52 protein-coding genes and 7 pseudogenes (1 of these 59 running past the window's edge) are annotated in these 57,671 nt (G+C 46.3%); 56 read left to right on the top strand and 3 right to left on the bottom strand.

What is annotated here, in order from left to right:
* Positions 1–261 carry the 5' portion of a helix-turn-helix domain-containing protein gene (locus tag JCM17102_RS12810; RefSeq protein WP_025075422.1) on the bottom strand. 24 nt of this gene lie to the left of the window's left edge, so only the first 261 of its 285 coding nucleotides appear in the window; its start codon is at positions 259–261; its stop codon lies beyond the left edge, outside the window.
* Between the two features lie 181 nt (positions 262–442).
* Here JCM17102_RS12810 and JCM17102_RS23760 point away from each other — a divergent pair, with 181 nt between their 5' ends.
* The 52 genes and pseudogenes from JCM17102_RS23760 (at position 443) to JCM17102_RS12525 (ending at position 50,773) form a co-directional block, all read left to right on the top strand.
* Entirely contained in the window at positions 443–817 is a 375-nt protein-coding gene (locus JCM17102_RS23760) for a helix-turn-helix domain-containing protein (protein WP_148302058.1), read from the top strand.
* 13 nt (positions 818–830) lie between these two features.
* A complete protein-coding gene (locus JCM17102_RS32235; protein ID WP_025075420.1) occupies positions 831–1,187 on the top strand; it encodes a helix-turn-helix domain-containing protein in 357 nt (118 codons plus the stop codon).
* A 33-nt stretch (positions 1,188–1,220) separates the two neighbouring features.
* Entirely contained in the window at positions 1,221–2,882 is a 1,662-nt protein-coding gene (locus tag JCM17102_RS12795) for a DUF4099 domain-containing protein (protein WP_025075419.1), read from the top strand.
* Positions 2,883–2,966: 84 nt separating this feature from the next.
* A pseudogene (locus JCM17102_RS27565) lies at positions 2,967–5,052 on the top strand (type IA DNA topoisomerase).
* 158 nt (positions 5,053–5,210) lie between these two features.
* Positions 5,211–5,657, top strand: a complete 447-nt coding sequence (locus tag JCM17102_RS12785) for a DUF1896 domain-containing protein (RefSeq protein ID WP_025075418.1) — start codon at positions 5,211–5,213, stop codon at positions 5,655–5,657.
* Positions 5,647–6,968: pseudogene (locus tag JCM17102_RS32495) on the top strand (N-6 DNA methylase); the annotation flags it as partial. The gene JCM17102_RS12785 and the pseudogene JCM17102_RS32495, both read left to right, overlap by 11 nt.
* Positions 6,969–7,478: 510 nt before the next feature.
* Positions 7,479–11,375 (top strand): annotated as a pseudogene (locus tag JCM17102_RS29765) (helicase-like domain-containing protein); the annotation flags it as partial.
* 83 nt (positions 11,376–11,458) lie between these two features.
* Complete coding sequence (locus tag JCM17102_RS12760) at positions 11,459–12,667, top strand: site-specific integrase (protein WP_025075415.1); 1,209 nt, start codon at positions 11,459–11,461, stop codon at positions 12,665–12,667.
* A gap of 519 nt (positions 12,668–13,186) precedes the next feature.
* Positions 13,187–13,759 (top strand): UpxY family transcription antiterminator, encoded by a 573-nt coding sequence (locus JCM17102_RS12750; RefSeq protein ID WP_025075413.1) that lies wholly within the window; start codon positions 13,187–13,189, stop codon positions 13,757–13,759.
* A gap of 100 nt (positions 13,760–13,859) precedes the next feature.
* Positions 13,860–14,972 (top strand): MraY family glycosyltransferase, encoded by a 1,113-nt coding sequence (locus JCM17102_RS29760; protein ID WP_073349851.1) that lies wholly within the window; start codon positions 13,860–13,862, stop codon positions 14,970–14,972.
* An 86-nt stretch (positions 14,973–15,058) separates the two neighbouring features.
* Positions 15,059–15,828 (top strand): annotated as a pseudogene (locus JCM17102_RS27550) (polysaccharide biosynthesis/export family protein).
* A 7-nt stretch (positions 15,829–15,835) separates the two neighbouring features.
* On the top strand, positions 15,836–18,028 hold the full coding sequence (locus JCM17102_RS27545) for a GumC family protein (protein ID WP_373278894.1): 2,193 nt from the start codon (positions 15,836–15,838) through the stop codon (positions 18,026–18,028).
* Positions 18,016–18,267 (top strand): hypothetical protein, encoded by a 252-nt coding sequence (locus tag JCM17102_RS32490; protein WP_373278893.1) that lies wholly within the window; start codon positions 18,016–18,018, stop codon positions 18,265–18,267. Before JCM17102_RS27545 ends, JCM17102_RS32490 begins: the two co-directional genes overlap by 13 nt.
* A gap of 126 nt (positions 18,268–18,393) precedes the next feature.
* Positions 18,394–18,979, top strand: a pseudogene (locus JCM17102_RS27540) (CpsB/CapC family capsule biosynthesis tyrosine phosphatase).
* A gap of 407 nt (positions 18,980–19,386) precedes the next feature.
* Positions 19,387–20,058: a hypothetical protein gene (locus tag JCM17102_RS12715; protein ID WP_025075409.1), complete on the top strand. Its 672-nt coding sequence runs from the start codon at positions 19,387–19,389 to the stop codon at positions 20,056–20,058.
* Entirely contained in the window at positions 20,036–20,557 is a 522-nt protein-coding gene (locus JCM17102_RS12710) for a hypothetical protein (RefSeq protein ID WP_025075408.1), read from the top strand. Before JCM17102_RS12715 ends, JCM17102_RS12710 begins: the two co-directional genes overlap by 23 nt.
* Before the next feature lie 20 nt (positions 20,558–20,577).
* The gene (locus JCM17102_RS12705) at positions 20,578–21,072 is read left to right on the top strand and encodes a hypothetical protein (RefSeq protein WP_033886809.1); all 495 of its coding nucleotides are present in this window, start codon (positions 20,578–20,580) and stop codon (positions 21,070–21,072) included.
* Between the two features lie 7 nt (positions 21,073–21,079).
* A complete protein-coding gene (locus JCM17102_RS23715) occupies positions 21,080–21,961 on the top strand; it encodes a lecithin retinol acyltransferase family protein (protein WP_081800216.1) in 882 nt (293 codons plus the stop codon).
* Positions 21,962–21,980: 19 nt separating this feature from the next.
* Positions 21,981–22,295, top strand: coding sequence for a hypothetical protein (locus JCM17102_RS12690; RefSeq protein ID WP_025075406.1), 315 nt, complete (start codon positions 21,981–21,983; stop codon positions 22,293–22,295).
* 18 nt (positions 22,296–22,313) lie between these two features.
* Positions 22,314–22,601 (top strand): hypothetical protein, encoded by a 288-nt coding sequence (locus JCM17102_RS23710; RefSeq protein WP_139262178.1) that lies wholly within the window; start codon positions 22,314–22,316, stop codon positions 22,599–22,601.
* Positions 22,602–22,639: 38 nt separating this feature from the next.
* Positions 22,640–24,178, top strand: a complete 1,539-nt coding sequence (locus tag JCM17102_RS23705; protein ID WP_025075405.1) for an MATE family efflux transporter — start codon at positions 22,640–22,642, stop codon at positions 24,176–24,178.
* Positions 24,175–24,726, top strand: coding sequence for an acyltransferase family protein (locus JCM17102_RS32485; protein ID WP_025075404.1), 552 nt, complete (start codon positions 24,175–24,177; stop codon positions 24,724–24,726). The genes JCM17102_RS23705 and JCM17102_RS32485 overlap by 4 nt, the downstream gene beginning before the upstream one ends.
* A 378-nt stretch (positions 24,727–25,104) precedes the next feature.
* Entirely contained in the window at positions 25,105–26,139 is a 1,035-nt protein-coding gene (locus JCM17102_RS12670) for a polysaccharide pyruvyl transferase family protein (protein ID WP_025075402.1), read from the top strand.
* A gap of 24 nt (positions 26,140–26,163) precedes the next feature.
* Positions 26,164–27,282 (top strand): glycosyltransferase, encoded by a 1,119-nt coding sequence (locus JCM17102_RS27535; RefSeq protein ID WP_051572906.1) that lies wholly within the window; start codon positions 26,164–26,166, stop codon positions 27,280–27,282.
* 448 nt (positions 27,283–27,730) lie between these two features.
* Complete coding sequence (locus JCM17102_RS12655; protein WP_025075400.1) at positions 27,731–28,837, top strand: glycosyltransferase family protein; 1,107 nt, start codon at positions 27,731–27,733, stop codon at positions 28,835–28,837.
* On the top strand, positions 28,834–29,580 hold the full coding sequence (locus tag JCM17102_RS12650) for a PIG-L deacetylase family protein (protein ID WP_033886807.1): 747 nt from the start codon (positions 28,834–28,836) through the stop codon (positions 29,578–29,580). The genes JCM17102_RS12655 and JCM17102_RS12650 overlap by 4 nt, the downstream gene beginning before the upstream one ends.
* 92 nt (positions 29,581–29,672) lie before the next feature.
* On the top strand, positions 29,673–30,308 hold the full coding sequence (locus JCM17102_RS31740; RefSeq protein WP_275564397.1) for an ATP-grasp domain-containing protein: 636 nt from the start codon (positions 29,673–29,675) through the stop codon (positions 30,306–30,308).
* A complete protein-coding gene (locus tag JCM17102_RS31735) occupies positions 30,275–30,718 on the top strand; it encodes a hypothetical protein (RefSeq protein ID WP_275564396.1) in 444 nt (147 codons plus the stop codon). Before JCM17102_RS31740 ends, JCM17102_RS31735 begins: the two co-directional genes overlap by 34 nt.
* Positions 30,672–31,013 (top strand): annotated as a pseudogene (locus tag JCM17102_RS31730) (glycosyltransferase); the annotation flags it as partial. The gene JCM17102_RS31735 and the pseudogene JCM17102_RS31730, both read left to right, overlap by 47 nt.
* A gap of 207 nt (positions 31,014–31,220) precedes the next feature.
* Positions 31,221–31,787 carry a glycosyltransferase gene (locus JCM17102_RS31725; RefSeq protein ID WP_245798517.1) on the top strand — a complete coding sequence of 189 codons (567 nt, stop codon included), beginning with the start codon at positions 31,221–31,223 and terminating at the stop codon, positions 31,785–31,787.
* Positions 31,788–31,792: 5 nt separating this feature from the next.
* Positions 31,793–32,764 carry an O-antigen ligase domain-containing protein gene (locus JCM17102_RS27525; RefSeq protein WP_275564395.1) on the top strand — a complete coding sequence of 324 codons (972 nt, stop codon included), beginning with the start codon at positions 31,793–31,795 and terminating at the stop codon, positions 32,762–32,764.
* Positions 32,740–33,114, top strand: a complete 375-nt coding sequence (locus JCM17102_RS31720; protein ID WP_275564394.1) for a hypothetical protein — start codon at positions 32,740–32,742, stop codon at positions 33,112–33,114. Before JCM17102_RS27525 ends, JCM17102_RS31720 begins: the two co-directional genes overlap by 25 nt.
* A gap of 2 nt (positions 33,115–33,116) precedes the next feature.
* A complete protein-coding gene (locus JCM17102_RS12630) occupies positions 33,117–34,106 on the top strand; it encodes a glycosyltransferase family 2 protein (RefSeq protein WP_025075397.1) in 990 nt (329 codons plus the stop codon).
* A gap of 233 nt (positions 34,107–34,339) precedes the next feature.
* The gene (locus tag JCM17102_RS12620) at positions 34,340–35,179 is read left to right on the top strand and encodes a glycosyltransferase (RefSeq protein ID WP_139262179.1); all 840 of its coding nucleotides are present in this window, start codon (positions 34,340–34,342) and stop codon (positions 35,177–35,179) included.
* Position 35,180: 1 nt separating this feature from the next.
* Positions 35,181–35,696, top strand: coding sequence for an acyltransferase (locus JCM17102_RS29035; protein ID WP_025075395.1), 516 nt, complete (start codon positions 35,181–35,183; stop codon positions 35,694–35,696).
* A complete protein-coding gene (locus tag JCM17102_RS12610) occupies positions 35,693–36,367 on the top strand; it encodes an acyltransferase (protein ID WP_025075394.1) in 675 nt (224 codons plus the stop codon). The genes JCM17102_RS29035 and JCM17102_RS12610 overlap by 4 nt, the downstream gene beginning before the upstream one ends.
* Positions 36,355–36,747, top strand: a complete 393-nt coding sequence (locus tag JCM17102_RS12605; RefSeq protein WP_025075393.1) for a hypothetical protein — start codon at positions 36,355–36,357, stop codon at positions 36,745–36,747. Before JCM17102_RS12610 ends, JCM17102_RS12605 begins: the two co-directional genes overlap by 13 nt.
* On the top strand, positions 36,737–36,880 hold the full coding sequence (locus JCM17102_RS32480; protein ID WP_081800215.1) for a VanZ family protein: 144 nt from the start codon (positions 36,737–36,739) through the stop codon (positions 36,878–36,880). Before JCM17102_RS12605 ends, JCM17102_RS32480 begins: the two co-directional genes overlap by 11 nt.
* The gene (locus JCM17102_RS12600) at positions 36,867–38,006 is read left to right on the top strand and encodes a glycosyltransferase family 4 protein (protein WP_025075392.1); all 1,140 of its coding nucleotides are present in this window, start codon (positions 36,867–36,869) and stop codon (positions 38,004–38,006) included. The genes JCM17102_RS32480 and JCM17102_RS12600 overlap by 14 nt, the downstream gene beginning before the upstream one ends.
* 101 nt (positions 38,007–38,107) lie before the next feature.
* On the top strand, positions 38,108–39,550 hold the full coding sequence (locus tag JCM17102_RS31715) for a hypothetical protein (RefSeq protein WP_245798515.1): 1,443 nt from the start codon (positions 38,108–38,110) through the stop codon (positions 39,548–39,550).
* Between the two features lie 10 nt (positions 39,551–39,560).
* Positions 39,561–40,304: a WecB/TagA/CpsF family glycosyltransferase gene (locus JCM17102_RS12585; protein ID WP_025075390.1), complete on the top strand. Its 744-nt coding sequence runs from the start codon at positions 39,561–39,563 to the stop codon at positions 40,302–40,304.
* Between the two features lie 24 nt (positions 40,305–40,328).
* Complete coding sequence (gene gmd, locus JCM17102_RS12580; RefSeq protein ID WP_025075389.1) at positions 40,329–41,417, top strand: GDP-mannose 4,6-dehydratase; 1,089 nt, start codon at positions 40,329–40,331, stop codon at positions 41,415–41,417.
* A gap of 18 nt (positions 41,418–41,435) precedes the next feature.
* Positions 41,436–41,759: a hypothetical protein gene (locus JCM17102_RS12575; RefSeq protein ID WP_025075388.1), complete on the top strand. Its 324-nt coding sequence runs from the start codon at positions 41,436–41,438 to the stop codon at positions 41,757–41,759.
* Positions 41,756–42,877 carry a hypothetical protein gene (locus tag JCM17102_RS12570; protein WP_033886804.1) on the top strand — a complete coding sequence of 374 codons (1,122 nt, stop codon included), beginning with the start codon at positions 41,756–41,758 and terminating at the stop codon, positions 42,875–42,877. The genes JCM17102_RS12575 and JCM17102_RS12570 overlap by 4 nt, the downstream gene beginning before the upstream one ends.
* Positions 42,878–42,881: 4 nt before the next feature.
* Positions 42,882–43,823 carry a GDP-L-fucose synthase family protein gene (locus tag JCM17102_RS12565; RefSeq protein WP_025075386.1) on the top strand — a complete coding sequence of 314 codons (942 nt, stop codon included), beginning with the start codon at positions 42,882–42,884 and terminating at the stop codon, positions 43,821–43,823.
* Complete coding sequence (locus JCM17102_RS29030; protein ID WP_025075385.1) at positions 43,820–44,644, top strand: response regulator; 825 nt, start codon at positions 43,820–43,822, stop codon at positions 44,642–44,644. The genes JCM17102_RS12565 and JCM17102_RS29030 overlap by 4 nt, the downstream gene beginning before the upstream one ends.
* A 56-nt stretch (positions 44,645–44,700) precedes the next feature.
* Positions 44,701–46,089: an FRG domain-containing protein gene (locus JCM17102_RS29025; protein ID WP_025075384.1), complete on the top strand. Its 1,389-nt coding sequence runs from the start codon at positions 44,701–44,703 to the stop codon at positions 46,087–46,089.
* 1 nt (position 46,090) lies between these two features.
* A complete protein-coding gene (locus JCM17102_RS12550) occupies positions 46,091–47,425 on the top strand; it encodes a sugar phosphate nucleotidyltransferase (protein WP_025075383.1) in 1,335 nt (444 codons plus the stop codon).
* 178 nt (positions 47,426–47,603) lie between these two features.
* Entirely contained in the window at positions 47,604–48,266 is a 663-nt protein-coding gene (locus JCM17102_RS12540; protein ID WP_139262180.1) for a site-specific integrase, read from the top strand.
* Between the two features lie 25 nt (positions 48,267–48,291).
* Positions 48,292–48,513, top strand: a complete 222-nt coding sequence (locus tag JCM17102_RS12535; RefSeq protein WP_025075381.1) for a hypothetical protein — start codon at positions 48,292–48,294, stop codon at positions 48,511–48,513.
* Positions 48,514–48,745: 232 nt separating this feature from the next.
* A pseudogene (glmS, locus tag JCM17102_RS27515) lies at positions 48,746–50,591 on the top strand (glutamine--fructose-6-phosphate transaminase (isomerizing)).
* The gene (locus JCM17102_RS12525) at positions 50,588–50,773 is read left to right on the top strand and encodes a hypothetical protein (protein WP_025075380.1); all 186 of its coding nucleotides are present in this window, start codon (positions 50,588–50,590) and stop codon (positions 50,771–50,773) included. The pseudogene glmS and the gene JCM17102_RS12525 overlap by 4 nt, the downstream one beginning before the upstream one ends.
* A 78-nt stretch (positions 50,774–50,851) precedes the next feature.
* On the opposite strand, the gene JCM17102_RS30690 is transcribed toward JCM17102_RS12525, so the two are convergent.
* Positions 50,852–51,346, bottom strand: coding sequence for a hypothetical protein (locus JCM17102_RS30690; RefSeq protein WP_159106333.1), 495 nt, complete (start codon positions 51,344–51,346; stop codon positions 50,852–50,854).
* On the opposite strand from JCM17102_RS30690, the gene JCM17102_RS30685 reads away from it, so the two are divergent.
* The 4 genes from JCM17102_RS30685 (at position 51,320) to JCM17102_RS12500 (ending at position 56,636) form a co-directional block, all read left to right on the top strand.
* The gene (locus JCM17102_RS30685) at positions 51,320–53,344 is read left to right on the top strand and encodes an ATP-binding response regulator (RefSeq protein ID WP_306302481.1); all 2,025 of its coding nucleotides are present in this window, start codon (positions 51,320–51,322) and stop codon (positions 53,342–53,344) included. The two genes, JCM17102_RS30690 and JCM17102_RS30685, sit on opposite strands and share 27 nt — an antisense overlap.
* A gap of 13 nt (positions 53,345–53,357) precedes the next feature.
* Positions 53,358–54,698: a sigma-54-dependent transcriptional regulator gene (locus tag JCM17102_RS12510; RefSeq protein ID WP_051572908.1), complete on the top strand. Its 1,341-nt coding sequence runs from the start codon at positions 53,358–53,360 to the stop codon at positions 54,696–54,698.
* 226 nt (positions 54,699–54,924) lie between these two features.
* Positions 54,925–55,554, top strand: coding sequence for an RteC domain-containing protein (locus tag JCM17102_RS23660; protein WP_033886801.1), 630 nt, complete (start codon positions 54,925–54,927; stop codon positions 55,552–55,554).
* Positions 55,555–55,679: 125 nt separating this feature from the next.
* Positions 55,680–56,636, top strand: coding sequence for an Abi family protein (locus JCM17102_RS12500; protein ID WP_025075377.1), 957 nt, complete (start codon positions 55,680–55,682; stop codon positions 56,634–56,636).
* Positions 56,637–56,818: 182 nt separating this feature from the next.
* Here JCM17102_RS12500 and JCM17102_RS29750 read toward each other — a convergent pair.
* The coding region (locus tag JCM17102_RS29750; protein WP_148302055.1) for a TraM recognition domain-containing protein at positions 56,819–57,671 on the bottom strand (853 nt) is incomplete at its 5' end.

Raw genomic sequence — 57,671 nt, 5'->3', positions numbered from 1 at the left:
TACAACGAGACTTGCCACGTCCTCCCTGCGGTAATAGAACTTCTTACCTATCTGCGAGCAGGCAATCAAGCCCTTGTCGCGCATCATCTGCAAGGTCCTCGGACTGAGGCGCAGCAGTCGGCACACCTCCTCGTTGTCCATCCACTTCGCCATACGGCGGTCTCTTTCACGACCGCACAGGCGGTTCACTTTCTCCGTCAGCGACGAGACATCCGCCATCAGTGCCTCGAACGCCTTTCTTTCAATGATTACTACTTCCATGATTCTGAGTGTTGCTGTGATTATCGGTGCAAAGTTACGCTGCGACCTCCTAAAACCACTCATTTCCAGCGCAGGTGGCAGCATGTGGAACCGATGGTTGAGCCATCCAAAGCCAATTGCAAGAAAATCTTCTATGAGTCATCTATGAGTCATAAGTTCACCCTTTTCATACCCTGTAATTTTGCAGCAGAAACAAGAAAAAACAGTATTGATTATGAACGTAATAATGATGGAAAGTGCCGCCTTTCAGGAACTGGTCGGGCACATTGAGAAGATAGCGGAGCACATCCGCAGGTATGAGGACAGACTGACTGTTCAACCACAAGAACGGTGGTTGAACAGCAAGGAGGTGACCGCTCTGCTCGGTATCAGTCTGCGCACCCTGCAACGCTATCGTGACGAGGGGCGCATCCCCTTCTCGCTGATGGGGCGCACCTGCCGCTACCGCCTCACGGATGTGGAGCGCATAATGAAGGAGTGCTCCATGAGCGGCAACGCAGAGCGCATCGGTGAGCTGCACAGACAGTATATGGTAAGGACTGGCAAGAAAACATAAAAACGGCAAGAAAATGGATACGTACAAGATAGAGCGGCTGTTCCACCTCCTCATGGAGCGGCTCGACAGACACGAGAAAATGCTCGACGATCTGCTATACCGCAGCCAGCGACAGGCGGCAGGTCAGGAGGAAGGTACGGAGTGCAAGCTGTACAACGGCGAACGCCTCTACGACAACCAGGACCTCTGCTTGATGCTGCAGGTGAGCAAGCGGTCGCTGCAACGCTACCGCACGTTAGGCATCCTGCCCTATCTCATGCTCCGGCAGAAGACCTACTACAAGGAGTCGGACGTGGAGAAATTCCTCGCGGAGCATATCGACTGTTTCCAGAAAGAAAAGATGGCGGACTACAAGGCCCGCATCCGATAACAATCAATGTTTCACAATTAAAAGTCAATCAAGATGGCAAAGAAAAAAGACGAGAAAGACGTGCTGATAGTCCGTGACGAGAAGACGGGCGAAATCAGCGTGGTGGCCGGATTACAGGCGGACGGCACCCCCAGACGCACACCGCCAAAGATGGAGAATGCACAGGACTTCCTCCAGTTCGACAAGAACGGCGACGTGCTCGACAACTTCTTCCGCAACTTCTTCCGGCAGTGCAAGGAACCCAGCCGATTCGGTTTCTACCGTATTGCGGCAGACCAGGCGGAGAACCTGCTCGGCGTGATGAAGGAACTGCTGAAAGACCCAGTGGCCAATGCCGAACTGCTCGCGCCCCACAAGGTGGACACCTCTGCCTACGAAAAACAGGTGGCGCAGGAGCAGAAGGCGCAGGAAGATAAGAAGCAGGAACAGAATCAGACAAACAATGTAGAACCCCAAAAACAAGAAAACATGGAACCGACGTACGAAGCTGGAGCAGAAGCCAAGTCTCGCTTGGACTATGCCCAGCAAGAAGGAGGAAGCCGACAGGCAACGAAACAACAGGAAAACGTGCAGCAGAATGCACAGGAGAACAAACAGGAGAACAAGCAAAGGCAAGGTTACCAGCCCATCGACGAAAGCCGCATCGACTGGCAGGCTTTGGAAAAGAACTGGGGCGTGAAGCGTGAGGAACTGGAGCAGTCCGGCGACCTGCAGAAGATGCTCAACTACGGTAAGTCCGACCTCGTGCGTGTCACACCCAACTTCGGAGGAGAGTCGTTCAGTCTCGATGCCCGCCTCTCCTTCCGCAAGGACGACGACGGCAACGTGCGTCTCGTTCCCCACTTCATCCGCAAGGAGCAGAAGCTCGACGAGTACAAGGGTCACAAGTTCACCCCGGAGGAGAAGAAAGCCCTGAAGGAGACAGGCAACCTCGGCAGAATCGTGGACTTGGTGGACAAGGCCACAGGTGAGATAACCCCCTCATTCATCAGCATCGACCGCAAGACCAATGAGATTACCGACATGCCCGCCGCCCGCATCCGCATCCCCGAACGCATCGGCAAGACGGAGATCACCCCACAGGAGCGAGAGATACTCCGTGCCGGACTGCCCGTCAAGGACAAGCTCATCGAGCGCAACGACGGCCGCAAGTTCGTCACCACCCTGCAGGTGAACGTGGAGCAGCGAGGCGTGGAGTTCGTGCCTGGCACGGGTAAGTCGCCCCGTACCGTGGAGGAGCAGAGCAACAAGGAATCACCCAAAGTGGCACAGGAAACCCCGCAACAGGACCCCGGCAAGCAACGTCGCAATACATGGACCAACGAGGATGGCAGCATCCGCCCTATCACCAAGTGGAAGGGCGTGCCCTTCACCGAAGAGCAGAAAGCCGACTACGTGGCGGGCAAGACCGTCAAGCTGGAGAACGTGCCCGACGACAAGGGCGTACCCTCCACCATGTACCTCCGCTTCAATCCCGAGAAAGGCCGTCCCTATCGCTACGACACCAATCCTGATAATGCCCAGAAAGTGGCTCCGGCAAACGAGAGCCGCACGCAGGTAGCCGTCAACAGTCAGGGCAAGACCAACGAGGCGACCAAGAATGTCAATGAGCCGCTGCAGAAGGGACAGACCGCCCCGAAGGATGATGTCCAGCAGAAGCAGGAAAAACGCAAGAGCAAAGGCATGAAGGTATGAGCTGGAGTGCCACCACTAAATCCATCATTATCCCGGACATGAGAATAGAAACAATAGGTAAAAACAGAAAAAAAGTAAATCAGTATGAAGACCATTATCGCAGAGAAGCCCTCCGTGGCACGTGAGATAGCCCGCATCGTGGGCGCGACCAAGAGAGAAGAAGGTTATTTTTCCGGCAACGGCTATGCCGTCACATGGGCCTATGGGCACTTGGTGCAGCTCACCATGCCCGAAGGCTACGGCATCCACGGCTTCGCCCGTGAGCACCTGCCCATACTGCCCGACACCTTTACCCTGCAACCCCGTCATACCAAGACGGAGAAGGGTTACAAGCCCGAACCCAGCGTCGTCACGCAGATACGTATAGTGGGCAAACTCTTCGAAGAGAGTGAGCAGATTGTAGTGGCCACCGATGCCGGGCGCGAGGGCGAGCTCATCTTCCGTTACCTCTACAGCTACCTGAACTGCCGCACGCCCTTCGTACGCCTCTGGATCAGCTCACTCACCGACAAGGCCATCCGTGAGGGACTGCGCCACCTCGAAGAGGGCAACCGCTACGACCGCCTTTATCATGCCGCCAAGGCACGTAGCGAGGCCGACTGGTTAGTGGGCATCAATGCCACGCAGGCCATGACCATCGCCGCAGGCAGGGGCACCTACTCCCTCGGACGTGTACAGACACCCACGCTGGCCATGGTGTGCGCCCGCTACTGGGAGCACAAACGCTTCACGCCCGAACCTTCTGGCAGGTGCATCTATCTACGGACGGCACAGGGGAACAGACGGTGAAGTTCTCTTCCGCAGAGAAGTGGAAGGAGAAGTCCCCTGCGGAGCATATATATAATAAGGTAAAGGCGCAGTCCTCCCTGCTTGTCACCAAGGTGGAGTGCAAGGAGAAGGTGGAGGACACGCCGCTGCTCTACGACCTCACCACCCTGCAGAAGGAAGCCAACGCCAAGCACGGCCTCACGGCGGAGAAAACCTTGGAGATAGCGCAGAAGCTCTACGAGAAGAAGCTCATCACCTATCCTCGCACTGGCAGCCGCTATATCCCCGAAGATGTCTTTGCCGAAATCCCCAAGCTGCTCGCCTTCCTGGGCGGCTATCCCGAATGGATTGGCAAGGTGCCCCACAGGGACAGGCTGACCCGCCGCAGCGTGGACGGTAGCAAGGTGACCGACCACCACGCCCTGCTTGTCACGGGTGAGAAGCCCCTCTTCCTCTCCAAGGAGGACAACACCGTCTATCAGATGATAGCCGGGCGCATGGTGGAAGCCTTTTCCGACAAGTGCGTCAAGGAACTCACCACCGCCACCGCCCTCAGTGGCGAGGCGGAGTTTGCCGCCAAGGGCTGCGTCATCCGTCAGGCGGGATGGCGTGCCGTGCTGGGCGAAGAGAGCGAGGAGCAGGTATTGCCGCATTGGAAGAGCGGCGACACCCTCGCCGTATGCGGCGTAAGCCTCACCGAGGGTAAGACCAAGCCGAAGCCCCTGCATACCGAAGCCACCCTGCTTTCAGCGATGGAGACGGCAGGTAAGGACGTGGAGGACGAGGAGGTGCGTCAGGCCATGAAAGAATGTGGCATCGGCACTCCCGCCACCCGTGCCGCCATCATCGAGACCCTCTTTGCCCGCGGCTACGTACAGCGTTGCAAGAAGTCGCTCGTGCCCACCGAGAAGGGGCTGGCCCTCTATTCCGTAGTGAAAGGGATGCGCATCGCCGATGCCGCCTAACGGGAGAGTGGGAACGTGAACTGGCACGCATCGAGCGTGGGGAGAAGGAAGCCTCCGCCTTCCATGAGGAGATAGAGCGATACACCACGGGAATCACCGCCGAACTGCTCTCCTGCGACAAAATCTTCGGGCACAAGCCCTCCGGCTGCACCTGTCCCAAGTGCGGCAAGGGGCAGATGCAGTTCTACGGCAAAGTGGTGCGTTGCGACAATCCCGAATGCGGTCTGCCCGTGTTCCGCCAGAAAGCCAACCGTGACCTGAAGGACGAGGAGATCAAGGAACTGCTCACCGCCGGGAAGACCTCCCTGCTGAAAGGCTTCAAGAGCAAGCAAGGCAAGAGTTTCGATGCCATTATCGCCTTTGATGCCGACTTCAACACGGTATTTGTCTTCCCCGAAGTGAAAAACAAGGGAAAATATTCCCCGAAGAGGAAATAAATGAGTACCTTCGCCACTGAATCAAAGTCGAATCGTTCTTGTTCTTCTAAGACCGGACTGATTTACTTTGGATTTAGTGGTGGCACTTCGGGAGGGATACCCGGAGTGCTTTTTTTCTTCTATCCACATCTTATTATCCACTAAATCCAAGAATAGACATGAACAAGAACGAAAAAAAGCGGAAAGAGCTGTCGTACTACCACCTCTATCTGCAAAAACACCTTCAAGAGAACCGTTTTGAGCAGGCCGATGATGCCTCCTTCATCGAGACCCGTGCCGACCTGGCCGCAACCGCCTACGAACAGGCACGCCGTGAGGGCTATCCCATCGAGGGAGCGCAGGAACTGGCGATGCAGACCCTGCTGAAAGGGCTGCACCACTCCAGATACGCCATCCTGCGTGAGGTCATCACGAACGAGTTTGCCTACGAAATCCCTGAAATGCGGCAGGAAGCCCTTACCACGAAACTGCTGCCCTTGGTGGACAGCGTGTTCTCCATCTACGACCTGTCTGACGACCATTTCGCCCAGTCGTTGGACTATGACCTCCTGTACAGCGAACTGACGGGAGCTGTCGTACTCTATCTGGCCGAGTATGGCGTTTAACCGCAAGCAGCGACTGAGGGACAATATCGAGGCGATACGGACGGCATTCCTCCTTGACCGGGAAGGGCGCACCCCCACCGAGGCCGAGCGCGACATACTGCGCAGGTACTGCGGCTTCGGAGGCTTGAAGTGCATCCTTAATCCCGCCAAGGAACTGACGGATGCCGTCCACTGGGCGAAATCCGACCTCGAACTCTTTGCACCCACGGCGGAACTCCACCGCCTTATCCGTGAGAATAGCCGTGACGAGATGGAGTACAAGCGTTATGTCGATTCGCTGAAAGGCTCCGTGCTCACGGCCTTCTATACCCCGAAGGAAATCACAGATACCCTCGCAGGCGTGCTTGCGGGGCAAGGTATCATGCCCGTACAGTTGCTGGAGCCGTCGGCAGGCATGGGATCTTTCGTGGACTCCATGCTGCGCTACGCACCCCAAGCCGATGTGATGGCTTTCGAGAAGGACCTGCTGACGGGCAGGATGCTTCGCCACCTTCATCCCGACCGGAAAGTGCGTATAGAAGGTTTTGAGAAAATAGAAAGACCTTTCAACGACCATTTCGACCTTGCCCTGTCCAACATTCCCTTCGGCGACATCGCCGTATTCGATGCGGAGTATGAGAAGCGTTCCCTCATGCACCGGGCAGCGGCGAAGAAGATACACAACTATTTTTTCCTTAAAGGACTCGATGCCGTGCGTGACGGCGGCATCGTCGCTTTCCTCACCTCGCAGGGTGTGCTGGACAGTGAGAGCAACAACGGCACCCGCTTCCTGATGATGAGGAACGCCGACCTGCTGTCGGTGGTGCGTATGCCTAACAACCTCTTCACCGAGAATGCCAACACCGAGGTGGGCTGCGACTTGATTATCCTCCAGAAGAACAGCCGCAAGGAAGAGCTGTCGGAGGATGACCAACTGTTGACGCAGACGGTGAAGGACAACCATACCCATGTGACGACCAACCGCTATCTGCTGGCACATCCCGAATTGGTCATACACACCAGTGCCAAACTGGACACCGACCCATACGGAAAACCTGCGATGGTCTATCTGCATGAGGGCGGTGTGACGGGGATCGCCGAGGATTTGCGTAAGCGGATTGATGCCGATTTAGCTGCACGATTGGATATGGCACGCTATAAGGCACGTCGGAGGAGATACCAACCCAAGCCATTCCGTCTGCGACCAAGGAAACCAAGATAGCGGAAGAAGTCCCTACAATTACAGAGTCTCCGAAAGAACAACCCTCAATAGATCATTCTGCTGAGGGGAAGGCGGTACAGCTTACCCTTTTCGACCTATGGGAGTACACCGTTCCGCAAGAGAAGCCTGTCCCGAAGAACAAAAAGAAGTCTGCTGTCGCCAAACAGGCACAAAAGGGGAATAACCCCACACCTGCCCGTGCGGAGAAGACGAAGAAGCAGGATGGTGAATCATTGCAGCCTTCACAGAAAAATGCAGACGATGCCCCCAAAGAAGAAAAGAAGGTCCTGCCGGGCGACATCTATGCGGACATCAACTGGGAGGACAACCCACCCATCAATGGTTTCTATGAGACCATGATGACGTTGACTCCGGAGAAGCGTGTGGCATTGCGCCAGGAGGCGGAACGCCATCGTCAGGAACAGTTGAAGAGACTGGGCGTGGCAGACACACTTAATCCCGCCTTCATACCTCCTATGGGAGAGATAAAGCCGTTGCCCGAGGTAGAGCCGAAACATACAGAGGCAGAGCAGACTGTAGATAAAGCTGCGCAGCCCCATGGAAATGGATTGCTCCAAGGTACAGCCAATGCCCCTGCCAAAAAGGAGCAGCAAACGCTTGACCTTACCCCGCATCCTTATGACCGCACATTGGAGCCCCATCACCGTGAAGGCTCCATCGTGCTCGATGCGTCAAGGAACGTGGGCTATCTGAAAGACCTCACGCCCTACGGAGCGATGTTCCATCCCGCTGACCTCAACGGATTCCAGAAAGAGAAACTGATGATCTACATCTCCCTGCGTGATGCCTACGAGCGTCTGTACAGCTATGAGGCGGAGCACCACGAGGAGAACAAGCCGCAGCGAGGCTACCTCAACACCTACTATGACGAATTCGTCCTGCGCTACGGCCACCTCAACGCCAAGCAGAACGTGAAACTGCTGCTGATGGATGCCGCAGGACGCGACATCCTCTCCTTGGAGCGTGAGGAGAACGGGCAGTTCGTCAAGGCCGACATCTTCGAGCGTCCTGTGTCCTTCTCTATGGATGAGGTCGTGCAGGCCAACTCTCCGGAGGAAGCCCTGTCCGCCTCACTCAACAGGTACGGCACGGTTCATCTCGACTACATGCGCTCGCTCACCGATACCACCGAGGAGGAACTGCTCGCTGCCCTCCACGGCAGGGTCTATTTCAACCCCTTGTCGGACGCTACGAAATCAGCGACCGTTTCATAGCCGGGAATGTCATCGACAAGGCAGAGCGCATCGAGGCATGGATTGCCGACAATGGGGAGCATGAGCATCTGGCGGAGGCCAAAGAGGCGTTGCAGGCATTGCAGGATGCCGCCCCGCAACGCATCACCTTCGAGGAGCTTGACTTCAACTTCGGTGAGCGGTGGATACCTACGGGCATCTACTCCGCCTACATGAGCCACCTCTACGAGACCGATGTCCGCATCGCCTATGCCCCCGGCATGGACGAGTTCTCCGCCGTGTGCGACCGCAAGAACATCAAGATTTGGGACGAGTTCTGCGTGAAGGGCTACTACCGCCACTACGACGGCATGAGCCTGCTGAAGCACGCCCTGCACAACACCTGTCCCGATATGATGAAGTGCATCGGTGAGGACGAGAACGGCAACGACATCAAGGTACGCGATGCCGAGGGCATACAGCTCGCCAACGCCAAGATTGACGAGATACGTAACGGCTTCTCCGAATGGCTCGAAGAGCAGTCGCCGGAGTTCAAGGAACGGCTCGTGACGATGTACAACCGCAAGTTCAACTGTTTCGTGCGTCCGAAGTACGACGGCTCGCACCAGACCTTCCCCGACCTTGATCTCAAGGGGCTGGCAAGCCGTGGTGTGAAGGACATCTATCCCTCGCAGAAGGACTGCGTGTGGATGCTCAAGCAGAACGGCGGCGGGATATGCGACCATGAGGTGGGAACGGGCAAGACGCTGATAATGTGCATGGCGGCGCACGAGATGAAACGGCTGGGCCTCGCCCACAAGCCGATGATTATCGGGCTGAAAGCCAATGTGGCGGAGATAGCCGCCACCTACCAGGCGGCCTATCCCAACGCCCGCATCCTCTATGCCTCCGAGAAGGACTTCTCCACCGCCAACCGCGTGCGTTTTTTCAACAACATCAAGAACAACGACTACGACTGCGTCATCATGTCGCACGACCAATTCGGCAAGATACCCCAGTCGCCCGAGTTACAGCAGCGCATCCTGCAGGCGGAGCTTGACTCTGTGGAGGAGAGCCTCGAAGTGCTCCGGGCGCAGGGCAAGGACATCTCGCGGGCCATGCTCAAAGGACTGGAGAAGCGCAAGTTCAACCTGGAGGCGAAGCTGCAGAAGGTGGAGCACGCCATCAGCTCACGCACGGATGACGTGGTGGATTTCCGCCAGATGGGCATCGACACCTGTTTGTCGATGAGAGCCACCAGTTCAAGAACCTCACCTTCAACACCCGTCACGACCGGGTGGCGGGCTTGGGCAACTCGGAGGGAAGCCAGAAGGCCCTGAACATGCTCTTTGCCATCCGCACCATACAGGAGCGCACGGGCAAGGATCTCGGGGCGACGTTCCTCTCCGGCACCACCATCAGCAACTCGCTCACGGAGCTGTACCTGCTCTTCAAGTATCTCCGCCCGAAGGAGCTGGAGCGGCAGGACATCCGCTGCTTCGATGCCTGGGCGGCCATCTTCGCCAAGAAGACCACCGATTTCGAGTTCAACGTGACGAACAACGTGGTGCAGAAGGAGCGTTTCCGTTACTTCATCAAGGTGCCGGAGCTGGCCGCCTTCTACAACGAGATTACCGACTACCGCACGGCGGAGGATGTGGGTGTGGATCGTCCGCACAAGAACGAGGTGCTTCACCACATACCGCCCACACCCGAACAGGAGGACTTCATTGAGAAGCTGATGCAGTTCGCCAAGACGGGCGACGCCACGCTGCTGGGCAGGGCGGCACTCTCTGAGACGGAGGAGAAGGCGAAGATGCTCATCGCCACCGACTATGCCCGAAAGATGGCTCTCGACATGCGCATGATAGACCCTGCCTATGAGGACCACCCCGACAACAAGGCGAGCCACTGTGCCAAGACCATAGCGGAGTATTACCGCAGGTATGATGCGCAGAAAGGTACGCAGTTTGTCTTCTCAGACCTTGGCACCTATCAACCAGGTGATGGATGGAATATCTATTCTGAGATCAAGCGCAAGCTGATGGAGGACTACGGCATCCCTGGCCATGAGGTACGCTTCATACAGGAGTGCAAGACGGACAAGCACGCAAGGCGGTGATAGCCGCCATGAATGAGGGAACGGTGCGTGTGCTCTTCGGCTCCACCTCCATGCTGGGCACGGGAGTCAATGCGCAGAGGCGGTGTGTGGCCATCCATCACTTGGACACCCCTTGGCGACCGTCCGACCTGCAACAGCGGGACGGACGTGGCGTGCGTGCCGGCAATGAGATTGCCAAGCATTTTGCAGGGAACAACGTGGATGTCATCATCTATGCCGTGGAGAAGTCGTTAGACAGCTACAAGTTCAACCTCCTGCACTGTAAGCAGACCTTCATCTCGCAGCTGAAAAGCGGAGCGATGGGCGCACGTACCATTGATGAGGGTGCGATGGACGAGAAGTCGGGCATGAACTTCTCGGAATACATGGCCATCCTGTCCGGCAATACCGACCTGCTTGAAAAGGCGAAATTAGAGAAGCGCATCGCCTCGCTCGAAGGGGAACGCAAGTCGTTCAACAAAGGCAGGCGTGAGTCGGAGTTCAAGCTGGAGTCCAAGACAAGCGAGCTGCGTAACAACCAGGCGGTCATCGCTGCCATGACGGAGGACTGGGAGAAGTTCACTGCCACAGCCAAGACCGACAAGGAGGGCAACCGCCAGAACGCGCTACGCATAGAGGGCGTGGATTCCACCGACGAGAAAGTCCTCGGCAAGCGTTTGCAGGAGATAGCCAAGAACGCCGTCACAGGAGGAATTTACCAGCCTGTCGGTGAACTGTACGGTTTCCCCGTCAAGGTGGTCAGCGAGCGAGTGTTCAAGGAGGGGCTGGAGTTTACCGACAACCGTTTTGTGGTGGAGGGGAACTACAAATATACCTACAACAATGGACACCTGGCGATGGCCGACCCGATAGCGGCAGCACGCAATTTCCTGAATGCCTTGGAGAGAATACCTTCCATGGTAGAGCAGTACAAGGAGAAGAACAAGGCACTGGAACGTGACATACCGCAGTTGCAGGAGATTGTGGGCAAAGTGTGGAAGAAGGAGGACGAACTGAAGCAGTTGAAGTCCGAACTGGCCGCATTGGACCGCAAGATCCAGTTGGAGCTTGCACCGCCTGTTCCTGAGGTGAAACAGCAGGAAGAAAAGCAAGAGGTTTCTGAACGGCCAGTCCTGCCAAAGCTTCCTCAGACAGAAGAGATACAGATAGCCTCCGTGCCGCTATCCGGCAACCGCATGGCTGGAAGGTTCAAGATAGGCTGACTATCCTATAATATATTATAATAAAGGAGGGTGATTGACGAACGGTCGCCCTTCTTTTATCCGACATAACCAATCATTCATATATGGCAAAAGCAAAAATCAAGTTTCGTGCCTCTTCTGTCGGGATGAAGGAGGGCACGCTTTATTATCAGGTGATACACAACCGTGTGGCGAGGCAGATCCATACAACGTACAGACTTTATCCCTCAGAGTGGGATGCGGTAAGCTCATCCATTGTTCTGCCGTCTTCCTCCACTTCAGGGCGATATTCGTATCTTCTTTCCCTGCAGGAGACATTGGAGGCGGACAGAAAGAAACTGCTGCTGGTCATTGCACGGTTGGACAAGGAAGCGCAACCCTATACTTCAGACAAGGTTGTCGAATATTTCCGTGAAGGAAAGGTGCTACATGGCATCATCGGCTACACGGTGGAGCTGAACGACAAGCTGCGTAAAATCGGCAAGAGGCGCATGGCAGACAGGTTCACCACAACCATCAACAGTCTACGGAATTACCTGAAAGGAAACGATGTGCCGTTGGAGGATGTGGATGGAACGATGGTGCTGGGATATGAACAGTGGCTGAAAGAGCGCGGACTTTGTCGCAATACCACCTCTTTCTACATACGCAACCTGCGTACCATCTACAACCATGCCGTGGAAGAAAAACTGGTGGTCTCTTCCTCACCGTTCAAGCATGTATATACCGGTATTGACAAGACCGTCAAACGGGCTCTTCCTTTGGATATCATCAAACAGTTGAAAGATTTGGATTTGAGTCTGAACCCTCGGATGGACTTTGCAAGGGATATGTTCCTGTTCAGTTTCTATACCCGTGGAATGTCGTTCATTGACATGGCACAACTTACCCCGAGCAATCTGCAGGGCGGTATGCTCACTTACCGTCGTCAAAAGACGTCGCAACAGCTACACATCAAATGGGTAGAACCCATGCAGAAGATTGTCGCGAAATACCAGACAGACGACTCTCCCTATCTTCTTCCCATTGCCACCGGAGAAGGAGCTTTATTCTGGAAAAGATACAAGAACGCCTACAAACGCATCACCAATCAATTGAAGAAAATCGGCGAGATGATGGGACTATCCATCCCGTTGACCACTTACGTTGCACGCCACTCTTGGGCAAGTGCGGCAAAGAGCAAGAACGTAGCTATTTCCACCATCAGCGAGGGTTTGGGACACGATTCGGAAAAAACGACCCGGATTTATCTTTCCTCATTGGATACCTCTGTCGTTGACAGGGCAAACAACCTAATCATCAATTCCCTGTAAATAGCAAAACATCATGCTACCGCATAAAAATACCGCAATTCCGTGACTGATGCAATTGTCATGAAGTTGCGGTTTTCTTTTGTATGTCTGTTGTTTTTATCCTCGAATGTTGAGCAAAAAGAGGATTCTCTCTTTAAGAGAAACTCTTTCCGCTGCAAAATTATGAAATTTATTGCAAATCACCTAATTATTGAAAGGATTTTTTGGCTAAAAAGCCGAAAATTCTTAATTTTCATCAACCGATTGTTGAGTAAAACAGGCTTTATACAAGAAATGGCACCTATAAATCAAGGGGTTTGTAAAAGAGGGGTTCTCTTAAAGAGAGAAACACCTTTTACATACCATTTCCGACCGGTATTTCATGCCGAAAAGAGGGGTTTTGCAGAGGGTGGACTCTGAAAGATGAGATAGATGACCATTGTAGTCAAAATTTAAGTAAGATACTGATATACAGACAGATACAAAAATCTGGGTGAACTACAAGTATGCTCTTTTTTAAATATACATTGCAAAAAAGGTATGGCAAATGAACAGGACAAGAAGACCAAGTCGTGGTATGTCATGCGGGCCTACAAGAACGAGAAGACTGCCGAAAAGCGACTCTCTGACCAAAAGTACGGTCTGGAACATTTCATACCCAAGCAGAAAGTCCTTCGCACCATCAACGGCAAGAAAGTCATTTGCATGGTACCTGTCATCCATAGTCTTGTGTTTGTTTATGCAAGTCATACGCAGATTGTTGATTTCAAACTCAATTATTATAACGACCTCCAGTTCGTCACGTGGAAAAGTGGCGGTGAACTCATCTATCTGACCGTACCCGATGAAGAAATGACCAACTTCATCAAGGTATGCAAACAGACGGAGAAAGAGGTACACTTCTACCCAATCAGTGAAATTAACAAGGAGAAAGAGAAGATTAACATTGAAAAGGGCAAGAGAATAAGGGTACATGGCGGACCGTTCGACCAAGTGGAGGGCTACTTCATGAAAGTGGCCAAGAAGCGGGGTCGCCAACTTGTCGTAATCATTCCCGATCTGCTGGTGGTTTCTGCAGAAGTAGAGCCGGAATATATTCAAATCATAGACTGAGATTATGGAGAAACGAATTACCCCCCCCCGTATTGATTGATACAGAGGAATTAGTACAGGACAGACCGACACAAACGGCCTATTAAAGTAAGATTAGAGTATGAGTTTAATTTGGATTGTCAACATCCTGTCGGTATTCTTCCTGTGCGTGTTTTTCGCAGGAATAGTGATACCGCAGATTCTGCTCATCGCCTTCCGTAGGCGACTGTTCGACAAGCCGGACGAGCGGAAGATACATCAGTGTGTAGTGCCCAGGCTTGGCGGTATGGCCTTCAAGCCCGTAGTATTCTTCTCCTTCATCCTGCTTCTTGCAATTAATGTCTCGACGGGACATGATGAGCTGCAGAAGGAAATAGGCGCAGAAGCGTTGCCATTGGCATACGCCTTCTGCGCCATCATCATGTTGTACCTCGTCGGCATCGCCGATGACCTTATCGGAGTGCGCTACCGTGCCAAGTTCTTCATCCAGATAGTCTGCGGCATCATGCTGGTGGCGGGAGGAGTTGAACTGTCCGACCTCCATGGTATGCTGTTCATCCATTCCATGCCCTTCTGGGTGAGCATTCCCCTGACCATCTTCGTCACGGTGTTCATCATCAATGCCATCAACCTCATCGACGGCATCGACGGACTGGCATCCGGGCTATGCAGCATCGCTTTCCTGTTCTACGGACTGACCTTCATCTGGTTCCACCAGTACCTCTATGCCATGCTTGCCTTTGCCACTTTGGGAGTACTTATACCTTTCTATTATTATAACGTGTTCGGCAAGGCGGAAAAAGGACGCAAGATATTCATGGGCGACACTGGCAGCCTCACCATCGGCATCATGCTCTGCTTTCTGAGTATGCAGGTATCGCACCTCTCTGCCACCGCCTCACCCCATCACGTCAACCCCTTCGTCATGGCGTTCGCTCCCTTGTTGGTACCATGCTTCGATGTGGTGCGAGTCTATCTCCACCGTGTGAAAAACGGCAAGAATCCCTTCCTGCCCGACAAGAACCACATCCACCACAAGCTGCTTGCCATCGGTATGCGTCAGCGCACGGCCATGGTCTCCATCGTGCTGACCTCCACCGTGCTGACCTTCCTCAACATTCTGCTTTCCGCATACATCAATTCCAACCTGTTGCTTTGCATGGACATTGTACTTTGGACGACGGCAAACATCCTTATAACCAAGAAAATACACCGACTGGCAAAAATACGGTAAGTTGCGCCGATCATCCCTTTTGTCGAAAATAGAAACTATAGTTACAATAAGAAAATGAAATTTGCAAAATTCTATCATTGGCCCTCATGGTACTCGCAGCAGTATCGTGTAGCACACCCAAGGAAATCAGCTATTTCCAGGATTTACAGCCGGGTGTAACGGAACTAACCATTACAGACCCCGTAGAAATCAAGGTGCGTCCGAAGGACAAGCTCTCTATTTTAGTAAATGCACAAGACCAGAAACTGACCAACATGTTTAACCTGCCTATCGTTTCCCAGCAGATAGGCCAGGAAAGCATGGGCAGTTCAGGCACCAGTCGCGGAGTGTCCGGCTATACGGTAGATACCGACGGCTACATCAATTTTCCTGTATTGGGAAAGATAAAGGTAGAGGGAATGAGCCGCGAGCAAATAGCCGAACACCTGACCGGACTGCTCAAAGAGCAGGAACTGATTAAGGATCCTGTGGTTACGGTGGAATTCATGAACCTTGGCGTATCTGTCTTGGGTGAAGTAAACAGGCCTGGACGAATCAGTATCAACCGCGACAACATGACCATTCTTGATGCATTGAGCGAAGCCGGAGACCTGACCATCTTCGGCAAGCGTGAGAAAGTACTCGTGCTGCGTCAGGAGAACGGCAAGCAGCGGTCTATGGCGTAAACCTCTGTTCCGCTGACCACATCTACACTTCTCCTGTCTATTATCTTCAGCAGAACGATGTGGTGTATGTCACGCCCAACGACACCAAGTCCCGCCAATCCACCGTCAACGGCAACACTGTCCGTTCCACCTCGTTCTGGATTTCACTGGCATCACTGATTACGTCCATAGCAGTACTTATAGCAAAATAACTTCAAGATGGCAACCATACAAAAGAAAATCCAAGTCCATAATACACAGGATTTTATCCGTATTCAGGATCTTCTATATTTGTGCCTCGCCAAGTGGCACTGGTTCGTACTTTCATTAGCGGTCTGCCTCGGAGTGGCAATAGCCTATCTCCTGCGCACGCCGCCTGTATATACCCGTTCGGCATCCATCCTCATTAAGGACGACTCCAAAGGCAAGTCCGCCTCGACAGACATGGAATCCTTTGCCGATTTCGGAATCTTCACTACCAATACCAATGTAAACAACGAGATGGGGACACTCCAGTCGCCTGACTTGATGCGTGAAGTAGTGACAAGGCTCCATTTGGAGATGAACTATCTTGTGGAGGGACGTTTCCACAAGAACACCATCTACGGTGACCAACTGCCTGTCGCAGTTACCCTCACTGACTTCCCCGACAACCAGTCTGCCGCTTTCCAGCTTCATTTGGGCAAGGACGGACACTACACCATCAGCGACCTAACCCGGAACGGTACCCCTGTTGAAGGAGAGGTGAATGGTCAATTGGGCGACACCATTCAAAGCCCATTCGGCAAGATGGCTGTCACGGCTACCGCCCATTACCGGAAAGGACAGGAGACCGAAATTGAGGTCATCCGTTCCACCATCAAGGGAGCGGTAGGCGATGCCTCTTCCCGTTTGTCCGTGGTACAGAATGATGAGAAGTCCAACATCATCTCCCTGTCCTTTCAGGATGTTAGCATCCAGCGTGCCGAAGAAGTTCTCAATACTCTGATTTCCGTGTATAATGAGAATTGGGTGAAAGACAAGAACCAGATAGCCGTCAGTACCAGCATGTTCATCAACGAGCGACTCGGTGTGATAGAAGGCGAACTGGGCAATGTGGATAACGATATTTCTTCCTATAAGAGCCAGCACCTGCTGCCCGATGTACAGGCAGCCGCCAACATGTACATGGCGCAAGCCAGTGAAGCAAATGCCGCCATCAAGTCGCTGAACAACCAGACCTACATGGCGCGATATATCCGCAACTATCTGACGAGCGAGACTAACCGTTTCCAGTTGCTTCCCGCCAATTCGGGTATAGACAATCCGAACATAGCGTCTCAAATCAACGAATACAACAACCAACTGTTGGAGCGCAACAATCTGGTATCGAAGAGTAGCGTGAAGAACCCGTTGGTTGTCGAGATGGACGCCTCGTTGGCCGCCATGCGCAAAGCCCTTGTCTCGTCCATCGACAACCAGTTGGTGGCATTGGAAGCGCAGATCAGAAGCCAGCAGAGCTATGGCGGACAAGCCACCTCTCAGATAGCCTCCAACCCCAAGCAGGCCAAGTACCTGCTCAGTGTGGAGCGTCAGCAGAAGGTAAAGGAGTCGCTCTACCTCTACCTGCTGCAGAAGCGTGAGGAAAACGAGCTGTCGCAGGCCTTCACCGCCTACAATACCCGCATCATCTCACAGCCCGACGGAAGCATGGCTCCTACAGCCCCTGTCAAGAAAAACATCTTGTTGGTGGCATTCGCCTTGGGGTTCCTTATCCCCGTAGTCATCATCTTTATCCGCGAGAACACCAATACGGTAGTCCGTGGCAGGAAAGACCTCGAAAGCCTCACTGTGCCCATCATCGGCGAAATTCCGCAATACTTCTCCTACAAGCGTAAATGGCTTTTCCGCCGCAGGGTGAAGCCCAACACGAAAGCCATCGTGGTGAAAGAAGGTAACCGAAATGTCATCAACGAGGCGTTCCGTGTGTTGCGTTCCAACATGGACTTTATGTTGGCTGCACAGAAAGAGCAGAATGTCTTTGTCATCACCTCTTTCAATCCCGGCAGCGGCAAGTCGTTCCTTGCCATGAACATCGCCATGAGTTTTGCCATTAAGCAAAAACGTGTGTTGGTGATTGACGGCGACCTTCGTCATGGCAGCACCTCCTCCTACGTCGATTCTCCTGAGACAGGATTAAGCGACTATTTGAGCGGAATGACGGATAACTGGAAGAGACTGATTGCCTACGATAACAGATATGAGAACTTCCATATTCTTCCTATCGGTAAAGTTCCGCCCAACCCCACCGAACTATTGGAGAACGGAAGGATGGAAACCCTTATAGAGCAGCTACGCAGTGAATACGACTACGTGTTCATCGACTGCCTCCTATCGACATTGTGGCGGACGCACAGATATTGGAAAAGATAGCCGACCGCACCTTCTTCGTCATCCGTGCCGGGCTGCTCGACCGCTCCATGCTTCCCGAAGTGGAAAGCATCTATCAGGAGAAGCGTTTTAAGAACCTGTCACTCATTCTTAATGGCACGGAAAGCACTGGCGGCCGCTACAGTTACCGCTATGGCTACCGTTATGGCTATCACTATGGATATGCCTCTTACTATAGTTCGAAAGAGAAACGGGGGGGTAAATGGGTGGTTATCAACTGATTAATTATAAATTTAACCGTGTGGCCATTCAATAGAAAATATAGCATTACCAGCAGCGGTATTCTTGAACGGTTTACCGACTGGCATTGCCATCTTCTACCCGGTGTGGATGATGGTGTGCAGACCATGGAAGAAGCCCTACAGATACTGGCTTCCTACGAGCAGTTCAGGGTCAAGGAGGTCTGGCTTACTCCTCATATCATGGAGGACATCCCCAACAGCACCGCTATGTTGCGCACCCGGTATGCAGAACTGAAGTCAGCTACAAGGTCCCATCATCCTGCGCTTGGCCTCTGAGAACATGCTCGACAACCTGTTCGAGGAACGTCTGGCGCAGGGCGACCTATTGCCGTTGGGCAAGGAAGGCAAGCACCTGCTGGTAGAGACATCCTACTTCAATCCGCCCTACGGCTTGCAAAACATCCTGCTTCGTATCAAATCAAAAGGCTATGTTCCCGTTTTGGCGCATCCAGAGCGGTACGTCTATATGGAGCTGAAGGATTACGAACAACTGAAACGGTTGAATGTCGCCTTCCAGCTCAACCTGCCCTCCTTGGTAGGAGCCTATGGTGCGGATGCCAAGCGCAAGGCCAAGTGGCTGTTGGAGAATATGTATTATCAGTTCAAAGGGACAGACACCCACAGCCTGTCCTCATGGGAAGCCATTGCCCATAAAAAACAAATTCCGAAAGACGTAATGCGGATGTTTTGAGACACCATGCATATACATCTTTCGGATTATGTTATAAATCTGACTATTTACTGATGGCTATAGTAAACCACAAGTTCACTAACTGCAATAGTAAATATCAGTATCATAACCGTTTAATCTATGGGCATGATACACAAGATAACAACCCCAATGCTGTCAATACGGCAATGATGGTCCGGATGACTTCAAGAATTATTTTCACCAATTCAATTTTCTTCATTTTTGTTTTCATAATGATGATTTTTATTTGTTGCTGAATAGATAATTAATCACTTGTCATGGCCATTGACACCACAAAAGTAGCTTGACATATAAGAATAGCCATCGGCATCTGAAAAGGGTTAAAATATCATCTGAAATCATCTAAAAAAAATAAGGGTTGCAGAACCTAATTGCGTGTAATCAATATGAAACAGAAAGAACTTGAACAGAAACTTCTCAACCGACTCAATGGAAACCAAGAGAAGTACAGTAAATACACCAACCTTCTCTCCACCTGTACCAAACCATATGATGTGGCACTCAAAGTGGTAAAACCGATGTTTATTGAAGGCCTTGTCAGTAAAGATGACATCAGCAAGAAAGATTATTATGGTACTCTTGCCAAGTTAGTTGAACTTTTGAACAAACATCGCATAGCCCCTACGAGCCTCTACTATCATATCATAACTAATATTTCTAAGTGGAAAGAGGAGAAGAATGAAGCCCAAAATAACGAGCCGTTCCGCCAAGAGACAAGAATAAAGCATAATCAGGATGGCAGTATGGAGATATTCAACTATCTCTATCTGAAAGAAGTTCCCGACAACGTAGCTGAATTACTGAAACCATACATAGAGTTAGGCTATGCAGAGGTGAAGAAGAAACTCCAGCGGAATTTCAATGCTCGTGGCGAGTCTGAGGTAATGGAGATAGGATGTTCCGCATGGCTCATGCCAGATGTCATTCTGACGCTAAAAGAAACATCTGGCGATATGACGGTGAATTTCAAGTCTCATTATATTCGTCAGGAGCAAATTACCCTTGATGAGGCATTGGGAATTGTAGATTCGGAAGATGAAGAACAGGAAGATTTATGATGATGTGCTGACCCAATACAACAAGGAGCAACACACAGAAATCAGCATGGAAGAGGATTTGCTGGGTCCATTCACACCCTGCATCGACCTTGAAGAGCAGACCATCACCCTCAATCCGCATATTGAGACGATATTCACGCTGTTCAACATGGGTACGGTCAACAGGACAGACGGCAGCAATGCCATCCACCACTTCCTGCTCTACCATCTTGCCATGGGCAAGAACCTGTATGCCAAGGCTGAGGAATTGCTACATCTGCTCCAAGCCGACCTTCGCAGCTTTAAGGCGACCGTGTCGGATAACAAGCTGCCTCTCACTGACATCTTTATGGAATGTCAGACCATATTCCTGCTGATGCACGAGGCAAGCCACATCTTCTACCATCATCATCCCGACATTCTTGCCGACAACAGCAAGGCCATGAAAGATTATCTACAGTGGCTTCGAAGCGAGTTAGACACCGACCGTCCTTTGCTGGTCAGACTGATGCATGGCTGATACCCGGCTTGCGTGGGAAGATGGAACACAGCTTTGACGAAGCAAAGACCGATCACAAGCTTCAGGAGGAGTTGCTCTGCGACGATGCAGCATGGCGCATCACCTTCAACCTGATGCAGCAGAACGTTCACGACAAAGAGCAGCAGGCAGTACTTGCCGCCTACACCGTCTATACCTTATATTATATTGAGGCACAGCGCACGTTGGAGAATATCTACATGACCGACGACAATCAGGTGCGCCAGCGTCATCTGATGTTCGACACCACCCGTTCCACGGTATTGGTTAATCTAATATGGGATTTCATAGATCCTGCCCATATCAGTACGTTCAAGTCGTTGGTCAATGCCATCTCTCGCCAAGACCGCCTTTTCCTCATGCTTCCCCTTCGTGTCAATGCCGACCACATTGCTTGCGTCCGCATGTGCGACAAAGGAAAGTATTCTTTAAAGGAAAATCGACGGTTGACGGGTATGTATAATGAGGTAATAAACGACTTACAGAACCTGCACTGAGAGAATTATGTTTGGAGATTTTTTACACGAAGAAAAGCGATATTTACTTGACATAGATGACATCTATGACTTGGACAACGGTACGGTCATAGTGGCTGAATACAGTCGGTTTGAATACCAGTTTGGCATCTTTGGCAAACATCATGTCATCTACCAAGCCTGTTGGACGACTAAAGACAAAATTCTCGTATTCAGTATTGAAAAATGTTCCATTGAAGACTTTTTCAAAGAGGCGGATGTATATGAATACATTCCAGACTTCGATTATGACAAGGCAGCCACATTCCATTTTGCCCATTGTAAATATAGCGAAATGCGTAACAAATGTATACCTGCCTTTAGCGAACTTAGAAGTGTATTTGGAGATGATTTCACCTTAATGTGTATGCTGGAAGGAAATATGGAACAGTTTCATAGTGCGTTCATCAACTCCAAAATGGGAAAGCACTATATCCATCCAATACACATAATTGGCATTGCCCCTGCAAAGCACCATCTTCTGGCCATTGAGGAAGGATATGCCATACACTTCTCTGATGGCGGAACAGGAGGCAGCAATGAAATCATACTGGAATCCATGGACGATATAGAGGAGCGTGAGTACGTTACATTAACACAAATCAATTACAAAAACGAGGACGTGAGACATCGTTTGCTGGCACGCAACCGCGCTCTGCTCGTATATTCTGGCAGGTGGAATTTCGGCAACTACAATTTGTTGTTCAACAATTGTGAGCATTTTGTCACTTTCTGCAAGACAGGACAGTCGCAAAGCAGTCAGGCACGCAGCTTTTTCCAAGACGCATTCTTTATCGGACTGAGTTTGATAGCTCGCAAACCGCAATATGCCTCCATGGTCTTGGCAAGAAGATTAGGGTTGTTCAGATGAAAATACTCAAAGATACCTTATGAACATTTTTGAAATAGAAAGAAGCAAAAGAGACGCAGACTTCATTAAGCAGAATGGGGTACTGGAGTTAGAAGTAGCAGCCGACATTATTGAGACATGCAAAGATGTTCCGTATGTTGATTCCCTCATTAAACTGGGAAAAGTCTTTATCACCATCAAAGACTGGTGGTTTACGAAGAAGCTGGCCAAATTTCGCACAGCGTCAGAAGACATTGAGGAAGAAACCAAGAATCAGTTCTATTCGAGCCTGAGTCAAGAAGAATATAAGCGCATCTCTGCATATTTGATTCACCTGCTTAGTGCAGCGGAATAAGAGGACAAAGCGATGATTATGGGCAGTATCTACAAGGCAAGATTATTAAATAAGATCAATAACGACGAGATGCTCAGGCTCTGTTCCATTGTAACCAGAGCGTTCTTGCCCGATTTAAAAAGACTGCCTGACTACTTGGAAGAAAATACAAAGATCTCTATTGAAGCCCAATCATTCATTAATCTTGGACTTATAGATAATTTTCTCGGAGGTGTATGGACTAATCACGAAAGTTGCTGCTTGAATGACACAGGAAAACTTCTCCATGGAATATTGAGCGAGTCTGGACGGTTGCAATACAACTAATACGATACTCCTATTGTATCTTTAATGCATATAAATATATGAGCCAGAGTACAAACAATCGAAGAATCATGAAGAATGCGATGTACATGTACATACGCATGTTCGTCATGATGATTCTTTCACTTTATACATCCCGTATCATTCTTCAGACATTAGGTTTTGAGAATTATGGGATTTACAATATTGTTGGAGGGATTGTAGTATTTTTCTCCTTTCTCAACAATGGACTCAGTACAGCTACAAAGCGATATATTACTGCTAATATCGCAGATAACGATATTGAAAAAGGAAGACATACATTCAACGTCTGTATTCAGGCTCATTTACTTATTTCTATTATAATCTTTGTTCTGGCAGAATTACTTGGACCATTGTTTATAAAGTATTATCTCAACATACCAGAAGGAAGAGAGATTGCAGCACAAGCAGTATATCAAGTTTCCGTGATTACAGCAATCCTTAGTATCATACAGTCTCCTTTTAGTGCTGCCATAGTAGCTTACGAGCGTTTAAACATCTACGCTTACTATTCCATTATTGATGTCGTTCTGAAGTTACTTATAGTTTACCTGATACAAGTACTTCCCGGTGACACATTAATTACCTATTCACTCTTATTATTAGCTGTATGTATATTCAACTTTGTATTCTATCGCATATACTGTTACCGTAACTTTCCAATATGCAAATACAAGAAAATCAAAGACAAGGATATGCTTAAAGAGATTTTTAAGTTTATGAGTTGGAATACTTTGGGTCAAGTAACAGTTGTTGGTTCCAACCAAGGTGTGAGCGTACTGATTAATATGTTTTATAACGTAACCGCTAATGCGGCCATGGGGATAAGCAATACGATAACTAACATTGTCGGGCAGTTTACCTCTAATTTCATGGTTGCATTCAATCCACAAATTATAAAGTCATACAATCTTAAAGAGTATGATTACCTACGCACTTTAGTATTGCGGTCAACCAAGATCACTAGCTATCTCTATATTATTTTTATCATTCCTATTATTTTCGAAATAAATAAGGTTCTTACTTTATGGTTAGGAGATTATCCACCATACTCTGTTGAGTTCTGCATTTTTACGTTATGCTGTATGTATGTTGATTCTATTTCAGCTCCAATCTATATGGTAATTTACTCGCAGACTAACATCAAGAATTATCAGATAGCGATATCTTCTGTATATTCCCTTTGTTTTTTTGCTGGGTGGATTGTTCTTGTATGTGGAGGAACACCATACAGTGTAATGATAGTACGCTTATTTGTTTTCGTTTGCCTATTATGTTTACGACTCTTTTTTTTAAGAAAAGTATTTCTGCAATTTAATATTAAAGAATGGATTGTGGAAATTATCCTAAAAAGTAGTGTAATTATATTCATATCAACATCTTGCACACTTTTGTTTTCCAAGATTCTGGAATGCCAGATTCTTCTACATGTATGCACCATCTCTATGTTTACAGTTTGTATCAACTTATTATTAATGTACAAATTCGGTCTTAATCAATCAGAAAGACAATTCTTAAATCGGATGGTTGAAGAAAAGATTAAACTTTTTCGCAAATGATGAAGCAAGTAAAAGATTATAGGATAAGCAATCTTAGAGTATTTGCCATCCTTACTGTTGTATTAGGTCACAGTATTATTCTTTATAGTTCAAGTTGGCATCTGATGCCAACTCATGTATCAGTTCCTTTACTCGATACGCTGAAAAACATAATAAACACATACCAGATGGAACTCTATTTCTTCATTAGCGGTTGGTGTTGTTATTCTTCTATCATTAAATCAAAGAATTATCAATCCTTTTTGCAGTCCAAAATAAAAAGGTTGATTATTCCTTACCTATTATTTGGTTTATTGTGGATGTTACCTATTAAATTAGCACTAAATATACCTGCTTACCAAAATGTTTCTTTAGTAAAGATTTATTTGGACTACTTTTTAGGATTCAATAATGGTCATCTGTGGTTCTTATATGCATTATTTCTTATATTCGTTATTTCGTGGATTATTAACCGAATGTTCATTAAACTAAAATGGGGGGTATTTATGCCTTGCATTCACTTTTCTAATGCAAATTCTTTCAAATATAGCTTATATTTCCATATTTAACATTTCGGCAGGAATGAAATATGCATTTTGGTTTCAGGCAGGTCTCTGTATAAGGCAATACGGTAATAAAGCCATTGTTCCAATATTGATGTGTGTTATAGGATCGGCCTGCTTCATAAATGCAATAACGCCTATCATATCACTACTTATTGTTATTGGACTATACTTTATCGTGCCAAATACACATACCAGAATTACAGACAGTTTGGACAAGAATAGTTTTGGCGTATATCTATTTCACTCCCCATTAATCTATATCACATACCATTACTTTGGTAATGCATCACCTTGGTTAGTCGTCTGCATTAACCTTTTCTTATGGGGTAGTTTATCATATATTCTTACAGACATAATTCAAAGATCAAAAATTAAAATATTATGAATAATCTTTTATTTACGTATGAAGGCTTTGATAAAACCAATATTGGCGATTACATACAAAGTCTTGCTGCTAAGCAGTTCATTCCAAAAGATAAAGACATAACATATGTTCATAGAGATTACCTCAATGAAATTGATTCAACATCAAAGGTAATAATGAACGGGTGGTTTACACATATACCCGAAAATTGGCCACCATCAGATTTAATAAGTCCTCTTTTTGTGGCTTTTCATATAAATTCATCAGCTTATGAAAAATTATTGTCATCCAAAAGTATAGACTATCTAAGGCAACATGAGCCGATTGGCTGTCGTGATAAAAACACTGCTGATATTTTACAAAGCCACGGTATTGATTCTTATTTTTCTTCATGCTTAACCACGACTTTAGGTTATAAATATCATTCGAATAAGAAAAATGAAAAAATTTATGTTGTAGATGCTGTACATTACGTACCAGAATCTAACAGAAGATTTCAAAAGTATAAGTTTTATATTCAATATCTCATTTATTATAAGGGAATAAGTAAATTTATTAATAGTGCAAGAAAAAATAATCCCTATATCATAGATTTCAAGGATCACTATGACAGGTTTTGTTGCATCGTCCGTTCATATATGATTATTCGTCAATTAATTCCAAGAAAGGAAATGGATAATGTGGAAATATTAACACAGTATCATGACGCAAGTGAAATACCATCTAATGAGGAACGCTTTGCTCGTGCAGAAGAACTATTGCACAAGTATTCTGAAGCACGATTAGTCATTACTTCACGCATTCATTGTGCCTTACCTTGTCTTGGATTAGAGACCCCAGTTTTGTTTTTGCGAAATTTGGACGATTCTGATGAAAGTACTTGCCGATTCAAAGGACTATTAGACCTTTTAAATGTTGTCCAATTTAAAAGAAATAGAATAATAAACAGCCCATTTAATGTGCCTCTGGACATTCAATCAATAGCCAATCCTACCAGATATAAAAAGTATGCAGAGAAACTTATCAAAAAATGTATGGACTTTTGGAAGTAGAGAATAATTTAGAAAGGAATTTTTATGAATATACTTTTTACTTCATCAACTCCCTTTCACCCCCTACGAGGGGGTGTTGGACGAGTGACTGATACTTTATGCAAGGCATTTTTGTCAAAGGGACATAAAGTGTTTTATCTACATCATAAATGGTCTGACAATGATAATAAAAATTACCATTATCCAGTTCCAACTGATGTTTTGCCCAATCAAGATAAAGATATACAGTTGAGCCATGCATTCTATATTGATTATTTAAAACAACGGCAAATTGATATTGTTATATGCCAAGATGCACTTTTCGACCTAACATTTCATCGAACAGAAGATTTACCTGTAAAAGTGATTTCTGTAATTCACAACAATCCATTACTCGACTACAACGTACTGTGGAATCAGTTTGTAACCTTGAGAAATGACAAGATTGTTGAAAAGTTGAAAAGGATTGCTCGATGTTGTATTTATTTAAATGCAAAAAAGAAAATGTGGAAACGAACTGTTTTGCATTTCAATGAGCTATACCAACTATCTGATAAGATACTACTGCTCTCACCCCAATACATCCCTTCCTTAAGAAAAATGGATGAAAAATTTTTAAGTAAAACTGAATATATCTACAACCCGAATACCTACCCATTGCAATTGAACTTACCAAAGAACAAAAAGAAAGAAATTATTTTTGTTGGTCGGTGTTTTTATGTCAAACGAATTGACAGATTGCTTAAAATATGGAATTCTCTATGGAAAAAGCATCCAGAGTGGAAATTTACCATCGTAGGTGATGGCCCTGAAAAAGAGCACTTGGATAGGCTTGCACACAAAATGAAATTAGAAAATATAGAGTTTGTAGGTTTCCAAGACCCGCAAACTTATTACAAGAGAGCATCTATCATTTGTATGACTTCAAATTTTGAAGGGTTTCCCATGACTCTTGTGGAAGCTATGCAATTCGGTTGCGTTCCTATCGCATTTGATAGTTTTGAAGCAGTCAATGATATTATCTTACCCAAGAAGACTGGAGAATTAGCAAAATCCTTCGATTTAAAAAAATTCGAAAACAAACTCACCAAGCTCTTGGATGATGAGACTATCGTTCTGTTTTGTCTAAAAACGCATTTGAGCATGTTAAGCAATTCGATATAAGCAACATCGTTGAAGAATGGGAACGGATATTCAAGGCACTATGATATAATTTAATTCTATAAAAAATGACAATAATATGGCTCGAAACCCATCACTGGATTTAGTTCGTTTCCTGTGTGCATTCCTTGTTGTATGCATACACATTGGTACACCATATTATTGATATTACTCTGTTTTTACCACGATAGCAGTACCAATGTTCATCATCCTCTCAGGCCTTCTAATAACAAAGGAAGACATGAGAAAGCATGTAAATAAATCTACACCGAAAATCGTACAGTTTATTGTGTGGAATACTTTCCTTTTCGCTATCGTCAAATCTTTCCAATCATGGTAGTAGAAAGATTGGAGTTGGATAGCGTGGAAAATAATCGCTGATTCTATGTTGGCAAAATATAAATCCGTAATAAAAGAAATAGAACAAATTTTAAAATAATTCATACATAACATGAAGGTTACATTGTTGTTAAGAGTCCCATTTCTCGATAAAATTCCAAACTTAAAAACTCTTGTAGTTGATTTGGCAAAAAGAGGTTTTGATATTACTATCATCTCTGCTTTTAACGAGAATTATCCGGTTTCTGATTTGAGTGGTTTCTCAAACGTTAAAATGGTGCTTGTCAAACAGCGCACTAAGAAGTTTGAACTACCTACCTCAGCTAAACTTTTACTCGCTACGATAAAGAATATACTTTTTAGCAAATCCATTTATTATATAGGAGGTGATAATTACGCAAGTCATTTGCTGATGATATTAAAGAAGTATTTTTCATTCACATACATCAACTTTATCTTGGAATATCCTGATATAAATAAACCTGTCGAATTGAATGAAATAGAAGCTGCAAATTACATAATCACACACGACCATTGGCATGCTGAATTTATTAGCAAATATTGCAAGTTAAGAAATGATCAGATACTGTTCCTACCGAATTCATCTTATACAGATGAACATAGAGTACATAACAATTATCTTGCCGAATGTCTGCAAATCCCTTCCGACAAGAACATCATTCTTCATTCTGGAGGTTTAGGGAAGTGGTTTTGTAGCAAAGAGCTGGCTAAGGCTGCAATGCAATGGTCAAAGGATAATGTATTGGTTTTTCACACTAGTCATATCGTCGAACATGATTCTTATTTTCAGTCAGTAAAAAGTCTGGTTTCAGATAGTGAAAAAGTCTTCTTTTCTACGAAACCAGTTACTAATGAAGAGCTTGATAGACTTGTTGCTTCAGCAAAGATAGGTATTGCACTATATTCCTTGGCAGAACTTGGATATAGAGCAGAAAATATGGGTCTTGCCGCAGGTAAGATTGGCAATTATTTGAAGTGTGGTATACCGGTAATTGCAACAAAAGTACACTCTCTATCCTATCTTGAAGATTATCAGTGCGGTATATTGGTTGATAACCCTTTCCAAATAATTGATGCAATTAATGTAATTTTACAAAATTACGACAACTATGCTAAAAACTCATATACATGTTACAATGCTCTGTGGCATCCAAAGAAGTATCTTGACAAAATATACGAAACATTTATTAACAAATGAATATTATAATTGATTTTATCCGAAGAATCCGTGTACTGTTCATTCGTCAATTAATCTCGCATAAGTCTTTGTTTCCCATGCCCGAAACCGCCTTCATCTTCGCCCCTCACCCTGATGACGAGGCTTTTGGATGCTGTGGGTTGATGCAACGGATGATGGCTGAGGGTAAGCGGGTGGAGCTGATTATCATGACTGGAGGTGGAAAGAGTCATTCGGGGTGTTGCTCTTTGAGTGAGGAATCCTTAGTCAATGAAAGGAGAAGGCTTGCCGTCAAGGCGGCATCTATCTATGGCCTGATCAAGGAGCGCATCCATTTCTTGGACTTTCCTGATGGAGGGATTAGCAAGGAATATCTTGAGATAAATCGGTTGAAGACATTGTTGAATGATTTGCTGAAGGATAATACGGATGTTGCGGTATTCTATCCTCACCGCAAAGGGGAAGGATGGCCCGACCATATCCATACCTCGGAGATTGTGGCAGACTTGTGCAAGGAAATGCAAACTAAGATCACGCAATACGAATATTGTGTTTGGTTCTGGTTCTATAGCTGCTGGCGGATCGATTGGAAGCGGGCCCGTATCTTGAAAATGAATAATGAGGAGTACCGCTACAAACAGCAGGCGATAGATGCCTATATTCTCCCCAAAGCACCCTGCGGTAAGCCGTGGAGTGGTGTGCTACCGGATGTGTTTGTAGAGGCAAATAGATGGAGTAGGGAACTCTATTTTGAAGTTAGATGAAGAAAGTTGTTATTATCGGTGACTCTACGCACAACACACTCAGCGCTGTGCGCAGTTTTGGAGAGGGTGGCATTGATCAGACGTTGCTGTTGGTGTGTCATGAGGATAATTGCTTCGTTCGCTATAGTAAGTATCTGAAACATGGTAATCTGTATGTCTTAAACGAATTGGATGCGTGCTTGCCTGTTTTGGAGCAGCTTGCTTCTGAGGTAGGGCAGCTCTTGATGACCACTTTTGATGCGGCAGCGGAATGGGTGGACCAAAGGGAACAACTGCTTAGTCAATGGTTCCTTACACCTTGTAGGGGAAAGCAGATAGGTCGTTTGTTCAATAAAGAGGCGCAATGTGAGTTGGCTAAGTCGTGTGGTTTGACTGTTCCATATTCTGTAGTCTATCACAGAGGGGATGCACTACCCGCAGATTTGCCTTATCCTGTCATCACCAAGCCGTTGGTAAGCAGTGAGGGTGAGAAGAGCGATATTCATATCTGTCAAACAGCGGGGGAACTCCTGGAGGCCTTAGCGCTTGAAAGCCGCAGCGAATATCTCATCATACAAGAGTTTATTCAAAAGGAGTTTGAGATAGATGCTGTGGGTGTAAGTACTGATGAGGTTGTTGTGATGGGCGGCGCGATACATAAGTATCGACATTGGCCAGATTGGTTGGTGCCGGAGCATTTGGGCTGTTTGATTGTATGGAGCGGTTTAATGTGGATACTGAGGCTGTAAGTCGTTTTATTCGTAAAGCAGGGTATCACGGTCCTTTCAGCGTGGAGTTCCTTCATACCAAGGAAGGTAAGAACTATTTCATGGAGGTCAATTTCAGAAACGAAGGATTGGCCTATGCTTCTACCTGCGCCGGAGTCAATCTTCATGCACTGTATGCGGATTCTACGAAACGAATTAACTGGGATAAGTTCCGACCCACCTATATGATGAATTACAGCATCGACCTCCTCTATGTGAAGGAGGGTGACATCACCTTAGGGCACTGGCTGAAAGACTTCCTCAAGACCCGTTGCTTCATCAACGTCTGCCTTACTGACCTCGGGCCAACACTGGCATATTATAAACATAAGATTTCCAAAAAAAATGAAAGTATTGGTATGTATTCCGTGCCTGCTGACAGGTGGTACTGAAATACAGACACTGAACCTCGTGCAAGCCTTGGTGAAAGGTGGACATGAGGTGACGACAGTGTGTTACTTTGAATTCTCGCCTGAAATGGTACAGCGCTATGAACTGGCTGGTAGCAAGGTGAAGTTGCTGAGTTCCGATGGCACAAGACCTGTTGGAGTATGGCATACATTGACGTTCTTGTTCAAAGGACTCAGGCGAGCGGTAAAATCATGCCGCCCCGAAGTGGCACACGTGCAGTATATGGCGCCCGGTGCGATACCCATTTTTATCCTTCGGTTGCTTGGTGTCAAGAAGATGATTGCCACCACTCACACTGCAGCTGATATTTATCCCAATTTGCGTCTGTTGCACTTTGTCGTGAAACATGTCTTAGTGGTGTTTCAGTGCATCACGCTACGGGCCGAGGAGTCCTACTTTGGTAGTTCAACACTCTACTCTGAAGCGTACGAGTTAAGAAAGAAAGGGAATCATTTCACGATATACAATGCGCTGCCATGTGGTATGCAGACGTGCAACAACCGTACTATACATCAGCCCAAAGTGATAGGTGTGGTAAGTCGTCTGGAGCTAATTAAGGGCATGGATCTTGTAATACCAGCATTTGCTGAGGTGAAGAAGCAGCATCTCGAGGTGAAGTTGATTGTAGTGGGCGATGGTACGCTTAAGTCAGCTATGGTTAAGCAGGCAGAAGAACTCCATCTGATGAACTCCATAGAGTGGGTTGGCAGACAACCTCAGGAAGTGCTACACGAGTGGTACGGAAAGATGGACATTGTGCTTATGCCGTCGAGGAGTGAAGGGTTTGGCCTAACTGCCATAGAAGCAATGGCCAATGGCTGTGTCGTTGTGGCCAGCGATACTGGTGGCCTGCCTGAGGTGGTGAAAGACGGTGAGGTGGGGCTATTGCACAAAATAGAAGATGTAAAAGATATATCTGTTAAGATTCTCAGATTGCTTGATGACAGTAAACTGTACATAAAATGTCAAAAGGCTTTGCATAACTATGTACAACAATATAGCTTTATACGATATACGGATGCTATACGCTCACTGTATTCTAAACTATAATTGATATGGCATTAATTATTAATAGCATTATAGCTATACTTCTTATTTACTATGGTTGGAAATATGCCTTCCAATCAGGCTTGGTGGTCAACCACCCTTTTGCCCCAGTAGTAAAATGCGTTTGCGGCAAAGACCTATCTTTTTTGTTGTTTAGCGTCATGACCTCCATGGTCTTCTTAGGTCCTCTATCGTTAGTCAAATATGCTATTTGGATATGCATTATGGTCTTCATGTCATTGAGGTGGGTAAAGAAATGGGACAGCGTGTTGACAATGTACTTGGTTTTTATAGTTTGGAATCTATATACATTGACCTATTCAAACTATGTGTTCCAAGGTTGGATGATGATTCTAAAGTTTAGCATACCGATACTCTATTTTTGGATGGGATATAATGCCATTGAAGACAGTCTGGACTTAGGGATATTTCTGAAGCGTACGGTAATAATCTGTGTAATCTATTCATTTCTGATAGGTGGAGTATCTGCTAAATTGATTAGCCCACTTTACGGATTTCTTTGCTTTGGCACCGGAGGTACATTTGTTGCATACGCTTCTCTTGCTGATTTTTATTCCATATTGATTGGCATCCCTGTCATGTTATATGTTATCACATCTGATAGAAAATACCTCTACGCAGCTGGTCTTTTGTTTTTGTCTTCTATACTTGAGAGCGTACGTACAGGTATCGGAGCTTCTATCCTTGGACTGTCGATGCTATTTCTTGTGTATAAAAAAGGAAAGGCAATACCAATCGTAATGCTATTGTTAGCACTTTCTGTGGGTTCTGTATTACTAGTTCAGCCTGTGAGAGAAAAAATGTTTGGAAAGCAAGCAGAAACCGTTACTATCAGTAATATGGGTCAGGCGAAGATTGAGACCAATGGTCGTGAATATATGTGGGAAAGAATTATGAATCACTGTTATAAGCCTGATCCTACATTTGGCAGCGGATGTGGTGGGGCCTTGGTTGGCTAAAGGATATAAACAGCAAGGGAGGTCTGCAACTTATACATTCTGATTGGGTTCAAATGATGTCCGAATCTGGAAATATCGGTTTATGTCTATATATATTATTTGCGGCCTTTCTTTTATTTAAGATATTAACCATTACATGGAAATACAAAGGTGACATAATATTGACACTCTTAGGAGGTGTTACAGCGGGCTCGTTTGCTGCCTGTTATTTCTGCATGGGTTTCGATAATGTAATCACCTATGCTCAACAAGGATATGTATTGCCATTTATGCTTTTCGGCATATTCCTTAAAGTAGTTGACCTGACAAGACAGGGGGTATTTAAAGTTGAAGAAGAAATTCATAGTTAATAATGATATCAGTAGTTATACCTTTATACAATAAGGAAAAGAGTATTGCTCGCACGCTGGAGTGTGTGCTGAATCAGACTTACCAGGATTTTGAGGTGGTCGTGGTTAACGATGGAAGCAAGGATCGAAGTGCTGCTGTGGTAGAGCAGTTTACAGATGCCCGAATTAGGTTAATAAAACAGACAAATGGCGGTGTGAGCGCTGCGCGGAATCGAGGCATTGCAGAGGCTCGTGGTGAGTATGTGGCTTTTCTGGATGCTGACGATGTGTGGTTGCCTGACCATTTAGCTAATTTAGAATCCTTAATAATAAATTATCCCCAATGCAGGGCGTGGTCTACCAGCTATGTCAATAATGAAAATGGTGTTGATCATCCTATCATTTTAAACAAATTACCATTTGGGGGAGAAAGTGGCGTGTTATCGAACTATTTCGAGGTGTGCAGCTGTTCACATCCACCTGTTTGGAGTAGTGCGGTATGCGTGGAGAAGTCACTTCTAACAGAGATTGGTGGTTTTCCAGTTGGTGTTACGTCAGGTGAAGATCTGTTGACTTGGGCCAGAATAGCGATAAAAACCGATTGGACTTATTCTATGAAGGCTACGGCGGTTTATATGATGCCTATCACGAATACCTTTACAGAGAAGCCCACAAGACCAAATGACAGTGGAGACCCTGTCTGTGAAGGGCTGAAAGAGCTTCTGAAATCTGATTATCCTAAGAAGAGGGAGCTTAAGCATTTCATTGGAAGGTTTTACAAAATGAAAGCAAGTACCAACTTGAGGTATGGTGAACGGTGGAGTACTCTTTGTGAGTGCTTCAAATCCCTTTTCTACAGGCCATTCGCCAAAGAGACCTATCCCATCATGATACTTGCACTGATGCCAAGGTTTATTCAGCGAAGGGTTTTTGCCATACATTCTTATGAAAAAGTAGCTGACATTAAGGATGTTAAAAAATTATTAAGGGGGGAGGTAAACAAAGACTGTTAGTTTTTCACCCTATCATTGCTCCTTATCGCATCGACTTTTTCAACAACTTGTCTCAGGAGTTTGAGACGAAGATTTGCCTTACATGGCGGAATTTGCATGACCAGACGTTTGACTACGCAAAAATTGAAGAACAGTTTGTGTTTACGCCTGACTATCTGGACAAACGTCTGCTGCGGGTTATCCCTAAAGGCGTTGTAAAGGCCATTAAGGAGTTCAAACCAGACATTGTGTTGGTGCCTGAATGCGGGTTGCTGACGTTGATGGTGGTGGCATATCGTGCTTTGAGCAAAGCGCATTGCAGCGTGGTGAGGATGATAGACGATAGTTTTGATATGATTAACGGGCACCATTTCAGTAAGAAACATGAGTGGGCGGAGAAGATACTGATACCGCGCTTTGACAATGTGATTAACGTGGATTCACACACAACTGCCTTCTTCCAACAGAAATATGCCAAAGGAATCTATTTCCCGATTATAGCGGATGAGGTCAAGGCTCGTGAGCGCTACCAGCGTATCCTACCTCTTAGCGAGAAACTGGTTCGTCAATATGGCTTAGAAGGGAAGAAGATAGTGCTGTTTGTGGGGAGATTGGTTGCGGTGAAGAATACCCCTACCTTAATCAAGGTTTTTCGCAGCATAGCCGGGGAAGATTACAGGCTCGTGCTGGTAGGAGATGGTGTTTGCCGGGAGGAGCTTAGAGCGTTGTGTAAAGAGGATGTCAGAATTATACCAGTGGGCAGATATGAGGGAGATGAGCTGTTTGCATGGTACAATTTGGCTCAGGTGTTCTGTTTGCCCAGTTTGCAGGAGCCATTTGGCGCGGTAACAAATGAAGCCTTGCTTGGAGGTTGCTGGTGTTTAATCTCAGAGAAGGCTGGCAGTCAATGCCTCATCAGCAATGGAGAGAATGGTATGGTCTTTGATCCGAAAGATGAGCGAGAATTGAAGAAATTACTTGTTGAAGCACTGGAAATGCAAAAACCGCTGTCGCTTCCTCTCAGGCTGCGAAAGAACAACATGAAGATTACTTTCAAAAACGAAATAAGAAGAGTTGTAGAAAATATAAGTTAGTATGAATAGATTATTGTTTTATCTGTTCCGTTGGTATGCTGTAACAATCAAGCTAATTAGTCAAAGAAGTTATGATAAATGGATTGTGAGGGCTCATCAGAAGGCAGGTGTTGTCTTTAAGGGTTTTCCTGAGTATATAGACGCTCATTCGCATCTGGATGCTTCTGGCGGTTTAACGCTGATGAAGGGGGTAGTTATTTCTACTAATGTGATAATCCTTACTCACGATTGGTCGTTTCTAAGAGGATTGATAGCTATTGACAAGGTGAACGAATGTATCCCCGCTTTTCATGACCTGGCTTATCAGAGTGTCAGTATAGGTGAAAACAGCTTTATTGGTGCAGGTGTAGTGATACTGCCAGGTACAAAGATAGGTAAGTTGTGTATTATCGGTGCAGGGGCTGTGGTGAAAGGGGAGATACCGGACTATTCGGTAGTGGTGGGAAATCCTTGCAAGATTATCAATGATACGCGAAATTATGGAGATAAAATTTTTAGAAGAAAAATGGAATTATGAATCTCTATGTGAAATATCTGTTGTCACTGCCAAAGTCGGTGTGGTTTAATTTCCGACACTTGCCTTTGCGGCAGGCGGTGAAGCTGCCGTTTTATGTCCGCTATGGAACACGCATTAGCGTTAAAGGACGAATAATGATTGAAGATGTTAATCATATAGGTATGGCTATGATTGTCATTGGGTCTCATGAAGCCGATGTCTCTGACCCTAAGCATACCACTTGCCTAACGGTGGAAAGAGGCGGAGAATTGGTATTTCAGCACTCTGCACACATCGGATTGGGGACGAAGATTTTCGTCAAGCATGGGGCGAGGATGTATTTGGGTGATAATTTTGCCGTGAGTGCCAACTCGGAGTTCGTTTGCTACAAAAGTATGGTGATGGGTCGCGATATTCAGTTTGCTTGGAACTGTTTGGTGATGGATAGCGATACCCATTCCATTTATGGCTGTAATGATGCAAAAAAGAAGATCAATCCTGACAAAGAAGTAAGAATAGATGATAAGGTGTGGATTGGTTGTAGAGTGACTATCCTAAAAGGAACTCACTTACCGAGTAATTGTGTTGTGGGAGCAACCAGTTTTGTATCAGGGAGCAAGTTTGAACCCAATAGTCTGATTGTCGGCTCACCGGCTAAATCTGTCAAACATATTTCGGGATGGGAGCTTTAAGCGAATTATTGTTTGACCGACTGAATGTAGCAGATTTTTTGATGGTCAGTGGGATTACATTGCTATTTGTTGGTTTGTTCTTGGAATTGACTAAATTGATAAATGGAAGGTTAATGAGAAATTGGCTGCTGATTGCATTCCTGTTTTATTATGTTGTGATAGTGCTTTGTTATACGGTCTTCTGCCGCAAAATGGGTAACCTTACTCAGTTTCGTCCGATACCGTTTTACAATTTATTCGATGGAACACCTATTAGCCAATTCGTATATGAGGGACTTCTGAATATGGTAATGTTCATTCCGATGGGAATAGGAGCAGCTTTGATAAAATGGAACAAATGGCACATAATGTGGAGCATTAATTCTATCCATGAGTATTGAAATGATGCAATGGTTTCTAAAATGCGGATGTTGTGAGATGAATGATGTGATTAATAATGGCATAGGCTGTGCTATTGGATTGGGATTGGCACAGTGTTTTCGATACAATTATTATTCCAATGACAAATACTGACAAACGCAAAATCCTATTTATAACTCCCCTGCCGCCGCCAGTGCATGGCTCATCGATGGTGAGTCAAAGCATCAAGGAGAGTAGCGTGCTGAACAATGCGTTTGAGATGGACTTTGTGAATCTTTCCACTTCGCGAAAGATGGAGGAGATTGACAAGAGGTCATGGGCACTGTATGCACGCAAGGCGGTGAGGTTCATAGGGGCTTATGCAAAGACGTGCTGGCTATTGGCATCGCACAGGTATGACCTGTGTTATTTAGCCATCACTTGTCATGGGGTGGGATTCCTGAAGGATGCGCCTTTTGTGCTGCTGTGCAAGTTGTTCGGTAGGAAGGTGGTGATTCATCAGCATAACAAGGGAATGGTGAAGGATGTGGATAGGCCCATATACCGATGGCTACTGCCGATGGTCTATCGAAACACGAAGGTTATCTTGCTGTCGTGGAGACTGTATGCTGACATTGAGAAGGTGGTGCGGAGGGAGCAAGTAATGATATGCCCCAATGGGATTCCCGATACGAACCGCTCAAAGACTTCTGTGGAAAGACACAATGATGTGCCGCATATTTTGTTCTTGTCTAACCTGATAGTATCTAAGGGTGTGTTGGTACTGCTCGATGCGCTGAAGATTCTGAAAGAAAAGGGATACCGATTCGTTTGCGACTTTGTGGGAGGAGAGACAAAAGAACTGAATGGTAGGAGATTTATCCAGGAAATTGAGACAAGAAGATTAGAAGGTATAGCTGTGTATCATGGCAGGAAATATGGCAAAGACAAAGAGGACTTTTTGCAAATGGCAGACATGCTCGTTTTTCCGACGTATTATTTCAATGAATGTTTCCCATTGGTAATACTGGAGGCTATGATGTACGGACTGCCTGTAATCTCGACCGATGAGGGCGGAATAAAGGATGAGGTGAAGGACGGTCAGAACGGATTTGTAGTGAAACCGCAGGATGCCGTTGCTCTTGCCGATGCCATCCAACGATTGCTGGATGATAAGGATGCAAGGCATACAATGGGAGTAGAAGGTAGACGGATGTTCAAGGAACGGTTTACAATGGAGTGCTTTGAAAATAACATAAAAGGTATTTTGAATGACAGCATTGCTGGCAATAACAAATAGCTTATGAACAAGATTTTAATATACGCTATGGGAGGAACCCCGCCGAAGCACTTCGTGAATTGGATTCATATAAGGAATAGCCTAATAAATCTAGACATATAATGTACGATTTTTGGAACGATAATTATGAATGGTTATTATCAGGCATAGTCCCAACCTTGATAACGGCAATCTTTGGTTTAATAAAATATAAGAAGAACAAAAGGAACAAGAATGTCCCTCAAGAAAAGATCATCCAAACTAATACTATTTATGCCAATAACAATTCAGGCCATATAATTAACAACAATCACCAGAATATCAATATTGGAGATACGAAGAATACAGCTGAAAGGAGATATAAGAATGCCGTTGAAATAGTAAAGGATGAATTGTTAGATAATTACCTTAATTTATGTGTGTTGATAAATGGAATAGAAGAACGGGTTCCTCAGAAATTCTGGGATGTGCGTAAACCCAATGAATCGGAAGATACATTTCAGGAACGGGCAAGAAACTTTCATAAGGAGTATCAAACAGGAGTCTTTCAGCTGATCCAGACTTTTAAATTAAAAGAGGAGATATACAACATATCCAAACATGACTTGTCTTTTAATAGCAACCATGCAAACTGCATAAAAAACATATACTATTGGCAAAAAGATGTGTATGACACGCTTAATAGTTTCTCATCCAGTTTATCGCACTACCTATCTCTAAATTTCCGAGATTACGAACTCTATTTGAAAAACAAATCGCTCTATGAGGATAAGGTGCTTACATCCAAAATATCACTGCTGCAATCTATAAGAGAATTCATACACATATATCCCGGGGAGGAAGACTGCTTATTCATCCATATCAGCGAATTGGGATTTGCCCATATAACAGCAGGTATGGACATAAACATTAAAAATCTAAATATTGAATTGAATGAGTTATATACGAAAAGGTCGGATATATTAAAAAAGGATATACCAACGCCTCTCAGAACGTTAGAAATAGAACGGATTATTAGAGACCCTTATTTAATATTGTTACGAAAAAGCGTAGGATTGACAGAAGAATTAACCACAGCGGAATATAATGCGTTGCTGAATAAAGAAACACAAACAGAGGTAACAGATCCCCAAAAGTTAATATCACTTGCAATAGCTTCATACACAGAATCTGATGGAAGAGGGGCAATCTATTATTACAGAAAAGCTTTGGATTGCATAGAGCTCCCCTTGAATATCAAGGTCTTTATAGAACAATCATTATTAAGATTAATGAATCCCGACATCTATGAGGGTGGAATTGGGCTGATAATTTTAGAAATTCAAGATAATAGCGTGTTATTTGATAGATTGAGTATTGGTGATGTCATTTACAAAATCAATGGAAAAATCCTTTTAGAACCATCTGACATTTCATCTACAATGGCATGTACCAGTAAGGAAGATAACATGTTGTTAGACGTATTTACGAAAAAACAAAAAAGATTATCAATATCACTTCCTGGAAGAACACATTTGGAATGTATAGTTAGTCAATCCGTAATGCTAAACTCATTTTTTATATAAACATGATCATATGAATACATATTTCAACATCCGTTACGAGTTTGACAAGAAACTCGTGTGGAATCGTATTGCCTTGCAGGTAAAAGAGGGAAACCCTGACTATATCTGCGTGGCTGACGGGGTGATACTGAACATCGCCAACCGCAAGCCGGAATACCTGAAAGTGATTAACGGTGGAATGTTCTCTATCTGCGACAGCGGATATGTGCCGCTCTACCTGAAATGGATTTATGGCATGAGGTATGAGCAATACTGTGGAGCGCAGATATTCAATGATATTGTCAGTTCACAGAAGTACCGAATGATGTTTATGGGGACTTCGCAACGGACTCTGGATGGGCTGAAGAATTCCATTAAGGTATGGAATCCAGATGTACTTACGATGATATTCTATGAATTGCCATTTTGCAATGTGGATGAGTTTGATTATGAAGATATAGCACGGCGTGTGGAGGAATCAGAGGCGGACATCATTTGGGTGGTTCTGGGTGCCCCGAAGCAGGAGATATTCATGTCTAAGCTCAAACCGCATCTGAAACGTGGGGTGATGATTGCAGTAGGAGCTGCATTCAAGTTCTATAGCGGTACGGATGAGAAACGTGCGCCGCAGTGGATGGTGAAGGTCCATCTGGAATGGGTGTATCGCATTTTGTGCAGTCCGAGAAAACAATTGAAGCGGTGTTCAATGATTCTTTTGACCTTGCCACGGTTACTGATGGAAGAAATGAGAAGGAAGCACCATAAAAAAGTATGAAAACCCTATTAACACAATATACAGATGAAGAAAGCATTGATTACTGGAGTGACGGGACAGGACGGCTCGTTTCTCGCTGAGTTTCTTTTAGAGAAAGGTTATGATGTGCACGGCACTATCCGACGTTCATCGGTGGATTTCCGTGAACGTATCGCTCATTTGGAGGGACTGCCAAACTTCCACCTGCATTACGCTGATTTGGGCGATTCGATGAGCATCCTGCAAGTGGTGAAGAAGGTGAAGCCCGATGAAATCTACAACCTTGCAGCACAAAGCCATGTGCAGGTGTCGTTTGACTCGCCTGAGTTTACGGCCGATGTGGATGCTACGGGTGTACTGCGTATCTTGGAGGCAGTCAGGCAATGTGATTTGACGGAGACATGCCGTATTTACCAGGCTTCTACCTCTGAGCTGTATGGTAAGGTGGAGGAGGTGCCGCAGAATGAGAAGACTCCGTTTCATCCCTATTCGCCCTATGCAGTGGCAAAGCAGTACGGTTTTTGGATTGTGAAGGAATACCGTGAGGCATACAATATGTTTTGCTGCTCGGGTATATTGTTCAACCATGAGAGTGAACGCCGCGGAGAGACTTTTGTGACGAGAAAGATTACGCTCGCCGCCGCACGCATCGCACAGGGCAAACAGGAGAAACTGTATCTCGGCAACCTGTCATCGCTGCGTGACTGGGGCTATGCCAAGGACTATGTGGAGTGTATGTGGCTGATTCTTCAGAACGATAAGCCTGAGGATTTTGTTATCGCTACGGGTGAACAACACTCAGTGCGTGAGTTCTGCCAATTGGCATTCCGCTATGCAGGCATTGAACTGCGCTTTGAGGGCGAAGGTGAGGACGAGAAGGGCATCGACTGCAAGACGGGCAAGGTGCTTGTAGAGGTATCCCCCGACTTCTATCGCCCAACCGATGTGGTGAACCTGTGGGGTGATCCATCGAAGGCGAGAAAGGAACTGGGCTGGAATCCCCAGAAGACTTCGTTTGAGCAGTTAGTGAAAATCATGGTGGATGCCGACATGGCAAAGGTAGCTGTGGAACGTGCATCGGAACATGTGCGGATGAACCTTGCGGAATATCTGGAGAAAGGAATCGTGAAATGATCGACAAAAATTACGGTTATGCAAGAAATAAGAATTACAATATCTGATCTGCCGGAAGAGGACAAAATTGCACTGTCTAAACTTGTTTCCGATAATTGTAGAATTGAGGAAACCAAGGGTGCAGGCGGAGGAATAAACGAAATAATAACCATATTCGCAGAAAATCCCATCTTGTGTGGAATAGCAGCGAATCTTCTCACGGAGATTGTAAAGGCCATCTCAAAGGAGTCATGGAATAGGATTAAAATTTCCGTCAAAATGTACGATGGCTCAAGTTTTATCAATCTTGGAAAGGCGAAGTTCTTACAACTGATGAAGAAATACTTTGAGATAGAGGTATGAACAGGCTTTATTCGATGGCTCAGGCATTTGTGGACAAATACAATGCTGAATATAATTACAATCTCCGGCTCCGGCGTTTCTCTGAAAACGGTTTCTGTTTGCCTTATATAAACACCGAAAACATCTATATTGACAAATCGCTTCATATATGGCTGGCTTTTTATTATTTCGGCACTCCCAATCTTTTCCTCTATTACCGATTGTTGAAAGGTATGTTGGATTTCAACAATGCAGATGGAGCGTCAACGATATTGGGTTTGATTAAGGCAGAATACGAATCATCCTCCGATAGATTTCACTATCTGTTATCGCAAAATCCTGAATGGATTCCAGCCCAGGTCATGGCGATGACTTTACATGAACTGGCTCACCATAGGTTTAGAAATGACAGAAGTTCATATCAACTGTTCGTGAACGATGTAAAACAATTTCTTCAAAACAGATCATTTAATATATCCAAAGATTATGTACCGAATGCGGATTTCAAGGCAATAGGGATAAATTTTGACGAAATACGAGGTCTCGCAGAAGAAGCTTATGATGCAATCATTGAAGACGATTTGGAGAATGAGGGCTTTTTGGAAGAGTTGGCCGCTGACAGTTTCGTGTTTAATCATTTCAGCCAGTCCTTAAGTGGCTGCGGAGTGAATCAGGCGATTGCCTCATCAATGGCTCTGACAGGCAGTTGTGTGTTCTTCTTAGAATATGCAAATAGAATCAACAAGCTATTTTTCACACCGATCAACGAGGATAAAAAAGAACGAGTCAAACATAACCTTATAGCAACAATTGTAGATTCGGTCAACAGCCGAATAAGAGCCATCTATCAGGATTTTCACATTAACAACTTTTTCGCATCTGAAAATATTGATGATGATTCCAGAATGTTATACAGTACATTAGTGGGTGTTCCACTGTATGATTTTAATGAATCATTGGATGTGGAATTTATGAAATCGTTGCAGCCTTTCCAAGATATTCTGAATGAAGGAGGGCAGATTGAGTTTGATGAGAATAAGCTAAAACTTGTTCGGCAAGTAGTTGACACATTCGAAAATACAATTATTCGATCGATATTAAACGAACTTGATAAAAAATCAACATTTACTATTCGCTAAAGAAATGGAGAAAAACGCAAAAATCTATGTGGCAGGGCATCTCGGAATGGTAGGTTCTGCCATCATGCGTGAACTGCAACGTCAGGGATATACGAATATCATCACACGCACACATAAAGAGCTGGACTTGACTCGTCAGGAAACCGTGGAACGCTTCTTTGCCAAAGAAAAGCCCGAATATGTATTCCTCGCCGCAGCAAAGGTGGGCGGTATCATCGCCAACCAATCGGCATTGGCAGACTTCATGTACGAGAACATGATACTGGAAATGAATGTCATCCACTCGGCATGGCGCAATGGTTGCAGGAAGCTGGAGTTTCTCGGTTCATCGTGCATATACCCGCGTATGGCGCCCCAGCCGATGCCTGAAAACTGCCTGCTTACCTCCGAGCTGGAAAAGACCAACGAGGCATACGCATTGGCGAAGATTTCCGGATTGAAATACTGCGAGTTCCTGAACCGACAGTACGGTACGGACTACATCAGCGTGATGCCCACCAACCTGTACGGACCGAACGACAACTATCATCCTGAACACAGCCATGTGCTTCCGGCTCTTATCCGACGATTCCATGAGGCAAAAGAGTCCGGGGTAAAGAGCGTGACCTGCTGGGGCGACGGCAGTCCGCTGCGCGAGTTCCTGTATGTCGATGACCTCGCCAATCTCTGTGTGTTCCTGATGAACAACTACAGCGGAAACGAGACCGTCAACGCCGGAACCGGCAAGGAGCATACAATCAAGGCACTCACAGAACTTGTCGCCTCCATCATCGGATATGAAGGCGAGATACTCTGGGACAGTACCCGTCCCAACGGGACTCCTCGCAAACTACTCGATGTCAGCAAAGCCACCAACCTCGGCTGGACTTACAAGACTGAACTTGCCGACGGCATCCGCCTCGCCTACGACGACTTCCTTCATAATCCTATGAGGGCTGAGCGATGAGCAATGTAATATTATTCATACTTTGTCTCTTCACATCGGGAATCAATCAATGTGCCAATCAGGAACAAAATGATGTTACGCTTCAGTATCAACAATTTATCCGTGAGGATGCCAAGGAACATAGATTATTCCTTGAAAGGTCCTTCGATAAAATGATTCTCATTATTTCCGCTGGCACGTTCATATTCGGTGCAGTCATAGCATGGATGAATTGGCGGACAAAAGATGATATCTCAAAGGCCGTTGAAAAGCGATGTGATGCTCAAATTGATAGCTTGTTAGGAATCCACATTAAGAAACTTCAAAAGGATCTTGAAGCAAAAAATGAAGTGCTTACAACAAGAATAAAAGAGGTTGACCGATTGATTATGGAACTATCGGTAAGACTGTCTGAGAGGCGTCCAACAGGTACAAGTAACAGTCCTTTGAAAGACCAATCATATAATAGTCCCGTCTCTTTAAATAAGGTTTTGTGGGTGGATGATAAGCCAAGGAATAACGACAATATTGTAAATATGTTGTCCGAAAGTGGTGCTACGTTCGATAGAGTAAGGACCACAGCAGAAGCTCAAAAGAAACTTTCTGAAAATAATTACGCTTTGATAATATCCGATATGAGAAGAGGAGATTCTCCGGATGAAGGTCTAAAACTATTAAGAATCAGGAACAAGAACTATCCTTCAACACCGTTGGTGATATACTCTTCATCCAAATCATTGGATGGGTATCGCGAAGACGCAGAAAACGAGGGGGCAGAACTTGTAACCACAAAAATAACAGAATTATTAGGCTATATTCAGCCTGGGTTTGATAAAGCATAATAGCATTTTATACTTTCAGATTAAGACATAATTTATTCAAAAAGGGCATGTAAATTATGAGAAGAAACACTATTGCTATATCGGGAACTATAGGCGTAGAGAAACACGAGATAATAGGAAGGCTGATGGATGAGGTTGCGCTGAACCTAAAATACCCTGTGTCAACCACCTCAAGAGCACCTCGTGTTGGAGAGCTGAATGGTATAAACTACAACTTCATAACTCCAGATGAATTTAGGAGAAAGATATTGGATGAAAGTTTTGTCGAGTATGAAGAGGTTTTCAAAGACCATTTTTATGGGACTGAAATAAGTGAATTTGAAAAGCCAGACAATAATTTTATCTTTGAAATCACACCGGAAAAGATGAATTGCATCAAACAACGTTTCGGTGCTTCTATCCTTACTATCTTTATCAGTCCTATATCTCTTGAGAAACTCCGTGAGCGGCTGAGTTTGCGTGAAGCAGACTCAAATACAGAAATAGAATCTCGTATAATAAAAGCGAAACAAGATTTATCGTATGCAAAGTACTCCGATTTAGTCATATACAATCCATTAGATGGCAGCAAAAAATATATTGATGAGATATTAAATGCGGCACACGATTTCCTTTTCAAGGATAATTCTGTTATTCTTGAAGATGAGATAGAAGGTATAAATGTAATTGGAAAAACAATTCTGGAAATAGAAAAACTGGCTCAGTTCAGTGCGGAAGGAAAGTATCTGTTCCGTGGTGTTACGGCATTGTTCAAATGCAAGGATACACGAGAACATCAGGGTCAGCGTATCTCACCTGATGCCCATACTATTTCATCTGGCTATCTGATTCGTCTGGTAGAAAATGATAATCTTACCGATGAAGCCGCCATATCATATCTGATGTTGCTATTGACAGAGGCAAGGCGGCAGTTCCCATCCCAGTATGTAGGAAGCGATCTTGAAGTCTTATCCGACATCCAACATAACGGAGGAGCTACATGTCTTATTGATTTTAGCAAGAACATCCTTACTTCGCTATGGTTTGCATGTCAAGATAATTTCGACAAAACCGGATTCCTATATATTATGGATATTCAAAAAGCATTAGGCAAAGGAACATTAGTAGAAATAGAATACGATGAAGACAGAAGTATAGATACATTGCTAAAAGAATTACAAGGCAGAGATTTACAAAACTCATCACCTCATTTCTACCTTTGGTATCCCAAAGCTATAAACAATCGTATAGTGAGACAGGATAGCGTTTTTATATTGGGGCTGAACACTATGGTTGCGGATAATGATGCCATCAAGGTTATTCCAATACATGTAACGGCGAAGAAAAAAATCAAAAATGCGCTTGAACAGTACTTTAACATATCGGAATCCACCATATATAATGATCCTGTAGGTTTTGCTATGGCGAATGCAAAATTAAAACCTATACATAATAAAACCATATAGAATGAAAATCATATTATTATCCGGAGGCTCGGGCAAACGCCTATGGCCTCTTTCCAATGATGCCCGCTCCAAGCAGTTCCTGCGGTTGCTGACCGCACCCGACGGCTCGAAAGAGTCGATGATACAGAGGGTTGTGCGTCAGATTAAATCTACGAGACTTACCGACGATATAGTAATCGCCACCGGATTAAACCAAAAAGATTCAATAGAGAATCAGCTCGGCGATTCCATAAGCGTGGTGACGGAACCGTGCAGACGTGACACATTTCCGGCAATTATGCTCGCCTGTGCATATCTTGCCGACCAAAGCACTGTGATGGACGAGCCGGTGATAGTCATGCCTTGCGATTCCTATACTGACAGCGGCTATTTTACGGCTCTCGCAAAGATGGCTGACGCTGTAAGCGACGGCGTTGCCGATATGGTGCTGATGGGCATACAGCCCACATATCCTTCAGCAAAATACGGCTATATCGTGCCTGAATCCCCATGCGACGGAGGCAATGCCGTGGCAGTAAGACGTTTCACGGAGAAACCGGATGTGGCTACTGCCGAGAAGCTCATTGAAGAAGGAGCATTATGGAACGGCGGAGTATTTGCCTTCCGGCTCGGGTATCTTATGGATATTGTCAACAATGTGAGACAAGGTGCAGGGTTCAACTCTTTGAGGGCTGACTATGCCAATCTGCCAAAAATCAGTTTCGACTACGCTGTGGTTGAGAAGGCCGCCTCGGTAGCGGTCGTGCCATATTCCGGCCAGTGGAAAGACCTCGGCACATGGAACACCCTCACCGATGAGCTTGGCAGCCATGCCTACGGCAATGTCCATGAGGAAGCTACCGACGGCACATATATCATCAATGAGCTGGAGATACCTGTGGTCTGCATCGGTACGAAAGAGCTTGTTGTCGCAGCCTCTCCCGACGGCATACTCGTATCAGAATTAAAACTGAGCGAGAACCTCAAGCACATAGTGGACGGCATCGGCAAGCGTCCGATGTACGAGGAAAGGCGATGGGGAGAGTACAAGGTAATCGACTATGTGGAATTTCCCGACGGTTTCTGCGCCCTGACCAAACAACTCACGTTGCGTCCCGGCTGTTCCATCAGCTACCAAAAGCATAACTGCCGTAAAGAAATTTGGACTTTCATCAACGGCGAGGGAGAGATTGTGCTTGACGGAGAACGCAAGCCGGTGAAGCGTGGAGATGTCATAACCATTCCCCAAGGGATGCTTCATGCACTTCGGGCAAACACCCCACTCACTTTCATCGAGGTGCAGCAAGGCTCGAACCTTGTGGAGGAAGATATAGAGCGGTTTGACTACCATTGGTAATGCCTGTCCTGATTGCATATCCACTGTTTGATGCCCAAATCAATCACGGGATTGGGTCGGGTTTCGGAATAAAAACCGAATTCATCATTGTCCAGATAGATATTTCTGTTCTTATTGTTTACCAAATTACTTAGCATCAAATAATTAAGCCCAAAGCAAGAACCTCAATGGTACGGATATGCTTCTATCAAGGATGGCTCATTCGTTTGTTTCGGGATACAACACATACCTTACCGAACGGGTGTCAATGGCTACCGCCTCATCCTATCTGCGTGTATTGCATATCGTTTTGAAACGCGCAGAGAAAGAAAACTTGATGCCAAAGGTCTTCTATTGGCCATCGGATATAAAGACGACAGTATTGCGAAACAGCCCGAAATCCGAAACAAATGTATTGGATATCAAAACAATCCGCCGTATTGAACAGATAGACCTGTCATACGATGAATCGCTTGAGTTCGCACGTGATGTGTTCATGTTCGGTTTTTACGCGCAGGGCATGGAGTTTATTGATGTGGCCAACCTCAGAATATCCAATCTTGAAGGCAATGTGCTGACCTATAGACGTCGGCTCAAAGGCAACGAAAGGAATGTAATACTTGGAGAGAAGGCACTCGCTATCATAGACAAATATTTCAGGGATGGCAACGAATATATGTTTCCGATTCTAAAAGGCAGATGGCTGTACTCATACCCGGTAGCCAAAGCAAGAGTCATGGTGCCTCTAAGAAAAATCGGACAGATACTGAATCTGCCTTGTAAACTGACTTTTGGCATGAACATATACTCATGGCACTCAATCATAAGGACAACCAATATAACAGAACTATTCATAACTTAATGACTAATCTAACTTACAACGGATTATGGGGGCACCATCACACTTTGACCACGCAGAAGCAGAAGACTGTAGCATTTATCAGGTAACAATAACAGACACAGAGGGAGAGAAAGAGATTCTGCATCATCTTTCACCCGATTATGACAAACTCAATATGATGCTATTCAAAGGAATGATACGCTCTTTTGAAGTTGAATTGGACTACAGTCGAAATCCAACAGATAGATTCTTCTGTTCTCAAAACTGACACAAACAAACTGATTGCAAACATTAACATACAACAGCTTCATTATAAGCCCATCACAACAAATATTTCATAGACTCTAATTTACGCAAACTTCCATATTAGAATTACTCAGATTATAGAATCTGAAATAATCCCATTTCTCAGGAGTGGATAGGACATACTTATGCAGATGTCTATTCTCTCCTTTTTATTTAAAAATCAAATTTTAGTATGAACGCCAAAATCAAGAAAAATGTGCGGAATAGTAGGATATATAGGCAAAAGGGATGCCTATGATGTTTTGATACAGGGACTCCACCGATTGGAATATAGGGGTTATGACAGTGCAGGGATAGCCTTAGGAAGAGCGGACGGCTCGATGAGCGTGTACAAGTCAAGGGGAAAGGTCGCAGACTTGGAAGCGAGTGTGGCAGGAAAAGATATTGAGGGGACAATCGGCATCGCCCATACCCGTTGGGCGACGCATGGCGAACCTAATGATGTCAACGCCCATCCCCATGTTTCGCAAAGTAAGGCCATTGCCTTGGTACATAACGGCACCATCGAGAACTACGCCGTTTTGAAGAAAGCCATTGAACAGCACGGTTACAAGTTTGTCAGTGAGACGGACACGGATGTGTTGGTACAGCTGATCGACTATGTGAAACAAACCAACGGTTGCACTCTTTTTGATGCCGTAAAAGAAGCATTGAGACAGGTGGAGGGAGCATACGCCATCGCAGTAATGGAGAAAGGCAAGCCCGACATGCTTGTTGCTGCAAGGAAGAGCAGCCCGCTTGTCATCGGCATTGGCAAAGGAGAAACCTTTATCGCTTCGGATGCCACGCCGATAGTGGGATATACCGACAAGGTGGTGTATTTGAAGGACAATGAGATAGCCTTGGTCAAACGTGCAGGACGGTGGAGATAGAGTCGCTAACCGACGGAAGTCCCTCGAAGCTCGACATCAAGACGCTGAGGATGAGTGTGGAACAGTTGAAGAAAGGCGGATATGATACTTTCATGTTGAAGGAGATATTCGAGCAGCCCGAAACGCTGACTGACTGCATACGCGGGCGTATCACCGATGACTGCCGTAGGATAGTGCTGTCGGGCGTCATCGAGAACAAGGAACGGTTCGTGCACGCCAACCGCATTGTGATTGTGGCTTGCGGCACTTCGTGGCACGCCGCCTGATAGGCAAGCGCGTGATACAGGAGATGTGCGGGATTTCGGTGGAGGTGGAATATGCCTCAGAATTCCGCTACAGCAGTCCGTTTATCACGAAAGACGATGTGGTGATAGCCATCTCACAGTCGGGTGAGACGGCAGACACGCTCGCCGCCATACAGTTGGCGAGGAGCAAGGGGGCTTTTGTCTATGGTATCTGCAACGTGGTGGGTGCCTCTATACCAAGAAGCACTGACTCCGGGACTTACATCCATGTGGGACCTGAGATAGGAGTGGCTTCCACGAAGGCGTTTACGGGACAGGTGACGGTGCTGACGCTGCTTGCCCTCTGCGTGGGGCAGATGCGTGGCACGGTGGAAGAGGCAACCGTAGAGCGGATTGCACAGGAACTGAAGAACATGCCCATCTATATAAAAGAGGTGTTGAGGCTTGATGACCAAATCAAGAACCTCTCGAAGATATACACCTACGCTCGCAACTTCCTCTATCTCGGCCGAGGCTACAACTACCCCACCGCTCTTGAAGGTGCACTGAAGCTGAAGGAGATATCCTATATCCATGCGGAGGGTTATCCCGCTGCGGAAATGAAGCATGGGCCGATTGCTCTTGTGGATAGCGAGATGCCCACCGTGGTCATCGCTCCCACCGACTCGCTGTATGACAAGATCATCAGTAATGTTAGACAGGTGAAGGCTCGTGGCGGTACGGTGGTCGCCATCATCACCAAGGGCAACGATGCGATAAAGGAGATCGCCGACCATTGCCTTGAAGTGCCCGACGTGCCCGAATGTCTTACCCCTCTCGTTGTTTCCGTCCCCTTGCAGTTGCTGGCCTACTACATTGCCATCAATAAGGACAGGAATGTTGACCAGCCAAGAAACCTTGCCAAATCAGTTACCGTAGAATGAATAGAATCTTGTCTTTAGCTTTTACTATCCTCGTTGCTCTGTGCATAGAGGTAGTCATGGTGATGCTCATAGCCCATTGGTGGGGAGTGACAGCTGCCGTGATTTTTGTTGCCATTGAAAGTGTGTTTGTCCTGTGGATGGTTTACGAAATCAGGCGTGCATGTGATGAAACAGAGAAATGACATGTATGCCTGCCAAAACAACGTAGATAAAACACTGAATTGGAAGAAAATATTCGATTTTGATATTTTTGGGGAGGTTTATACTATAAATATATGTTTCAAAAGCAAAAAAATAAGTAACTTTGCAGCCCAAAATTGAAAGGGAAAGACATAGATGAAGATAAAATATGACCACAAGCCCCCACAAAGGTTGTACATGAAGATCTTTGTGGGGTATTTTTGTTGATAGGGCTGGTGCTGACTGCGGCAGCCCTTGTCTATATAGAATATCGCAACATAGAGTGTGCCGTACAGGAAGAAGAACAGACGGCGGAACGTTGGAAACAGGCAAACAGGACGTTTGAAACAATGTTCGACCTCGCCATGTTTGAACTGCATACCTTTACGGCAGACAAGGAAGGATATGAGGAATATGAAAGGAAGAACCTTGCCGCACAACAGATGCTTGATTCCCTGAAACGGCTTTATCCGGAAGAGAAACAATTGGAACGTATTGACTCGGCCAAATCCATACTGGCCGAAAAAAGCCTGCAGGTGCTCTGCCTGATGGGGACTTTCAAAGACCTTGCCCATACAGACAGCCTTATAGAGTGCCAGATTCGGGAAATGACCCTCGTTGAGCAAAAAGCCATACGGGAATTGAAAAAGGATTCGGAACAGAAGAAAGGCTCGTGGATAGGACGCCTCTTCAAGAAAAAGAACAGGAAGCAGGAGCCCGTTGAACAAGCAGCGGAGTCGAGGACACAAGCCGTTGGCAGACTGACAAAATTAAGGGAAGAAATCAGCGAAAGGAATGAGAGCTTACGTTCTCGGATGGAAATGCAGACGGACAGTCTACGCCTCCGTAACGAGTACCTGAACAAGAATTTCGCCCGACTGATGCACGAGTTCCAGCAGGCATCCACCGAACAGCGTGTCGCAGAAATGGAAGAGATGCTTTCCATGCGCCGGCATTCGTTCTCCTATATCGCAGGATTGACCTTGTTCGGGATGCTGCTCAGTTTTGTGCTTTACAGTATTATCCATAGGGACATTCGCAGGCGTTATAGGGAAAGACTGAAGCTGATAGTCCTGAACGAGGAAAAACAGGAAATGCTGGAACAGAAGGAAAGGTGCATGATGACCATGAGTCACGAGTTGCGTTCTCCCTTGTCTGCCGTAATGGGATATGCGGAACTGTTGCCGGATATATCGTGTGAAGGCGAGGTCAACCAAATAAAACAGAATATACAACAAGCTGGGGAACGGATGCAGAGCCTGCTCAATACACTGCTTTCCTATTATCGGCTGACGGCTGGGAAAGTCAGGGTCAATCCGGTATTGTTCTCTCCGCAATCTATCGAACGGACATTGGGAGGACTCTTTTCTGTTGCCGCAGAAGAAAAGGGACTTTCCCTGCATACGGAATATGTGGGCGACGGATTGGCCGTCGTTTCAGGCGACCGGGAACGTATCCTGCAAATCGGGCAGAACCTTCTGTCCAATGCCATCAAGTTTACCGATGAGGGGTGTGTCACCTTGTCTGTGAGATTTGAGGACGGTATGATGACTATGGAAGTCGGCGATACGGGACCCGGAATGACCGACGAAGAAAAGAAGCGTGCTTTTGAGCCTTTTGCACGATTGGCAAATGCTGACGTTCAGGAAGGATTCGGGCTGGGACTTAACATCACGAAGGAACTGACCGAAATGCTTGGCGGACAACTTGAAGTGGACAGCAAAAAAGGTGAGGGAACCACATTCAGGATTACATTGCCGCTTCCGTCAGCAAGCGGGATCAAGGAAGACATACCGGAGTTGAGAACAACGGACTTGCCGAAAAACCTGCGTGTCATTGCCGTGGATGATGACAAGGTGATACTGAACCTTATCCAGCAACAGATGGAGTATGCCGGTGTGCATTGCGACATTTGCAGAAATCCATCTGAGATGGTAGAGCGATTGCGTGAGGGACATTACGACCTGCTGCTGACGGACATCAGGATGCCCGGCATGAACGGTTACGAGCTGCTGGAACTGCTGAGGAATTCCAATGTGGGCAATTCTAAGGAAGTCCCCGTTCTGGTCATTACCGCCCATGTGCCCCGAAAGAAAGAGGAACTGATGGAAGCCGGATTTGACGGCTGCCTGTACAAGCCTTTCGCAAGGGAGGAACTCTACGCCGCAGTAAATGCAGCATTGGAAAGAGGAAAAGAGCGAAACGGTCATGAGGAGGAAACCGATGAGATTGACTTCTCTCCATTATTGGTAAAAGAAGAAGACGGAAAGGAAATGTTGCACATCTTGCGCAAACAGACCCAAAGGGACATGGAAGTCCTTGCGGACATCGTGCGAAGGCAGGACATGGATGCCTTGACTGATATGGTACATCATCTGTTACCGGTTTGGACGATGCTGAGGATTGACGATTGTCTGCTGGAATTGAGAAGAATTTATAAGAGGGAGGATGCTGAATGGACAGAAATCGAGAAAGTGACAGACAAGATACAAGTGCAGGGTAAAAGACTGGCAGAGCTGGCTGGCAGAAAGGAGGAGGCATATGGAGAAGAACCGACGTCAAGCCGAGAGTAGAAGCCAAGCTTGCTTGGATTATGCCGAGACACGAAGGAGGAAGACAGATGCCAAAGGTAAGATACTGATTATTGAGGACAATGCCCCATACGCCCGCTATCTGGGCAACTGGCTGCGTCCCCACGGATATGAGGTAGAGACTGCTTGCCATAGTGCCTCTGCCAAGAAGATGCTGGGCGGCGAGAATACGTATGTATGCGTGCTGGCAGACATCCGTCTGCCGGATGGTGACGGTGTGGAGATTCTGGCATGGATGCGTAAGCGTGGAATCGCCATTCCCTATATCGTGATGACACAGAATGAGGATGTGACATCGGCGGTGAAGGCGATGAAGCTGGGAGCGAAAGACTATCTGCCCAAGAAAATGATAGACGAGCATAGCCTGCTCAAAACCATACAAGATGCCATTGGCGAGACGAAACGCAGGAAGGCGGTCATCTACAAACGCAACAGCCATGCCTATACGGTCATGATGAAGAAGGTGAAGATGGTTTCAGCCATTTCCATCAGCGTGCTGATAACGGGTGAGAATGGCAGTGGAAAGGAGCATGTGGCGCAGGCCATCCATGAGCACGGCAACCGTTCTTCCAAGCCATTCATCGCTGTGGATTGTGGAACCCTCCCCAAGGAGTTGTCGGCATCCGCCCTGTTCGGACACAAGAGGGGAGCGTTTACGGGAGCCACAGAGGACAAGGTCGGCTTCTTCGGTCAGGCCAATGGCGGTACGCTCTTTCTGGACGAGATAGGCAATCTGTCCATGGAGGCGCAAGTGATGTTGCTGCGTGCCTTGCAGGAGCAGACCTACCGTCCCGTGGGTAGCGAGCGTGATGAGCACTGCAACGTGCGTGTCATTGCTGCCACCAATGAGGACTTGAAGAAGGCGATAGAGGAAGGTCCTTTCCGTCAGGATTTGTATTATCGTCTGAATGAGTTTGACATCCACCTGCCGCCCTTGCGTGATTGTCCCGATGACATTCTGCCTCTGGCGGAGTTCTTCAAGGAATCCTTCCACGAGGAGACGGAATGCGAGGCAGGCGGTTTTACGGAAGAGACCAAAAGGCTGTTGCTATCCTACAGTTGGCCGGGCAATGTGCGTGAGTTGCGCAACTGTATCAGGAAAGCCGTGCTGATGGCGGATGGTGGAGAAATCACCCCCGATTTGCTGGAACTGGACGTGTCCTTGAAGAACCAGAACAATCCCTTGACGTTGAAGAACGGTTGGGAGGAGCGTCAGCGCATCTTGGCGGCTTTGGAACGGGCAAGATGGAACAAGAGCAAAGCGGCGGAACTGCTGGGCATCAGCCGTCCGACGCTCTATGAGAAGATAGAAAAGTACGACTTGGGAAAGCTCTAAAATGGTGAGAAATGTAATACGGGAGGTGTAAGGCCAACTTACGGAATGTAAGGAAACCTTACACCTCTTTTTGTTCACTTCGGAAATGATGATTTTTATTTATTGATGATAATCAGTTGGTTATGCTCGCTATGTCAGCATTTGGCATCCATTGGCACTTGATTTGACACAATATAGAGTGTGATCACGTAAACAATCAAGTGTCAAACTCATAACAACAAACAGCATGAAAGAATACTCCATACTGACAAAGACAGATTTCTTCGGAATACTCAACGGGGAAACGGAGCTGGCAAGCGCATGTATCCACCAGGCATACCATGATTTCGTGGAACACATCATCGAGTGCTGCATGGGCAGGCGTGCGGTGGACAACGTACATGTCGCTCTGGCATTCGCCGAGATAGAACTGCGCTTCCTGATAGACATCGTTGAGGAAGAGATGCGCATCCATGCCAAGAAGGCGATTGCCTTCATCCGCAAGATGATGCAGCTCGCCAGCCAACACCACACCGAAGTGCCACCACTGATATCCAACATCCATCCAACCAATATTACTGCCGCCAAAAGCGAAACGCCAAAGTCCCTGCAATGGACGGGCAACACCCTCGACCTCGTGGAACTGATTTACGGGCTGAGCGAGATGGGCTGCATTGACAACGGAGAGACCCCTCTGAAGGTGCTCGCCCCTGCCCTCTACGAGTTCTTCGGGCTCGACACCAAGGAGTGCTACCGCTACTATTCTGCCATCAAACTGCGCAAGAATCCCAGCCGTACCTATTTCATCGACAAGATGCAGAAGAAACTCAATGAGAAGATTCGACGGGATGAGGAATTGGAGCGGATGAGGCGGTAAACGGGACTGCTCATGGGATAAAAATGCACGGAAATATTGTCCATATTGTAAAATATGAATAGCAAAAAGTCCTGAAATACAAGAAAATGTAGTACCTTTGCAGAAATTTTTGCATTCATCGCTGTATGGAAATATTCAACAAACCGCCACTGACCTATGAAAAGCAGGTGGAACTGCTGATTTCGCGAGGTCTGATAGTAACTGACAGGAAGCGTGCCGAAAGGCATCTCGCCAATATCAGTTACTATCGTCTCAGTGCGTACATGCTGCCATACAAGAAAAAGGAGAACGGTATTATTATTGATACCTTCAAGGAAGGTACGACGTGGGATGACATTTACGACCTGTATGTGTTCGACCGCAAACTGCGCCTGTTGGTATTTGATGCCATAGAACGGCTGGAGGTGGCCATCCGCACGCAGATTATTTATCAGCTCAGCCATAAGTATGGTTCGCATTGGCAAGACAATGCCCATATCTTCATTCCTCCGAGAGAAGTTACGTTGAGGGACGGCAGGAAAATCACCATTGACGTATATCGGGAAATTCAAAGCCATATCAAGGAGCAGTTGCACAGCAACAGGGCAGAGGTGTTTATCCAGCATTACCACAACAAATACGACACGCCGGAGAATCCACCTTCATGGATGAGTGTGGAGATCATGTACTTCAACCACCTGTCGAAGATATGCACAGGCTTGAAGAACCGTGCCGACATCAACGGCATCGCCTCCTATTTTGCCCTGCCTCCCAAGACCTTCTGCTCGTGGTTGCACACGATGAACTATGTGCGTAATATCTGCGCCCACCATTCACGCCTGTGGAACCGTGACCTGAATATCGTCCCAGAGAAACTATCGTTTTCAAAACGTCTGGTATGGATAAGCAACCCGGACACGGCAAAGAGGAGCAAGAACTACTACTTCTTCTGCATGATCAATTATATGTTGCAGGTGGCCAATCCGACCTCCCAGTTCAAAACCAAGTTGAAGGAACTGCTCGAAGAGTATAAAAACGTCATTTCACTTGACTCAATGGGCTTTCCAAAAGGCTGGGAAGAGGAAAAAATGTGGAAAGATTGAAAAATAACGGAGAAAAAGTATGGCGGTTTCAAGAAAAAGCCGTACCTTTGCACCGTCAAAACATAGAAAGTTTCAAAAACTAAAAGATAATAAGCCCTCCAGGCGAGCCGCAAGGCAGCATACTTGGAGGGCGTTCTTCATTTTAGGCGGTAGCGGAATCTTTGTCCACTACCGCCTTTTTCTTACTTGCTTTGCAGCAGATGCTTCAGGCTTTCATCGCTGGCGATGCGCTCCAGCTCGTCCTTTACAATCTGCTTCACCTCGTCCTTGATGCGGTTGTAGTTTTCCTGCACCTTCTCCTTCATGCAGTCGTTGCCGTGCTCGTCCGTGAAGTCCGTGATGACGGGAATGGGCTTGTAGGCCTTCGTTTCGGCGGCGACCTTTGCGTTGTCCACCACAATCTCCGCATGGAATATCTTCTGCTCGATGCGCTCATCGAAGTTGTCGCTGACCGCACCCACGAACATGCCCTGCGTGAGGCCGGAAATCTTGCTGGGCGGAATGAGCGAGTCCATCTGTGTGTTGATGGAGGTGGAAACGTCCTGACGGTTGATGGAGATGGACTGCCGTTTCTGCAACACCTTGCCGAAACGCTCCGAAAGCGTCTTGGCGGTCTCGCCCACCACCTGCCCGGAGAAGATGTTGCCGACGGTGTTCATCACCACCTTTGCCTCCTTGTCGCCATAGTCACGCACCAGCTGCGAGAAATCCTGAAAGCCCAGACACACCGCCACCTTGTTGCTGCGTGCCGTGGCGATGAGGTTGTCCAGTCCCTTGAAGTAGATGGTGGGCAGCTCGTCGATGATGACCGACGATTTCAGCATCCCCTTCTTGTTGATGAGTTTCACGATGCGGGAGTTGTAGAGGCCGAGGGCCGCCCCGTAGATGTTCTGTCGGTCGGGATTGTTGCCCACGCAGAGAATCTTCGGTTCTTCGGGGTTGTTGATGTCGAGCGTGAACTCGCTGTCCGACATCACCCAGTAGAGCTGTGGCGAAATCATGCGTGAGAGCGGAATCTTCGCGCTGGCAATCTGT

It is taken from the genome of Bacteroides faecichinchillae JCM 17102 (assembly GCF_000614145.1).
GTDB classification, from domain to species: Bacteria; Bacteroidota; Bacteroidia; order Bacteroidales; family Bacteroidaceae; genus Bacteroides; species Bacteroides faecichinchillae.
This window is presented reverse-complemented; position numbering and strand designations above follow the sequence as displayed.

Excerpts from the sequence above, each read along its gene's own strand:
- JCM17102_RS12550 (WP_025075383.1), top strand. The coding sequence starts at position 46,091 with ATGAAAATCATATTATTATCCGGAGGCTCGGGCAAACGCCTATGGCCT.
- JCM17102_RS12525 (WP_025075380.1), top strand. The coding sequence starts at position 50,588 with ATGAATAGAATCTTGTCTTTAGCTTTTACTATCCTCGTTGCTCTGTGC.
- JCM17102_RS31715 (WP_245798515.1), top strand. The coding sequence starts at position 38,108 with ATGTACGATTTTTGGAACGATAATTATGAATGGTTATTATCAGGCATA.
- JCM17102_RS12750 (WP_025075413.1), top strand. The coding sequence starts at position 13,187 with ATGGCAAATGAACAGGACAAGAAGACCAAGTCGTGGTATGTCATGCGG.
- JCM17102_RS12650 (WP_033886807.1), top strand. The coding sequence starts at position 28,834 with ATGAATATTATAATTGATTTTATCCGAAGAATCCGTGTACTGTTCATT.
- JCM17102_RS12535 (WP_025075381.1), top strand. The coding sequence starts at position 48,292 with ATGGGGGCACCATCACACTTTGACCACGCAGAAGCAGAAGACTGTAGC.
- JCM17102_RS12705 (WP_033886809.1), top strand. The coding sequence starts at position 20,578 with ATGGAACACAGCTTTGACGAAGCAAAGACCGATCACAAGCTTCAGGAG.
- gmd (WP_025075389.1), top strand. The coding sequence starts at position 40,329 with ATGAAGAAAGCATTGATTACTGGAGTGACGGGACAGGACGGCTCGTTT.
- JCM17102_RS12610 (WP_025075394.1), top strand. The coding sequence starts at position 35,693 with ATGAATCTCTATGTGAAATATCTGTTGTCACTGCCAAAGTCGGTGTGG.
- JCM17102_RS31735 (WP_275564396.1), top strand. The coding sequence starts at position 30,275 with ATGGAGCGGTTTAATGTGGATACTGAGGCTGTAAGTCGTTTTATTCGT.
- JCM17102_RS30685 (WP_306302481.1), top strand. The coding sequence starts at position 51,320 with ATGGGGACTTTCAAAGACCTTGCCCATACAGACAGCCTTATAGAGTGC.
- JCM17102_RS29025 (WP_025075384.1), top strand. The coding sequence starts at position 44,701 with ATGAGAAGAAACACTATTGCTATATCGGGAACTATAGGCGTAGAGAAA.
- JCM17102_RS12760 (WP_025075415.1), top strand. The coding sequence starts at position 11,459 with ATGGCAAAAGCAAAAATCAAGTTTCGTGCCTCTTCTGTCGGGATGAAG.
- JCM17102_RS29030 (WP_025075385.1), top strand. The coding sequence starts at position 43,820 with ATGAGCAATGTAATATTATTCATACTTTGTCTCTTCACATCGGGAATC.
- JCM17102_RS12540 (WP_139262180.1), top strand. The coding sequence starts at position 47,604 with ATGCTTCTATCAAGGATGGCTCATTCGTTTGTTTCGGGATACAACACA.
- JCM17102_RS31725 (WP_245798517.1), top strand. The coding sequence starts at position 31,221 with ATGCAGACGTGCAACAACCGTACTATACATCAGCCCAAAGTGATAGGT.
- JCM17102_RS12795 (WP_025075419.1), top strand. The coding sequence starts at position 1,221 with ATGGCAAAGAAAAAAGACGAGAAAGACGTGCTGATAGTCCGTGACGAG.
- JCM17102_RS32480 (WP_081800215.1), top strand. The coding sequence starts at position 36,737 with ATGAGTATTGAAATGATGCAATGGTTTCTAAAATGCGGATGTTGTGAG.
- JCM17102_RS12570 (WP_033886804.1), top strand. The coding sequence starts at position 41,756 with ATGAACAGGCTTTATTCGATGGCTCAGGCATTTGTGGACAAATACAAT.
- JCM17102_RS12670 (WP_025075402.1), top strand. The coding sequence starts at position 25,105 with ATGAATAATCTTTTATTTACGTATGAAGGCTTTGATAAAACCAATATT.
- JCM17102_RS12715 (WP_025075409.1), top strand. The coding sequence starts at position 19,387 with ATGAAACAGAAAGAACTTGAACAGAAACTTCTCAACCGACTCAATGGA.
- JCM17102_RS12785 (WP_025075418.1), top strand. The coding sequence starts at position 5,211 with ATGAACAAGAACGAAAAAAAGCGGAAAGAGCTGTCGTACTACCACCTC.
- JCM17102_RS27525 (WP_275564395.1), top strand. The coding sequence starts at position 31,793 with ATGGCATTAATTATTAATAGCATTATAGCTATACTTCTTATTTACTAT.
- JCM17102_RS30690 (WP_159106333.1), bottom strand. The coding sequence starts at position 51,346 with ATGGGCAAGGTCTTTGAAAGTCCCCATCAGGCAGAGCACCTGCAGGCT.
- JCM17102_RS12655 (WP_025075400.1), top strand. The coding sequence starts at position 27,731 with ATGAAGGTTACATTGTTGTTAAGAGTCCCATTTCTCGATAAAATTCCA.
- JCM17102_RS12630 (WP_025075397.1), top strand. The coding sequence starts at position 33,117 with ATGATATCAGTAGTTATACCTTTATACAATAAGGAAAAGAGTATTGCT.
- JCM17102_RS23715 (WP_081800216.1), top strand. The coding sequence starts at position 21,080 with ATGTTTGGAGATTTTTTACACGAAGAAAAGCGATATTTACTTGACATA.
- JCM17102_RS12500 (WP_025075377.1), top strand. The coding sequence starts at position 55,680 with ATGGAAATATTCAACAAACCGCCACTGACCTATGAAAAGCAGGTGGAA.
- JCM17102_RS29760 (WP_073349851.1), top strand. The coding sequence starts at position 13,860 with ATGAGTTTAATTTGGATTGTCAACATCCTGTCGGTATTCTTCCTGTGC.
- JCM17102_RS27545 (WP_373278894.1), top strand. The coding sequence starts at position 15,836 with ATGGCAACCATACAAAAGAAAATCCAAGTCCATAATACACAGGATTTT.
- JCM17102_RS27535 (WP_051572906.1), top strand. The coding sequence starts at position 26,164 with ATGAATATACTTTTTACTTCATCAACTCCCTTTCACCCCCTACGAGGG.
- JCM17102_RS23705 (WP_025075405.1), top strand. The coding sequence starts at position 22,640 with ATGAGCCAGAGTACAAACAATCGAAGAATCATGAAGAATGCGATGTAC.
- JCM17102_RS29035 (WP_025075395.1), top strand. The coding sequence starts at position 35,181 with ATGAATAGATTATTGTTTTATCTGTTCCGTTGGTATGCTGTAACAATC.
- JCM17102_RS23710 (WP_139262178.1), top strand. The coding sequence starts at position 22,314 with ATGGGCAGTATCTACAAGGCAAGATTATTAAATAAGATCAATAACGAC.
- JCM17102_RS12605 (WP_025075393.1), top strand. The coding sequence starts at position 36,355 with ATGGGAGCTTTAAGCGAATTATTGTTTGACCGACTGAATGTAGCAGAT.
- JCM17102_RS32485 (WP_025075404.1), top strand. The coding sequence starts at position 24,175 with ATGATGAAGCAAGTAAAAGATTATAGGATAAGCAATCTTAGAGTATTT.
- JCM17102_RS31720 (WP_275564394.1), top strand. The coding sequence starts at position 32,740 with ATGTGGTGGGGCCTTGGTTGGCTAAAGGATATAAACAGCAAGGGAGGT.
- JCM17102_RS12575 (WP_025075388.1), top strand. The coding sequence starts at position 41,436 with ATGCAAGAAATAAGAATTACAATATCTGATCTGCCGGAAGAGGACAAA.
- JCM17102_RS12600 (WP_025075392.1), top strand. The coding sequence starts at position 36,867 with ATGACAAATACTGACAAACGCAAAATCCTATTTATAACTCCCCTGCCG.
- JCM17102_RS12565 (WP_025075386.1), top strand. The coding sequence starts at position 42,882 with ATGGAGAAAAACGCAAAAATCTATGTGGCAGGGCATCTCGGAATGGTA.
- JCM17102_RS12690 (WP_025075406.1), top strand. The coding sequence starts at position 21,981 with ATGAACATTTTTGAAATAGAAAGAAGCAAAAGAGACGCAGACTTCATT.
- JCM17102_RS32235 (WP_025075420.1), top strand. The coding sequence starts at position 831 with ATGGATACGTACAAGATAGAGCGGCTGTTCCACCTCCTCATGGAGCGG.
- JCM17102_RS12585 (WP_025075390.1), top strand. The coding sequence starts at position 39,561 with ATGAATACATATTTCAACATCCGTTACGAGTTTGACAAGAAACTCGTG.
- JCM17102_RS12710 (WP_025075408.1), top strand. The coding sequence starts at position 20,036 with ATGAAGAACAGGAAGATTTATGATGATGTGCTGACCCAATACAACAAG.
- JCM17102_RS23660 (WP_033886801.1), top strand. The coding sequence starts at position 54,925 with ATGAAAGAATACTCCATACTGACAAAGACAGATTTCTTCGGAATACTC.